This window comes from Reyranella sp. GW821-FHT14A01 (assembly GCF_058803965.1).
In genome coordinates, this window is the sequence record NZ_JBXAPM010000024.1 from 1 (window position 1) to 57,671 (window position 57,671).

The 57,671-nt window shown below is 66.4% G+C and carries 50 protein-coding genes and 1 tRNA gene; 10 read left to right on the forward strand and 41 right to left on the reverse strand.

Annotation, left to right across the window (positions count from 1 at the left end):
- Positions 1–683: 683 nt before the first annotated feature.
- The 6 genes from AC1ROX_RS29290 to AC1ROX_RS29315 all read right to left on the reverse strand — a co-directional run bounded on the left by AC1ROX_RS29290 (position 684) and on the right by AC1ROX_RS29315 (position 7,805).
- Positions 684–1,826: an NAD(P)/FAD-dependent oxidoreductase gene (locus tag AC1ROX_RS29290; protein ID WP_493132033.1), complete on the reverse strand. Its 1,143-nt coding sequence runs from the start codon at positions 1,824–1,826 to the stop codon at positions 684–686.
- Between the two features lie 326 nt (positions 1,827–2,152).
- A complete protein-coding gene (gene prpF / locus AC1ROX_RS29295) occupies positions 2,153–3,322 on the reverse strand; it encodes a 2-methylaconitate cis-trans isomerase PrpF (RefSeq protein ID WP_493132035.1) in 1,170 nt (389 codons plus the stop codon).
- Positions 3,323–3,342: 20 nt separating this feature from the next.
- On the reverse strand, positions 3,343–5,031 hold the full coding sequence (locus AC1ROX_RS29300) for a putative 2-aminoethylphosphonate ABC transporter permease subunit (protein WP_493132037.1): 1,689 nt from the start codon (positions 5,029–5,031) through the stop codon (positions 3,343–3,345).
- On the reverse strand, positions 5,028–6,095 hold the full coding sequence (locus AC1ROX_RS29305; protein ID WP_493132039.1) for a putative 2-aminoethylphosphonate ABC transporter ATP-binding protein: 1,068 nt from the start codon (positions 6,093–6,095) through the stop codon (positions 5,028–5,030). Before AC1ROX_RS29305 ends, AC1ROX_RS29300 begins: the two co-directional genes overlap by 4 nt.
- 83 nt (positions 6,096–6,178) lie before the next feature.
- Positions 6,179–7,225, reverse strand: coding sequence for a putative 2-aminoethylphosphonate ABC transporter substrate-binding protein (locus tag AC1ROX_RS29310; RefSeq protein WP_493132041.1), 1,047 nt, complete (start codon positions 7,223–7,225; stop codon positions 6,179–6,181).
- Positions 7,226–7,334: 109 nt separating this feature from the next.
- Positions 7,335–7,805, reverse strand: a complete 471-nt coding sequence (locus AC1ROX_RS29315) for a MarR family winged helix-turn-helix transcriptional regulator (protein ID WP_493132043.1) — start codon at positions 7,803–7,805, stop codon at positions 7,335–7,337.
- A gap of 50 nt (positions 7,806–7,855) precedes the next feature.
- Here AC1ROX_RS29315 and AC1ROX_RS29320 point away from each other — a divergent pair, with 50 nt between their 5' ends.
- On the forward strand, positions 7,856–8,314 hold the full coding sequence (locus AC1ROX_RS29320; protein ID WP_493132045.1) for an ester cyclase: 459 nt from the start codon (positions 7,856–7,858) through the stop codon (positions 8,312–8,314).
- On the opposite strand, the gene AC1ROX_RS29325 is transcribed toward AC1ROX_RS29320, so the two are convergent.
- Positions 8,311–9,126, reverse strand: a complete 816-nt coding sequence (locus tag AC1ROX_RS29325; protein ID WP_493132047.1) for an isocitrate lyase/PEP mutase family protein — start codon at positions 9,124–9,126, stop codon at positions 8,311–8,313. The two genes, AC1ROX_RS29320 and AC1ROX_RS29325, sit on opposite strands and share 4 nt — an antisense overlap.
- A 33-nt stretch (positions 9,127–9,159) precedes the next feature.
- Between AC1ROX_RS29325 and AC1ROX_RS29330 the strand changes: the two genes are divergently transcribed.
- The gene (locus AC1ROX_RS29330) at positions 9,160–9,939 is read left to right on the forward strand and encodes a 2-keto-4-pentenoate hydratase (RefSeq protein ID WP_493132049.1); all 780 of its coding nucleotides are present in this window, start codon (positions 9,160–9,162) and stop codon (positions 9,937–9,939) included.
- A gap of 3 nt (positions 9,940–9,942) precedes the next feature.
- On the opposite strand, the gene AC1ROX_RS29335 is transcribed toward AC1ROX_RS29330, so the two are convergent.
- From AC1ROX_RS29335 to AC1ROX_RS29350, 4 genes are all read right to left on the reverse strand, one after another.
- On the reverse strand, positions 9,943–11,427 hold the full coding sequence (locus AC1ROX_RS29335; RefSeq protein ID WP_493132051.1) for a flavin-containing monooxygenase: 1,485 nt from the start codon (positions 11,425–11,427) through the stop codon (positions 9,943–9,945).
- A gap of 75 nt (positions 11,428–11,502) precedes the next feature.
- Entirely contained in the window at positions 11,503–13,092 is a 1,590-nt protein-coding gene (locus tag AC1ROX_RS29340; RefSeq protein ID WP_493132053.1) for a serine hydrolase domain-containing protein, read from the reverse strand.
- Between the two features lie 15 nt (positions 13,093–13,107).
- Positions 13,108–13,479, reverse strand: a complete 372-nt coding sequence (locus AC1ROX_RS29345) for a RidA family protein (RefSeq protein WP_493132055.1) — start codon at positions 13,477–13,479, stop codon at positions 13,108–13,110.
- Entirely contained in the window at positions 13,476–14,720 is a 1,245-nt protein-coding gene (locus tag AC1ROX_RS29350; RefSeq protein ID WP_493132057.1) for an MFS transporter, read from the reverse strand. Before AC1ROX_RS29350 ends, AC1ROX_RS29345 begins: the two co-directional genes overlap by 4 nt.
- Positions 14,721–14,898: 178 nt before the next feature.
- Between AC1ROX_RS29350 and AC1ROX_RS29355 the strand changes: the two genes are divergently transcribed.
- Positions 14,899–15,279 (forward strand): rhodanese-like domain-containing protein, encoded by a 381-nt coding sequence (locus AC1ROX_RS29355; protein WP_493132059.1) that lies wholly within the window; start codon positions 14,899–14,901, stop codon positions 15,277–15,279.
- A 2-nt stretch (positions 15,280–15,281) separates the two neighbouring features.
- Here the strand turns inward: AC1ROX_RS29355 and AC1ROX_RS29360 are convergent, their stop codons facing one another.
- The 9 genes from AC1ROX_RS29360 to AC1ROX_RS29400 form a co-directional block, all read right to left on the reverse strand.
- Entirely contained in the window at positions 15,282–15,914 is a 633-nt protein-coding gene (locus AC1ROX_RS29360; RefSeq protein ID WP_493132061.1) for a hypothetical protein, read from the reverse strand.
- 9 nt (positions 15,915–15,923) lie between these two features.
- On the reverse strand, positions 15,924–16,748 hold the full coding sequence (locus AC1ROX_RS29365; RefSeq protein ID WP_493132063.1) for an isocitrate lyase/PEP mutase family protein: 825 nt from the start codon (positions 16,746–16,748) through the stop codon (positions 15,924–15,926).
- 65 nt (positions 16,749–16,813) lie between these two features.
- Complete coding sequence (locus AC1ROX_RS29370; protein WP_493132065.1) at positions 16,814–17,674, reverse strand: bile acid:sodium symporter family protein; 861 nt, start codon at positions 17,672–17,674, stop codon at positions 16,814–16,816.
- A gap of 50 nt (positions 17,675–17,724) precedes the next feature.
- The gene (locus AC1ROX_RS29375; protein ID WP_493132067.1) at positions 17,725–18,165 is read right to left on the reverse strand and encodes a hypothetical protein; all 441 of its coding nucleotides are present in this window, start codon (positions 18,163–18,165) and stop codon (positions 17,725–17,727) included.
- 30 nt (positions 18,166–18,195) lie between these two features.
- On the reverse strand, positions 18,196–18,750 hold the full coding sequence (locus tag AC1ROX_RS29380; protein WP_493132069.1) for a transporter substrate-binding domain-containing protein: 555 nt from the start codon (positions 18,748–18,750) through the stop codon (positions 18,196–18,198).
- Positions 18,751–18,880: 130 nt separating this feature from the next.
- The gene (locus AC1ROX_RS29385) at positions 18,881–19,240 is read right to left on the reverse strand and encodes a GFA family protein (protein ID WP_493132072.1); all 360 of its coding nucleotides are present in this window, start codon (positions 19,238–19,240) and stop codon (positions 18,881–18,883) included.
- Positions 19,241–19,354: 114 nt separating this feature from the next.
- Positions 19,355–20,809 (reverse strand): phosphonoacetaldehyde dehydrogenase, encoded by a 1,455-nt coding sequence (gene phnY / locus AC1ROX_RS29390; protein WP_493132074.1) that lies wholly within the window; start codon positions 20,807–20,809, stop codon positions 19,355–19,357.
- A gap of 10 nt (positions 20,810–20,819) precedes the next feature.
- On the reverse strand, positions 20,820–22,076 hold the full coding sequence (phnA, locus tag AC1ROX_RS29395) for a phosphonoacetate hydrolase (protein WP_493132076.1): 1,257 nt from the start codon (positions 22,074–22,076) through the stop codon (positions 20,820–20,822).
- Positions 22,077–22,087: 11 nt separating this feature from the next.
- Entirely contained in the window at positions 22,088–23,239 is a 1,152-nt protein-coding gene (locus AC1ROX_RS29400) for a 2-aminoethylphosphonate--pyruvate transaminase (protein WP_493132078.1), read from the reverse strand.
- Positions 23,240–23,312: 73 nt separating this feature from the next.
- On the opposite strand from AC1ROX_RS29400, the gene AC1ROX_RS29405 reads away from it, so the two are divergent.
- Complete coding sequence (locus AC1ROX_RS29405) at positions 23,313–24,179, forward strand: LysR substrate-binding domain-containing protein (RefSeq protein ID WP_493132080.1); 867 nt, start codon at positions 23,313–23,315, stop codon at positions 24,177–24,179.
- Between the two features lie 70 nt (positions 24,180–24,249).
- Entirely contained in the window at positions 24,250–25,932 is a 1,683-nt protein-coding gene (locus tag AC1ROX_RS29410; protein WP_493132082.1) for a Na/Pi cotransporter family protein, read from the forward strand.
- Here AC1ROX_RS29410 and AC1ROX_RS29415 read toward each other — a convergent pair.
- The 8 genes from AC1ROX_RS29415 to AC1ROX_RS29450 form a co-directional block, all read right to left on the reverse strand.
- Positions 25,899–28,367, reverse strand: coding sequence for a GcvT family protein (locus AC1ROX_RS29415; RefSeq protein ID WP_493132084.1), 2,469 nt, complete (start codon positions 28,365–28,367; stop codon positions 25,899–25,901). The genes AC1ROX_RS29410 and AC1ROX_RS29415 overlap by 34 nt on opposite strands.
- 94 nt (positions 28,368–28,461) lie before the next feature.
- A complete protein-coding gene (locus AC1ROX_RS29420) occupies positions 28,462–29,634 on the reverse strand; it encodes an iron-containing alcohol dehydrogenase (protein ID WP_493132086.1) in 1,173 nt (390 codons plus the stop codon).
- Complete coding sequence (locus AC1ROX_RS29425; protein WP_493132088.1) at positions 29,634–30,998, reverse strand: glutamine synthetase family protein; 1,365 nt, start codon at positions 30,996–30,998, stop codon at positions 29,634–29,636. The genes AC1ROX_RS29420 and AC1ROX_RS29425 overlap by 1 nt, the downstream gene beginning before the upstream one ends.
- A 30-nt stretch (positions 30,999–31,028) precedes the next feature.
- A complete protein-coding gene (locus AC1ROX_RS29430) occupies positions 31,029–32,333 on the reverse strand; it encodes a TRAP transporter large permease (RefSeq protein ID WP_493132090.1) in 1,305 nt (434 codons plus the stop codon).
- Between the two features lie 23 nt (positions 32,334–32,356).
- Positions 32,357–32,941, reverse strand: coding sequence for a TRAP transporter small permease subunit (locus tag AC1ROX_RS29435; RefSeq protein ID WP_493132092.1), 585 nt, complete (start codon positions 32,939–32,941; stop codon positions 32,357–32,359).
- On the reverse strand, positions 32,938–33,951 hold the full coding sequence (locus AC1ROX_RS29440; RefSeq protein WP_493132094.1) for a TRAP transporter substrate-binding protein: 1,014 nt from the start codon (positions 33,949–33,951) through the stop codon (positions 32,938–32,940). Before AC1ROX_RS29440 ends, AC1ROX_RS29435 begins: the two co-directional genes overlap by 4 nt.
- A gap of 50 nt (positions 33,952–34,001) precedes the next feature.
- Positions 34,002–35,675: a hydantoinase B/oxoprolinase family protein gene (locus AC1ROX_RS29445; RefSeq protein ID WP_493132096.1), complete on the reverse strand. Its 1,674-nt coding sequence runs from the start codon at positions 35,673–35,675 to the stop codon at positions 34,002–34,004.
- Between the two features lie 10 nt (positions 35,676–35,685).
- Positions 35,686–37,764: a hydantoinase/oxoprolinase family protein gene (locus tag AC1ROX_RS29450; protein WP_493132098.1), complete on the reverse strand. Its 2,079-nt coding sequence runs from the start codon at positions 37,762–37,764 to the stop codon at positions 35,686–35,688.
- A 95-nt stretch (positions 37,765–37,859) separates the two neighbouring features.
- Here AC1ROX_RS29450 and AC1ROX_RS29455 point away from each other — a divergent pair, with 95 nt between their 5' ends.
- The 4 genes from AC1ROX_RS29455 to AC1ROX_RS29470 are packed head-to-tail and all read left to right on the forward strand — an operon-like array spanning position 37,860 to position 43,141.
- Entirely contained in the window at positions 37,860–39,053 is a 1,194-nt protein-coding gene (locus tag AC1ROX_RS29455; RefSeq protein ID WP_493132100.1) for a cyclic nucleotide-gated ion channel, read from the forward strand.
- On the forward strand, positions 39,050–40,741 hold the full coding sequence (locus AC1ROX_RS29460; protein ID WP_493132102.1) for an FAD-dependent oxidoreductase: 1,692 nt from the start codon (positions 39,050–39,052) through the stop codon (positions 40,739–40,741). The genes AC1ROX_RS29455 and AC1ROX_RS29460 overlap by 4 nt, the downstream gene beginning before the upstream one ends.
- A gap of 28 nt (positions 40,742–40,769) precedes the next feature.
- Entirely contained in the window at positions 40,770–42,176 is a 1,407-nt protein-coding gene (locus tag AC1ROX_RS29465; protein WP_493132105.1) for a mannose-1-phosphate guanylyltransferase/mannose-6-phosphate isomerase, read from the forward strand.
- A gap of 2 nt (positions 42,177–42,178) precedes the next feature.
- Positions 42,179–43,141, forward strand: a complete 963-nt coding sequence (locus tag AC1ROX_RS29470; RefSeq protein WP_493132107.1) for a hypothetical protein — start codon at positions 42,179–42,181, stop codon at positions 43,139–43,141.
- On the opposite strand, the gene AC1ROX_RS29475 is transcribed toward AC1ROX_RS29470, so the two are convergent.
- The 13 genes from AC1ROX_RS29475 to gyrA form a co-directional block, all read right to left on the reverse strand.
- Entirely contained in the window at positions 43,138–44,436 is a 1,299-nt protein-coding gene (locus tag AC1ROX_RS29475) for a glycosyltransferase (protein WP_493132109.1), read from the reverse strand. The genes AC1ROX_RS29470 and AC1ROX_RS29475 overlap by 4 nt on opposite strands.
- 10 nt (positions 44,437–44,446) lie before the next feature.
- Positions 44,447–45,691, reverse strand: a complete 1,245-nt coding sequence (locus AC1ROX_RS29480; RefSeq protein WP_493132111.1) for a glycosyltransferase family 2 protein — start codon at positions 45,689–45,691, stop codon at positions 44,447–44,449.
- A gap of 16 nt (positions 45,692–45,707) precedes the next feature.
- Entirely contained in the window at positions 45,708–46,424 is a 717-nt protein-coding gene (locus tag AC1ROX_RS29485) for an ABC transporter ATP-binding protein (protein ID WP_493132113.1), read from the reverse strand.
- Between the two features lie 2 nt (positions 46,425–46,426).
- A complete protein-coding gene (locus AC1ROX_RS29490) occupies positions 46,427–47,707 on the reverse strand; it encodes an ABC transporter permease (RefSeq protein WP_493132115.1) in 1,281 nt (426 codons plus the stop codon).
- On the reverse strand, positions 47,707–48,666 hold the full coding sequence (locus AC1ROX_RS29495) for an HlyD family secretion protein (RefSeq protein WP_493132117.1): 960 nt from the start codon (positions 48,664–48,666) through the stop codon (positions 47,707–47,709). Before AC1ROX_RS29495 ends, AC1ROX_RS29490 begins: the two co-directional genes overlap by 1 nt.
- Positions 48,667–48,746: 80 nt before the next feature.
- On the reverse strand, positions 48,747–49,901 hold the full coding sequence (locus AC1ROX_RS29500) for a polysaccharide biosynthesis/export family protein (protein WP_493132119.1): 1,155 nt from the start codon (positions 49,899–49,901) through the stop codon (positions 48,747–48,749).
- Between the two features lie 137 nt (positions 49,902–50,038).
- Positions 50,039–50,371, reverse strand: coding sequence for an STAS domain-containing protein (locus AC1ROX_RS29505; protein WP_493132121.1), 333 nt, complete (start codon positions 50,369–50,371; stop codon positions 50,039–50,041).
- Complete coding sequence (locus tag AC1ROX_RS29510; protein ID WP_493132123.1) at positions 50,368–51,534, reverse strand: glycosyltransferase; 1,167 nt, start codon at positions 51,532–51,534, stop codon at positions 50,368–50,370. The genes AC1ROX_RS29505 and AC1ROX_RS29510 overlap by 4 nt, the downstream gene beginning before the upstream one ends.
- Before the next feature lie 6 nt (positions 51,535–51,540).
- Entirely contained in the window at positions 51,541–52,377 is an 837-nt protein-coding gene (locus AC1ROX_RS29515; protein WP_493132125.1) for an ABC transporter ATP-binding protein, read from the reverse strand.
- A complete protein-coding gene (locus AC1ROX_RS29520) occupies positions 52,355–53,233 on the reverse strand; it encodes an ABC transporter permease (RefSeq protein ID WP_493132127.1) in 879 nt (292 codons plus the stop codon). Before AC1ROX_RS29520 ends, AC1ROX_RS29515 begins: the two co-directional genes overlap by 23 nt.
- Before the next feature lie 28 nt (positions 53,234–53,261).
- Positions 53,262–53,336, reverse strand: a tRNA-Lys gene (locus tag AC1ROX_RS29525).
- A gap of 87 nt (positions 53,337–53,423) precedes the next feature.
- Entirely contained in the window at positions 53,424–53,930 is a 507-nt protein-coding gene (gene coaD / locus AC1ROX_RS29530; protein ID WP_493132129.1) for a pantetheine-phosphate adenylyltransferase, read from the reverse strand.
- A 55-nt stretch (positions 53,931–53,985) separates the two neighbouring features.
- Complete coding sequence (gyrA, locus tag AC1ROX_RS29535) at positions 53,986–56,847, reverse strand: DNA gyrase subunit A (RefSeq protein ID WP_493132131.1); 2,862 nt, start codon at positions 56,845–56,847, stop codon at positions 53,986–53,988.
- Between the two features lie 177 nt (positions 56,848–57,024).
- On the opposite strand from gyrA, the gene AC1ROX_RS29540 reads away from it, so the two are divergent.
- The gene (locus AC1ROX_RS29540) at positions 57,025–57,666 is read left to right on the forward strand and encodes an HAD family hydrolase (protein WP_493132133.1); all 642 of its coding nucleotides are present in this window, start codon (positions 57,025–57,027) and stop codon (positions 57,664–57,666) included.
- The last annotated feature ends 5 nt before the right edge of the window (positions 57,667–57,671 follow it).

The window sequence follows — 57,671 nt, forward strand, 5'->3', positions numbered from 1 at the left end:
CATCGATAAGCCAGGCTAATCTGAAATGTGTTCACCATGTCTCCGAACAGGTGTTCACCATCTCCCCGGCCCAAACATCCGAAAGAGTGGAGTCAGCTATCGGTCGTCTTGAACGCTCTGGGCAACCCCGCCACTCGCGTAAGCGATGTCAAACTATCGGATCCATCTGTTGGAAAGCTGATGGCTGACTACTTGTCGGATCGAATGGTTCGCGAAAGCATCGCAGGCCTTTCAATACCAATCTTTCTCATCCCGGCGGGTTTGAGCGTCCTGCTGCTCATCATGTGCATGTTGCTAGCGGGCACATGGGCTGCTCTTCGGCAAGCACGTTCTAATCCTCCCGACGAGGAATTCGGCTGGGTAATGCTCCATGTAGGTCCCGCTAGACTTACGCGGACAGTTGCGCTGGTCGCATCGTTCATTCTCGCTCTCGCACTTGGCCTTGTCCCCGCCGCAGCATTCTTCCGAACGCTTCAACTTCTGGAACGGCCAGATGCAGATCAAGCTGCCTTGTGGACGCTCGCGGCAATTCTGGCACTTACTGAAGCTGTACTGGCTGCGACCGTAGTCGAACAGTTCCGTCTTAGGCGCGCTATCATTTCCCGGAATGACACATCGCCGGCGTCAAACGCCACGCTCCCAGATGCGATACCCGCGACTCCAACTTAGAATGCGAACCAAGGTCACACGACGTTGAGCTCGCGGATAGGCCGGCCCGATTCAATGCGGTCATAACCAAAAGTATTGAGATCGAGCGTCCGGTAGTCCCCGTGCACGATCAGCTCGGCGACCGCGCGGCCAACGGCCGGCGATTGCTGGATGCCGTGGCCGGAGAAGCCCGTCGCGAAGATCAGGTTCTCGATCCGGGGATGACGGCCGACGATGCCATTCTGATCGAACGTGTTGTACTCGTAGTAGCCCGCCCACGAATTCACGACCTTGGCCGCCTCGAAGGCCGGCACGCGGGCCGCGAGCGTCGGCCAGACCATCTCGTCCCATTCCTGATGCTGCACCTCGAGCGGCGCGCCGGGCGGGTCATTGCCGTCGGCCGGTGTCGTGCCACCGATGTAGAAGCGACCCTCGCGCCGGAACCAGGTACCCGACGGATCGATGGTGAGCGGCGTGAGGCCCGGCGCCTCGCGGACGTCGAACACGAAGACCGAGCGCCGGCGCGGCTCGACGGGCAGCGCAATGCCCGACCGTCCTGCCACCTCGCCCGACCAGGGGCCCGCCGCCAACACGACGGTACGCGCGTCCAGCCGTCCGCCTTCCTTCAGATCCACACCTCCCGCATCGAACGAGACGACCTCGTCGGCGATGTAGGTCGCGCCGAGATCGCGCGCCGTGCGCCGGAACCCCTGCATCAGCGACGGCCCGTCGAACCAGCCTTCGTTGGCTGTGCCGTGCGAGGCCAGCGCCAGATCATCGGCCGCAATCCAGGGAAAGCGCCTCTTCAGCGCCGTCGGATCGAGCAGTTCGACCGAGCACCCCTCGCCCTTCTGCACCGCATGATTGGCCCGCAGCACCGCCTCGCCCGCCGGGCTCGCAAGGAAGAGATAGCCCGGCTCCTTCAGTCCCAGATCGACGCCCAGCAGCTCCTTCGCACGCCGCAGGAAGCCGATGCCAAACCGCGACAGATGAATGTTAAGGGGCGTAGAAAACTGCTGCCGAATCGAGCTCGCCGACAGAGCCGACGAGGCCTGCGTATAGGCCGGATCGCGCTCGACGACAGCGACCGTCCCAGTGAACAGGGGGTCTGACTTCAAATGGTACGCAACGGACGATCCCATCACCCCGCCCCCGATCACCACGACATCTGACTTCATCGTTCGCCTGGCCTATGCTCACACCCGTGAGAGCGCTTTATACCGCCATCCTCTACTTCGGCAGCTTCATCGTGATCGGCTAGGTCGGCAAACTCGCCCTCGACCGGTGGATGACCCGCCATGGCGCGACACTGTCCGAAGTGAACGATCAGGCCGGCGCGAGCGCCGGCAAAGGCCGCCGCTTCCTTCTGGGTTTCTGGCGCAACGAGAGCTAGAGACAAAAATTTCCGGCGTCTTGACCGGATTCGGGGGTCGTCCGTTCCGATTCGTCTGATTCGTTTATTTCGTTTGTTTTGTTTAGACGGCCTGTTAGCGCTACGTTTCCGTCAATCGCCTGGGACCCGGACCCAACCCTCCATAAGGCGGCGGGCGGAGCGGCTCATCATGACTTTTGCTACGGTCCACTGACCGTTCTCCTCGCGGGCCTCGGCGCCGACGTTGAGGGTGCCGGAGGGATGGCCGAAGCGGATGCGGCCGTCGGCGCCGGCGGGGGCCACGCGGCTCACGATCGTGCCGGGGATCGCCGCTGCGGCGGCAATCGCCACAGCGCCGGTACCGGTCATGGCGTGGTGCAGGACGCCCATCGAGAAGATGCGGGCCAGCAGGTCGATGGCGTTCGGCTCGACGCGCTTGCCGTCGGAGGCGGTGTAGGCCGCCGGCTTGGCGACAAAGGCGAGCTTGGGCGTATGTGGGCGCTTCTCCGTCGCTTCCTGCGGCGTGGCGACGAGGCCCATCGCGACGGCGCCGAGTGCGCGCACGGCCTCGACCCGCTTCAGCAGCTCCTTGTCGCCGTTGATGTCACCCTGAAGCTCCGTCCCCTTGAGGCGGAGGCTCGCGGCATCGACGAAGATCGTCGGGTTGCCGGCGTTGATCAGCGTGGCCTCGATCCTGCCCACACCCGGCACGTCCAGCACGTCGATGCGGTTGCCGGTCGGGAACATGGCGCCGCCGCCTGCGCCGTCGCCGCCCTCCTCGTCAGCGGCGGGATCGAGGAACTCGACCTTCACCTCGGCGGCCGGAAAAGCCACGCCGTCGAGTTCGAAGTCGCCCAGCTCCTGAACCTCGCCGCCCTGCATCGGCACGTGGTTCACGATCACCTTCTCGATATTGGCCTGCCAGATCCGCACCGTCGCGACACCGTCGGCCGGTCCCTCGACCAGGCCCATACCCAGCGCGCAGGCGCCGACGGCGGCGCTGAGATTGCCGCAATTGCCCGACCAGTCGATGACAGGCGCATCGATCGCCACCTGGCCGAAGCGATAGTCGACGTCGCAGCCCTCGCGCTCCGACTTCGACAGGATCACGACCTTACTGGTGCTCGACGTCGCACCGCCCATGCCGTCGGTGTGCTTGCCGTAACGGTCCGGGCTGCCGATCACCCTCAGCAGCAGCCGATCGCGCGTCGCCGGATCGGACGGCAGGTCTTCCTTGAGGAAGAAAACACCCTTGCTGGTGCCGCCGCGCATGTAGACGGCGGGAATACGAAGCTGCTTCATCGCGCGATGTTCGCGCGAAATCAGCGTCGCCGCCAGACCTGCAGGCGGGCGAACAGGAAGCGGTCGGCGATCAGGTGGGCGGCCTTCACCGCGGCTGAAGTGAGCACGATGATGACACAGAGCGCGGCGGCGGCGGCGGTTGTCCCCGCCTCCTCGATGTTCACGGCCGCCACCGAGGCGAGCTTGGTGTCGGGTGCGTAGAGGAAGATCACCGACGACACCGTCGTCATGGCGTTCACGAACAGGTAGATGGCGATGTCGAGGATCGCCGGCAGGCAGATCGGTGCGGTGACGCGCATGAAGGTCCGCCAGACCGGCACCTTGAGCGAGGCCGATACCGACTCGAACTCGGGGTCGATCTGCTTCAGCGCCGTCGTCGCGGTGAGATGACCCACCGTATAGAAGTGCGCCACCGTGTTCAGCACCAGGATGCCCATGGTGGCGTAGAGGAAGTTGAGCGGATTGTTGGGCGCGTTGAAGAAGAAGATGTAGCCCAGGCCCAGGACGAGGCCGGGCACCGCCATCGGCAGGAAGGCCAGGAACTGCACGATGCCGCGCATCGTCCCGAAGCCGCGCGTCTTCTCGTTCAGCCAGGCCCCGGTGAACATCAGAACGGTGCCGAACACGGCCGCGCCCAGCGCCATCTGCACCGAGTTCCAGTAGGAATCCCAGCCGTTGGAATCGAACTTGGCGAAGTCGTAATTGTCGAGCGTGAGGCTGAGATTGTACGGCCAGTACTTGATCAGCGAGCCCCAGATCGCCATGCCGAGGATGGCGAGGATGGCCGCCGACACCACCACACAGAAGAGCGTGAAGAAAAGATCGCGCCCGAACTTGGGCCGCGGCACCAGCGGCACGGCGCGTGCGGTCAGCAGCGCCACCTGCTTGCGCTGCACCAGCCGGTCGACCAGGAAGGCCAGCGCCGCCGGCGCCAGCAACACCATGCCGACGACCGCCCCCATCGAGAAATCCTGCTGGCCGATCACCTTCTTGTAGACGTCGGTGGCCAGCACATTGAAGTTGCCGCCGATCACCTTGGCGATGCCGAAATCGGTCATCACCAGGGTGAACACGACCAGCGCGGCGCTGATCAGGCCGTACTTGGCGCCCGGCAGCGTCACGGTGAAGAAGACGCGGATCTTGGAGGCGCCCAGCACGTCGGCCGCCTCGTAGAGGCGCGCGTCGGCGGTGGCGAGCGCGGTCGTCAGGATCAGCGTGGCGTGCGGGAAGCAATAGAAGACCTGCGCGATCACGATGCCGTCGATGCCGTAGATCGAGCCGCCGCCCAGCAGCCCCTTGAAGAAGCCCTGCGTACCGAACAGGTAGATCAGCGCCAGGCCGGGCAGCAGCGAGGGCGCGAAGATCGGGATCAGCGAGATGCCCTGGAACAGCCAGCGCATCGGCAGCACCGTCCGTGTCAGCGCATAGGCGTAGAGGAAGGCGAGCGGCACCACGATGACGGTGGTGACCGCCGCGACCTGCAGACTGTTCAGCGCCGACTGGAACAGTGCCGGCGTCGAGAAGTACGAGACATAGTTGGCAAGCCCGATGAACTTGCCGTCGCGGTCCTCGAAGCCCTTGGCGAGCAAGGCCCAGAGCGGCAGGCCGAGCATGACCAGCAGCGCCGCCGCCAGCAGCACGACGCCGCCGCGCATCATGAGATCGTCGCGCGAGAGGCCGACCTTCAGCCTGGGAACGGCCAGGCTCAAGCGAAGACCCTGAGCCGGTCGGGCGGCAGGGCGATGTCGAGCTTCGTGCCGATGTCGACGCCAAGATCTCGGATCAGGTTGCTGGAGAAGTCGGCCGTCACCGCGACGTCGGCAGCCGCCCGTGCGCGCAGGGTGGCGCGGCAGAAGGCGCCGACGAAATCCAGCTCCGCCACCTCGACCGGCACACGGTTGGCGATGTCGGCCGGCAGGTCGCGCACACGTACATCCTCGGGCCGGATGCAGAGGCTCACCTTCTGGCCGGGCGCCAGCCCGTCCTGGACCGGACAGGCAAAGTCGACGCCGGCCACCCGCACCTTGTCCGGAGCCATCAGGGTGCCGGCGAGGAAGTTCATCGAGCCCACGAAGTCCGCCACGAAGGCCGTCGCCGGCCGGCGGTAGATCTCCTGCGGCGTGCCGACCTGCTCGATGGCGCCGTGGTTCATGACCACGATGCGGTCGGCCATGGTCAGCGCCTCTTCCTGGTCGTGCGTCACCATGATGGTGGTGACGCCGAGCGTCCGCTGCAGCGCCTTGATCTCGTGGCGCAGCCGCAGCCGCACGCGGGCATCGAGCGCCGACAGCGGCTCGTCGAGGAGCAGCAGGCCGGGCGACGTCGCGAGCGCCCGGGCCAGCGCCACGCGCTGTTGCTGGCCGCCCGAGAGCTGGGCAGGATATTTCGGGCCGGCATCGGGCAGGCCGACCATCGCCAGAAGTTCGGCGACGCGCTTGCCGATCGCACTCTTGTTCTGGCGCCGGCTCACCAGCCCGTAGCCGACATTGTCGGCCACAGTGAGGTTGGGAAACAACGCGTAGGACTGGAAGACGATGCCGAAGTCGCGCTGCGCCGGCGGCAGCGCCGAGACGTCCCGCCCCTTCTGGCGGATCGTCCCCGAGGTCTGCGGATCGAGCCCGGCGATGGTCCGCAACAGGGTGGTCTTGCCGCAGCCCGAGGGGCCGAGGAAGCAGACGAACTCGCCCTCGAGGACGTCGAGCGAGACGTCGCCGAGGGCGGTGAAGGTGCCGAATTGCTTCGAGAGGCTTCGAACCTCGAGATAGTTGGTCATGGCAATCACTGTCATCCTGAGCGAAGCGAAGGATCCTTCGGCTTCGCCTCAGGATGACAACAAGGCATCGATGCCCCGTGACCTTACTTGGCCTTGGGCGCCGACTTGCCGTCGTAGCGCTTGGTCCACTCCGCCAGGATGCGGTCGCGGTTCTTGGCCATCCACTCGACGTCGTTCTTCACCATCACCTTCTCGAGGTTCGGCGGATAGTTCGGCGGCGTGATCGCGACGCCCGGATAGGCGACGATCGGATAGGTCTTGGCATAGAGCTCGTTGGCCTTCTTGGTGGCGGCCCAGTCGGCGAGCTTCTTTGCGGCTTCGAGGTTCTTGGTGCCCTTGACGATCGCCGTGGCCTCGAGCTCCCAGCCCAGGCCCTCCTTCGGGATCACCAGCTCGAGCGGCGCGCCCTTGGTCTTCTCCGAGGCACCGCGGGTGTCGAGGCCGATGCCGATCAGGCGCTCGCCCTTGGCAGCCTGCACGCAGGGCGCCGAGCCCGAATGGATGTACTGCGCGATGTTCTGGTGGAGCGCGTCCATGTACTTCCAGCCGGCTTCCTCACCCATGATCTGCAGCCAGGCCGCGATGGTGAGATAGCCGGTGCCCGACGAGGCCGGGTTCGGCATCACGATGGAGTCCTTGTATTCCGGCTTGATCAGGTCGGCCCAGCTGGTCGGGACCGGCTTGTTGCCCTTCTTGCCTTCGGCCGTGTTGAAGCAGACCAGCGAGAGATAGGCGTCCATGCCGACCCAGGTCTGGGGCTGCTTGCCGCTCAGGAACATCGGGTTGAGGGCGGACGCGCCGGCCGGCGTGTAGGGCTCGAGCATGCCCATCGAGGCCATCAGGCCGACGTTCGACGCGGCGAGCCCCCAGATGATGTCGGCGCGGGGATTGTCCTTCTCGGCCATCAGCTTGGCCGCAACGACGCCGGTCGAGTCACGAACCCAGGCGATCTCGATGGTGGGATTGTCGGCCTCGAAGGCCTTCTTGAACGGGTCGAGCTGGTCGTTTTCCAGCGCGGTGTAGACGGTGAGCTTCGTCTTCTGCGCGAAGGCCGGCGACGCCAGGCCGAATATTGCGAGAGCGGCGGCGCCTGCGAGCGTGGCGCGCTTGAACATGGTCCGATTGATCATTGGTAGTCCCCCTCTTTCAGTCCCAGTGCGAACGACCTCAGGACCCTGCGCTACAGGTCGTTCATGACCTTTATGTTACACTTCTGGGGAATAGGTGCACGGGGCGTTCTCAAAGTTCCGTGGTCAATTTCTCGCCAACGGCGGCGAGCCATCGCCGGACCACCCGCTCCTCGTCCCGCCCCAGCATTTCCGACAGCCGCCCCTCGATCTCCATCACCCGCGTCCGGCAGCGCTTCAGCAGCGCCTCCCCCCGGGCCGTCGCATGGAGCCGCAGGATGCGGCCGTGCACGGCATCGGCCGACTTCTCAACCAGCTCCGCCCTGACCAGATTGCGGACGATCACGTTGATCGTCTGCGGTGTCAGGAAGGTAAGCCTAGCAAGCTCCGCGCCAGAGATGCCGGGATAGTTCACGACCATGGTCAGCACGGCGAATTGCGGCGGCGTGACGTCGAGGTCGGCCAGCGCCTTGTCCATCGCCCCGCGCACGGCGGCGTGGGCCTGCCGCACCAAATAGCCGAGATGGCCTTCCGGGCCGCGCTTGCCCTCGCCAGGACCGGGGACCGTGCTCTTGCGACTCATATCAGCACTCTTATATATTATCAGCACTCGAATATTACAGGAGGATTGCCTTGGACCCCAAGCTCGCCGACCTCGCCCGCCGCCACCTCGTGGCCGAGAACCAGCAGGATCTCGACGCCACGCTCGCCACCCTTCATCCGGAATGCCGCTTCGACGATCTCGCGACCGGCCAGACCTGGCATGGCCGCGACGGCGCCGCAGCGCACTACCGGCAATGGTGGACCACCTTCGACGTCGAGGTAAAGCGCGGCCCGGGACAAGTCTCGGCCTGGACCGCCGACGATGTCTGCATGGCCGAGGCGACCTGGCACGGCCGCCATATCGGGCGCTTCCTCGGCATCGAGCCGACCGGCCGCCCGATCGTGCAGCCTTTCGTCGTAGTCCTCGGCTTCCGCGACGGGCTGATGGTCAGCGAACGCTTCCACTACGATCTCGGCGCCCTTCTGCGCCAGATCGGCAGCCCCGCCCTGCCCGCCCTCGACGAGCTGCCCTATCGCAAGGCTGCCTAGTCGCGGAACACCTTCTTGAGGTCGCTCGTCGGCATCGTGTCGCGCATCCACAGGAAGCTGCCGGCCTTCATGTCGTTCGCGCCCTTCATGAAGGCGGCCAGCGCCAGCCGCGACAGGGAGCCGCCGACGCTGATGCGCTTCACGCCGGTCGCCGCGATCTGTTCGGCCGTGAGGTCGGGATCGCCCGCGCTCATCACGACGTTGAGCGGCTTCTTCACCTCCGACGCCACGGTGCGCATGGTCGAGAGATCGCGGAGGCCCGGCGCGTAGAGCACGTCGGCGCCGGCCTTCTCGAAGGCCTGCAGGCGGCGGATCGTGTCGTCGAGATCCTTCACGCCGTGGATCAGGTTCTCGGCCCGCGCGGTGAAGGTGAAGGGCACGTCGAGCGAGCGCGCCATCTCGGCGCCCGCCGCCACGCGCTCCACGGCATGGTTGAAGTCGTAGATCTTCTTGCCGCTCCAATCCTCGATCGAACCGCCGACGACGCCGACCGCAGCCGCGTCGCGCAGGATGGTGGCCGCTTCCTTCGGATCGTCGGCATAGCCGTTCTCGAGATCGGCGTTCACCGGCAGGTCGGTCGCGCCCGCAATGATGCGGCAATGCTCGATCAGCTCGTCACAGCTCACCGCATTGTCGCTGTCGACGCGGCCCAGCGCATTCGACATGCCGAGGCTGGTCGTCGCCAGCGCCTCGAAGCCGAGCGACTGCAACAACTTGGCGGTGCCGGCATCCCAGGGGTTGGGCAGCAGCAACAGACCGGGCCGCTCGTGCAGCTCGCGAAACACTCGTCCCTTTTCCGCCTGCGTGCGCATCTCGTCTCCTCCGGTTTCTGCTAAGGAACACCCATGGACCTGACAGCGCAACGGGAACTCGCCCGCCTCCTCGCCTCCCTGCGTCGCGAGCATCGCGGCCAGAGCGGCCTCGTCCCGCACCTCGTGCCGCCGGACAAGGCAACCGCCTACCGTATCGCCGGCATGGTCGCCGAGGAACTGGGTTGGCCGGTGCTGGGCTGGAAGATCGCGGCGATGAAGGAGGAGATGCAGCAGGCTCTGCGGACCGACTCGCCGATCTACGGCCGCGTCTACTTCCTGAAGGAGACGCCGCACAGCGCCGTGCATGCAACGCTGGCAAACCCCATCCCCGAGGTCGAGTACCAGGCGAAGCTCGGTCGCGATCTGCCGCCGCGCGACAAGCCCTACACGGTCGAGGAGGTCACCGATGCGGTTGCGTCGCTGCACCCCGGACTGGAACTGGCGGAATGCCGCTTCATCCATGACGAGTCGTTTCCCGCTCTACCCGCCATCCTGGCCGACGGCGCCGGCTCCGGCACGATCGTCTACGGCCCTGCCATCGACGACTGGCGAAACCGCGACATCCCGGGCCAGGAGGCGACGCTGTCATCCAACGGCCGCCTGCGCCGCAAGGGCACGGCCGCCGCCGCGCTCGACCATCCGATGGTCCCGCTGACCTGGCTCGCCAACGAACTGTCGCGCACCGGCGTCGGCATGAAGGAAGGCCAGATGGTGAGCACCGGCACGCTCACCGGCATGCTGGCGCCCAAGCCCGGCGAAAACTACGTGGCCGACTTTGGCCCGTTCGGCTCGGTGACCGTCTCGATCACCTGAGTTCTACTTCGTGAAAACCATCGCCTTGTCGCGCACGGAGCCGTGCCGCAGGGTCAAGAGGTCGAGCACGTAGTTCTGGTAGAGCTTCCACGGCCGCTTGCTGCCCTGCCTGGGCTGGTGCGGCAGGGCGCGCTGGATGTAGCCGGAGGAGAAGTTGACCCACGGCTCCTCGGTGAGAGTCGGGTCGCTGTTGTGCGGCGTCGCCTGTTTGAAGCCCTTGCGGTCCATGAAGTTGAGCAGGCGGCAGACATATTCGCAGACGAGATCGGCCTTCAGGGTCCACGAGGCATTGGTGTAGCCGAAGACCGAAGCGAGGTTCGGCACGTCGGAATACATCATGCCCTTGTAGATCATGGTGTCGGACGGCTTGACCGGCTTGCCATCGACCACGAGCTTTGCGCCGCCCAGCGGCTGCACGACCAGGCCAGTCGCCGTCACGACCACATCGGCTTCCAGCTCGGCGCCGGACTTCAGCTTGATGCCCTTCTCCGTGAAGGTCTCGATCGTGTCGGTGACGACGGAAGCCTTCTTCTTGCGGATGGCGCGAAACAGGTCGGCGTCAGGCACCAGGCAGAGCCGCTGGTCCCACGGATTGTATTTCGGCGTGAAGTGCGTGCCGACATCGTAGTCCGGCCCCAGCATCTGGCGCACGCCACCCAGGATCAGGCCCTTCACCTTCTCCGGCTTGCGCTTGCACATCTGGTAGAAATACATGCCGAGCAGGACGTTCTTCCAGCGCGTCAGCATGTAGGCGAGCTTGAGCGGCAGGCGGCGGCGCAGCTTGTTGGCGATCGGATCCTGCGCCGGCCGCGCCACGACATAGGTGGGCGAACGCTGCAGCATGGTGACGTGCCCGGCGGTCTCGGCCATCGCCGGCACGACCGTCACGGCGGTGGCGCCGCTGCCGATCACCACGACCTTCTTGCCGGCATAGTCGAGATCCTGCGGCCAGTGCTGCGGATGCACGACCCGGCCCTTGAAGCCGTCGATGCCGGGGAATTCAGGCAGGTAGCCCGCCTCGTAGCGATAGTAGCCGCTGCACATCCACAGGAAGCCGCAGGAGATGAACACGCGCTCCGCCCCGCGCTCGATCTCGACCGTCCACTTCGCCTCCGGCGTCGACCAGGACGCGCCGACGACGCGATGGCCGTAGCGGATATGGCGGTCGATATCGTGGTCGCTCGCGACCTCGCGAATGTAGCTCAGGATCGCCGGGCCGTCGGCGATCGCCTTGGGGTCCTTCCACGGCCGGAAGCGGTAGCCCAACGTGTACATGTCGGAGTCCGAGCGCACGCCGGGATAGCGGAACAGGTCCCAGGTGCCGCCGCTGGCGCCGCGTCCTTCGAGGATCGCGTAACTCTTGCCGGGGCAGTTCTTCTGCAGGTGCCAGGCGGCGCCGATGCCCGAGAGGCCGGCACCGACGATCAGCACGTCGAAATGTTCAGATTCCGTGCGGCTCTGCGGCGCCGGGGCGATGATCGTGTCCATCCCGACTTCATTGCGGAAAGCATTCCGACTGGCAACTCGCCTTTTCGCAAGCCTTGGAACGGGTCGAGAGGCGCCCTAGTCCTCCGCCCGTCCCTGCACGTTGGTCCTGAACCCATTTGTCCACTCGATGCTGAGCTCGATGGTCTTGTCGCCAAACACGTGCGTCACCCGGGCCATGTCGTCGTTGCCGAGCGTCTGGATCTCGAGCCGGAGACTTTTGCCATCGAGCGACCAATCACCGCGCGCAGCGCTCGGCCCGGTGGGCATGCGCCCGCCGATGGCGAAGCGTCCGTCGAAGCCAATCGGTCCACCGAACCGGCCTGCCGGTGCACCGGGGAAACTACCGTCGATCTCATAGGAGGGCTGGGGATCGTCGAGCTTCAGGGTGTAGGACTTGATGCGCAACGGATTGGCGGCGAACCGCCAGGTCTTGCCGGAGACCGCCTTGGCCATCGGCGGCGGCACACCGATGCCGGCGCTGCCCGGCGCCGGCTGCTCGAGGGCGACCGCCTTCACCTTCCCGGCGAGCTCGGCCGTCGCGGCGGGATCGGCCGCCACGGCTCCGTCGGAAGTCACGGCGGCGGCGAGATGGCCCACCAGCGTCCCGAAGCGGTAGCGCGGCGTGCTGACCCTGTTGCCGGTCGCATCGGGAAACCGCGCCGAGCCGGTCACCACCGCCACGATGTCGAGTTCGGGCATCACGACGATGAGCTGACGGTTCTTGCCGACCGCCATGAAGGTGTTGCGCTGGGGCATGACCCAGAACTGCCGGCCATAGCGCAGGTCGGTCGCCCAGCTCTCGCGCATATCGACGTCGGCCTGGCGCACGCCCTCGATCCACGCGGCCGGCAGTATCTGCTTGCCCTCCCACACGCCGGCACGCAGCCAGAGATAGCCGATCTTCGCCATGTCGCGCGGCTGCAGGTAAAGCCCCCAGCCGCCGATGGAGATGCCCTGCGGGTCGGCCTGCCACAGCACGTCGTCGATGCCGAGCGGCCCGAACAGCTTCTCCCGCGCGTAGTCGAGCGCGCTCCGGCCGGTGACCTTGCTCAGGATGGCCGACAGAAGCTGGCTGTTGCCACTGCTGTAATAGAAGCGCGCGCCCGGCGCCGACGCCATCGGCTGGTCCAGAACATATTGCCGCCAGTCGGGTGCGCGCGCCATGGCGATGGTGGAGTCGTAGGGGCCGTCCAGCCCCTCCTGCCAGGCGAGGCCCGACGTCATGTCGAGCAGATGCCGCACCGTCATCGCCTTCTTGGGCTCGTCGAGGTTGGCGATCGGGCGGTCGCCCAGGAGATCGACGACCCGGCGGTCGGCGCTGTCGAGCAGGCCCTCGCCGAGCGCCATGCCGATCAGGCTGCTGGTGACGGCCTTGGTCGCCGAATAGATGTGGTGCCTCAGCCCGGCTCGGAACGGCGCATAAGTCGCCTCCAGCACGATCCGGCCGTGGCGCGTCACCAGCAGGCTGTCCATGTTGTTGGCGGCGCCGAAATCGACCAGGCGGGCGAGCCGCTCGGAACTCATGCCCTGCTCCTCGGGCGAGGAGACCAGCCAGCCGCGGGTCGGCCAGGGCTGCGTCGTCTGCTGCGCCATGGCCAGCGGCGCGCAGAGCAGCGCCGACATGGCCAGCAGGATCGCCAGAAGCGTGTTCGCCAGCCGATGCATCGCAGCCCCCATCCGCTACAGCGCCGCCGTGATGATGATCTCGATCAGGTCGCCCTCGGGCATGACCGACTGCACGAAGGAGCGGACCGGGCCGTGATTGGCCGGCATCCAGGTGGCCCAGGCCTCGTCGAAGGCCGGCTTGTTGTCATGGTCGGTCACGACGATCTCGGCCTTCACGATGCGCGTCCGGTCCAGGCCGGCATCCTTCAGGTAGCCGTCGATGACGTCCAGCGCGCCCAAGGTCTGGGCGCGGATGTCCTGCGTGCGGTCCGGCGACGTCGCCACGCCCCACAGGAAGCCGCCGCCGCCCGGCAGGCGGTAGATCGCGACCGAGGATTTGGCCGGCACCCGCGGATTGGGGACGCGCGTGATGTCGCTGGTACTCATGTTTTACTCCCTGACGAAACGACCGGCACTATGCGCCCAACGCGACCGCCGGCGAACAGGGAAGCGCAGCCGATCAGGGTGACGATGGCGGCGATGACGAAGCCCGGCCCGTAGCCGCCGAACCCATCGCGCAGGAAGCCGAACAGCGCAGGCCCCAGCGCCGAGGTGAGCTGGATCGCGGTGGCGGCGGTACCATAGGTCGCGCCGAACGCCGCCGCGCCGAACTCGCGGCGCACCACGACAGGACCCAGCGTCGTCACATGGCCGATGCCGTAGCCGTAGACGAGACTTGCCACCACGAGCACCGGCACGGTCGGCCAGACGGCGATGGCGAGCAGCGATGCAGCCTGGGCGATCATGACGAGGCAGCCCAGCCGCCGCGCATCCACACGGTCGACGATGCGTGCCAGGATGAGGCGGCCGATGAAGGCCGTGACGCCCGCCGCGCTGACGAGCATCCCCGCCCCCGCCCGTCCCAGCAGCGGCTCGGCCAGCGCCACATGATGGGTGATGAAGCCGATCTGGATCGTGAGCCCGAGAGCAAAGGCGACCGTGGCGCTCCACAGGAGCAGGCGGCGGTTGGCCGGCGTGGCCACCGGCGCCAGATGGATCTTCGGCGGCGCATCGCCCTGCATCGCCTCGCCATCGCGCTGCAGGCCGAGATCGCCCGGGCCGCGATAGCGCAGGACGATCGCAATCAGCGGTCCCAGAAGCAGTACGGCCATCAAACCCGCGGCCATCAGTCCGCGCGCCAGGCCCAGCTCGCCGATGGACAGCAGCAACAACGGCACGCCCGCGATGGCGCCGACGCTGGCGCCCATGATGGCCAAGGTCATCGATCGGCCCTGATGGCGTTCGAACCACGGCGCCACCGTCGTGGTGATCCCGGTCATGGAGAGCGACGACCAGCCGAAGCCCAGCAGCACGAAGCAGGGATAGAGCTGCCAAGGTGCTGTGACCTGACCGATCAGCGTCACGCCCGTCGCCATGCAGGCCAGTCCCAGCAGCAGCACCGGCCGCGGCCCCCATCGATCTATGGAACGTCCCACGATGCGCTGGATGCTGGCGCTCACGAGGAAGAATACGGTGATGGCCGAAGCGACCCCGGCGATCGGCCAGCCATGGGCCGACGTCACGGCCTGCAGATAGACGCTCGATCCGAAGAGCCCAAGCGACCAGGCGACGGCGGCGATGACGAAGCAGGCCGCGACCACCCGCCATCCATGGAACAGGCGGATCAACTCAGCTCGGTGCGGCGGTACGAAAACGCCATGCCGTTTCCTCATCGTTTTTGTTTTGCGGCCTCCGATACGAAAGGCCACTCTGGCTGGACGATCAAGCCATCCGGCCGGACGATCAAACAACCTTCATCGTGTCCGTGCTACGCCGCGCTTGCCGAACAACCGCAAGGAGGAATTCATGCCCACGAGCGTCAAGCAGATGATGGAAGCGGCCAACGCCGTCGTGCCGAAGATCTCCCCGGCCGAGGCCAGGGAGATGATCGCCAAGGGCGACACGCTCGTGGTCGACGTGCGCGACTCGGCCGAAGTCGCCAACAGCGGCAAGGTCCCGGGGGCGGTCAACGTCTCGCGCGGCATGCTCGAGTTCCGCGCCGATCCCGATTCGCCATACCACGACAAGGCATTCGACAAGACGAAGACCGTCATCGTCTACTGTGCCTCGGGCGGCCGCTCGGCGCTCAGCGGCAAGGTCCTGAAGGACTTCGGCTACGCCAACGTCTTCAACCTCGGCGGTTTCAAGGACTGGGTCGACAGCGGCGGCGCGGTCGACAAGGCCTGACGCTACTTCTCGGCGAATTTGAGCTGCTGGATCGCCGTCATCAGCTTCGTGATCTGCTTGCGCTGGTCGTCGTCGAGTGGCTTGTCGTCGGGCAGCGGCTGCAGCAACAGCTCGACATCCTCGAGTTCCCTCACGAGGTTGTACGCCTTGTTGGTCTTTTCCTTCTCCGTGCCGCTCAGCATGGGATAGATCGTGAGGTAGAGCGACGCCAGGCTGCGATTCTGCAGCTCCGGCGTGAGCGGGATGGCACTCTTGAAGACGCCGCCCAGGGCAGCCTTGGCATCGCCGACCGTCTTGGCGCGGCGCAGCAGGAAACTCATGCCGTCGAGCCGGTGCTCGATCTCGAAGCGATGGCTTACGAGATCGGCCTGGTTCTTCTGCGAGATCTCATGATCGTGCTGGACCTGCTGCAGGAAGGCCGCACCACCGGTGAGCACGACGGACGATAACAGCCACATTCCGACGGAGCTGTTCAGGAACTCGTACACCCTGGAGCCGAAGCCCGGCTTCTCCGGAGGCACTGCGGGCGCCGGCTCGACGGTCGGCTTTGCCGCCTCCTGCTCCAGCGACGTGCGGATCGAATGGCGATAGCGCTCCTCGGCGGCGATGCGCTTCATCTCGTCTTCGGTCAGCATCGCTCGCCGCTACTCCTTCATGAAGGCGTTGAGATCCGGTGTCGGAATCGCCCGGTCGAGATAGGTGAAGGTGCCCTTCTCCTTCACTTCCTTCGCCGCATCGACCAGCCCGGTCATGGCCGCACGATAGAGCGAGGTGGCGAGGCTGATGCGCTTCACGCCGGCGGCTTCCAGCTCGGCCTTGCTGAACGACTTGCCCTTGATGCCGACCATGAAGTTGAACGGCTTGCGCAGCGCGCCGCACACCTTCTTCACCGAGGCGAGGTCGGGCAGGCCCGGAGCGAACAGCACGTCGGCGCCGGCCGCCTCGAAGGCCTGCAGGCGCTTGATCACGTCGCCGAGATCGGGCTTGCCGCGCAGGAAGCCCTCGGCGCGCGCCGCCAGGATGAACGGCACCGGCAGCGACCGCGCCGCCTCGACGGCCGCCTTGATGCGGGTCGTGGCCGTGTCGATGTCGAACAGCGGCTGGTCGGGATTGCCGGTCGCATCCTCGATCGAGCCGCCGACCAGGCCGACGCCGGCGGCCTGGCGGATCGTCTCGGCCACGTCGCTGATGTCATCGCCGAAGCCCTTCTCGAGATCGGCCGCCACCGGCAGGTCGGTCGCATTCACGATCAGCCGCGCATTGGCCAGCGCCTCGTCGCGTGTAACCCGGCCGTCACGCTTACCCAGAACGCCCGCCTTGGCGCCGCTCGAACTCGCCAGCGCCTCGAAGCCGAGACCGGCCAGCACGCGCGCGGAGCCCGCATCCCAGGGATTGGCGATAATGAACGCGCCCGGCGCGTCATGCAGCGCACGGAACTTACGGGCCTTTTCGGCTTGGCTGACACTCATGGACGATCCCCGATCGAAAATTGGGCCGCAGTTTGTCTCGCCCGTTCTCTGCAGGGCAATCGAGATTATTTCAACTGCGCCTCTTGGCGCGCTGCTTGTGTTGTCATCTTCCGGCGCCAACGCATGTAGGGCAGCGTGATCGCGACCGAGATCGCGATGTAGACCGAGACCACCACGGCCGCCCGCACGCCGGGCATCGAGGTGGCGACGACCACGGCCACACCGATGTGCCGGGTCGCGCAGGCGACGGCGAGCGCCGTGCGGTCCTCCTCGTTGGGGCCGCCGACCAGATGGCCGATGACCAGCGACACCAGGATCAGGACCGCGAGGGCCGCCACGCCCGGTCCCCGCACCTCCATTGCCACATGCCAATTGACCGCCAGCAGAGCCAGCGCACTGACCGTCAGCGCAAGTCCCGCCAGACCGACCACGCGCGCACCGACCCGGGCCGCGAACGCCGGAAACAACCAGCGGACGGCCATGCCCGCCAGCAGTGGCAGGAAGAACGATTCGCCCAGAACGCGCGCGGCGTGGTGCGGCGCGACATGCGGCAGCCGCGGGAAAAGCGGGATGAGCGCCTCCAGCCAGAGTGGGACGAGGATCACGGCCATCACCGAGGAGACCACGACCAGGCTGAAGATATAGGCGCCGTCGCCGATGCCCAACAGCTTGCGCGGCAGCAACGGCGCCCCGGCCGAGACCGCGAGCACCAGCAGCGCCGCCTCCACGCCCGCCGGCAGGTCCAGCAGCTTGACCAGCGCGACGGCCGCCAGCGGCACCAGCACATACATGGCCAGCAGCGAGCGCAGCAGCAGCGCGGGATGCCGGAACAGACGGATGGCGTCGCGCGGCGTCGAATCCAGGCCGATGCCGAAGATGATGATCGTGACGAAGAGCTTGAGGAGGATGAGGAGCGCGACGGTCACGGTTCCTGGCTGCGCCTCGGCGAATGCGGGATGGTCGCCCTACGGCCTCTTCATCGCATCGGCAGCGGGTACATCACGCCCCCTCGCGTATACAGCGCATTCGCGCCACGGTCGAGGTTGAGCGGTGAGTTGGCGCCGAGATTGCGCTCGTAACTCTCGCCGTAGTTTCCGACCTGCCGGATGATGTTGTAGGCCCAATCCTCCTCCAGGCCGAGGGCCTTGCCGTCGCCCGGCGCCGTCCCCAGCAGCTGGCGAACGTCGGGATCGGGCGACTGGCGCTCGCTGACGATCGTATTCCTGCCGAGGTTCAGTTCCTCGGCCACCAACATGGCGTGGAACGACCAGCGGACGATGTCGCTCCAGTTATTGTCGCCGCCGCGCACATAGAGGCCGAACGGCTCGCGCGAGATCGTCTGCGGCAGGACGAGGTAGTCCGCCTGCTTGTTGCGGCTGGCCAGCACCGCCGCGAGGGCCGACGCATCCCGGGTCATGCCTGCACATCGGCTGGCGAAGAAGACCTCTTACATCGCCTCGGCATTGTCGAACGGCATGATCTGAACGGAGTAGCGGCGGGCGCCGAACCAGTTCGCCAGATTGGCTTCGTGCGTTGTGCCCTTCACGACGCAGACCTTGGACGTGGCCAGTTCCGACGGCATGGTGATGCCGGCCTTTCGCGACACGGCGAAAGCCTGCCCGCCATAGAAATTCACCGCCGCGATCTCGATATTGGCGCCGGCATCGCGCCGCAGTGTGACGGTCGAATTACGTGCCAGCAGGTCGATCTTGCCCGCCTGCAGATCGGCAAAACGGTCCCGTGTCGTCAGCGGGATGAATTGGACCTTGCCCGCGTCACCGAGAACGGCGGCGGCCACCGCCTTGCACATGTCGACATCGAGGCCCGCCCAACCCCAGCTCGCGCGCCAGGAGAAGCCCGGAAGCTCGCCGTTGATCCCGCAGTTGAGATGTCTCCGCTTTTTCACCGCATCGAGGGTCGATTCCGCGGCGGCCGGCAAAGCGCCCAGCGCAAGAACCAGGCCGACGATACCCAGGATGCGAACACCAAGGCTGGCCCCCATAGATACTCCCCCGGCCTCGACGACCTCTCATGAGCGCAGTCGTGTGTCGGCTTTTGTAGACCGGGAGAGATGTGCGTTATTTGAAGAATGCGTTAAGGAACGAACACGAGGGCGATCGTATAGGTGAATGTTACTTGCTGCGACCGTCCCACGGCTTGGGATTGAGCATCTCGACATCGAGACCTTCGATGCAGCGCAGATTGATGCCGACCGTCGGCGTGCCGTCCGGCATCGAGCCCTCGGCATAACTCTCGATGCCGCATTGGCTGCAGAAGCGGTGATGCAACGACTTCTTGCCGAACTGGTAGTCCCCCTGCCCCTTCGCCTCCGACTTCAGGGTGAAGCTCGCCTTGGGCGCGAAAGCCCACACGGCGCCGAGCCGGCTACAGATCGAGCAATTGCACTTGATCGCGCCTGAAACGTCGAGATCGACATCGAAGGCAACGGCGCCGCAGTGGCAGCTTCCCGAATAGTGCCTGGCCTCGGACATGTGCAGCTCCCTCATTGGAGCGCGCCACTCCAGTGGCGCTCAGGCATCGTCTATGCACAAGAGATGAGCGCAACTGGAGTTGCGCGTTCCATTGTTTACTTCCGTGCGCCGAGCCTATCCCGGCCAGGGTAGCGACCAGGTCTTCACGTTGGTGAAGCTCTTCATCGCCTCCAGCACGCCTTCCTTGTAGCCCAGGCCCGAATCCTTGATGCCGCCGAAGGGCGACATCTCGATGCGATAGCCCGGCACTTCCCAGATGTTCACCGTGCCGACCTGCAGCTCGTCGACGAACTTGGTGATGTAGTCCAGACGGTCGGTGCAGACGCCCGACGACAGGCCATAGGCCGTGCCGTTGGAAACCTGAATCGCGTGATGGATGTCCTTCACGCGGATGATCGGGATCGCGGGGCCGAACGTTTCCTCGCGCACCAACTCTGCCTGCGGATCGACATGGTCGACCACGGTCGGCGGAAACAGCGCGCCCTGGCGGTCGTTGCCGTACAGCAGCTTCGCGCCATGCTTGGCGACGGCCTCGCTGACGCGGTTCTGGAACAGCGTGGCGGCGCGCTCGTGGATCACGGTGCCGACATCGGTCTCGGGATCGAGCGGATCCCCGGCTTTCAGCTTCTTCGCCTTGGCGAGCACGCGCTCGACGAAGGCATCGGCCACCTTGTCGACGACCAGGATGCGCTTCACGGCGGTGCAGCGCTGGCCCGAATTCTTGGTGGCGCCGGCGACGGCCAGCTCGGCCGCCTTGTCGAGGTCGGCATCCTCCATGACGATCAGCGGGTCGTTGCCGCCCAGCTCCAGCACGATGCGCTTGTAGCCCGCCTTCTCGGCGATGTACTTGCCGACCCGGACAGAGCCCGTGAAGGTCACGAGATCGGCGCGCGGATCGACGATCATCGCATCGCCGATGTCGGACGGATTGCCGGTGATGACCGACAGCATTTCCGGCGGCAGGCCGGCCTCGTAGAGCGTGTCGGCGAGGAACAGGGCCGTGAGCGGCGTCAGCTCGGTCGGCTTCAGCACGACGCAGTTGTTGGTCGCGAAGGCCGGCGCCAGCTTGTGCGCCACCATGTTGAGCGGATGGTTGAACGGCGTGATCGCCGAGATGGCGTTCAGCGGCTGGCGCAGGGTGAAGATCTTGCGCGACTTGCCGTGCGGGGTGAGATCGCAGGAGAAGGTCTGCCCGTCGTCCAGCATGCAGAGCTGGCCCGCGAAGGTGAACACGTCGTAGGCGCGGCCGACTTCGTAGAGCGAGTCCTTCAGGCAGAGGCCCGATTCCAGCGTGATCAGGCGCGACAGCTCTTCCTTGCGCGAGACCAGAAGATCGGCGGTCTTGAGCAGGATCTGCTGGCGCTGATAGCGCGTCAGCTTCGGCTTGTAGTCATGGGCGATCTGAAAGGCTTCGGCCACCAGCTCGGGCGTGGCGCGCGGCACGGTGCCGACCAGGCGGTTGTCCCAGGGGAAGCGCACTTCCAGGCGCGCCTTGGTTTCGACCTTCTTTCCGGCGATGCGGAGAGATTCGTGCCGGACGTCGGAGCCCGTGCGGGTGATCGTGTCCATCGGGGCGGTCTCAGGCGACGAGGTTGAGGGCGAGATCGAAGGCATCGAAGTTGCGCCAGCGATGCGCACCGCTGCTGGCGTTCGCGAGCTTGCGGTTGCACAGCAGCGGCACGCGCTGTTCCGAGATGCCGCCATGGCTGCGCAGCGGCTCGGTGAGGCCCGACAGGTCGTGCCGCGAGGCAGAGGTGCCCAGCACCTTGTGCTGGGTCGAGACGACGATGAGGTCGCCGAGACGATCGGCCGGCAGCTCGAACTTCGCGGCCGCCTCTTCCTTGGTGAGCGCCGCCTCGATCCCCGGCATGGCCTTCAGCTTGGCGGCCCACTCCTTGGGATTGTCGCAGTAGACGACCGCGAACGAACCCAACGCGCCGTGATGGACGACATAGGGATCGGTGATCGGCAGGATGACGCGGGCCTTGTCCTTGCCCACCCAGCCGTCGAACAGGTCCTGCAGGTAGATGACGTCGGGCTGGCCGTCGGCGCCGAACTTGGCGTTCATGCCATGGTCGGCGGTGACGACGATGGTGCAGCCCATGGCGTCGAGCTTGCTGAGATACCCGTCCATCATGGCGTAGAAGTCATTGGCGACCGGCGTGCCCGGTGCGTGCTTGTGCTGGATGTAGTCAGTCGTCGACAGATACATGATCTGCGGCCGGTCGCGCTCCATCAGCTTGACGCCGGCGGCGAACACGAACTCCGAGAGGCCGGCGCTGTAGACGTCCGGCACGCCCATGCCGACCAGCTCGTTCACGTGGTCGATGCCGTTTTCGGCGAGCGTCGCCTTGTCCGACTTCTCCGACGAGAAAGAGCAGGCCTTGCCGGCACCCAGCTCGAGCCCCTTGCCCAGCAGGCCGCGCAGCTTGTCCTTGGCGGTGACGACGGCGATGCGGCAGCCGGCGCGCTGGAAGGCCGGGAACAGCGTCTCGACCCGCAGGAACTTCGGATCGTTCATCATCACTTCCTTGCCCGTCTCCGGATCGAGGAAGTAGTTGCCGCAGATGCCATGGACCGCCGGCGGCCGGCCGGTGACGATCGACAGGTTGTTCGGGTTGGTGAAGCTCGGCACTACGCAGTCGCCGATCAGGTTGGTGCCTTCCTTCAGGGCTTTGGCGAACCACGGTGCCTGGCCCGCCTCGACGGCGCGCTCGATATAGCCGGGCTCCGAACCGTCGACGCAGACCACGACGACGGGCTGCCGGGGCAAACGATAAGTCCGGCCGTTGACGGAGATGTCGCCGCCGCTGACGTTCATGCTGTCGGGTGCCATGTCTCGTTCCCCTATTCTGCCGCCAGAGCCGGGCCGCCGTTGGTGACTCTCATCTCGTCCAAGACCTCGCGCACCGCCGCCAGGGCGCCGCGCATGTGGTCGGGATAGAGTCGGCCGATGCAGCCCATGCGGAAGGAGTCCGCCACGGTGAGCTTGCCCGGATAGATCACGTAGCCGCGGTCCTTGAGCCCGTCATAGAAACGCTGGAAGACGAACTTCGGATCGGTCGGCATGTGGAAGGTGATGATGATCGGCGCCTGCAGGTCGTTCGGCAACAGCGTCTGGAAGCCCATGGCGCGCATGCCGTCGATCAGCACCTTGGCATTCTCGCGATAACGCTTGCCGCGCCCCGCAACGCCGCCCTCTTCCGCATGCTCCTCGATCGCCTTGCCCAGCGCCACGATGACGTGAATCGGCGGCGTGAAGCGATACTGGCCGGTCTTGGCGAAGCCCTCGGCCTGGTCATGCAGGTCGAGCACCAGAGTGGTGGCGTTGCCCTTGCACTCGGCGAGAGCGCTGTTGCGGCAGACGACGAAGCCCAGGCCCGGCACGCCTTCGAGGCACTTGTTCGAGGAGGCCGCGAGCGCGTCGTAATAGACGTTGCGTGCGTCGATCTCGAGGGCGCCGAAAGCCGACATCGAATCGACCAGCAGGCGGCGCTTCTGCTTCTGCACCAGCGCGGCGATGCCGACGATCGGATTGAGGATGCCCGACGTGGTCTCGCAATGGACGGCGAAGACATGGGTGATGCCGGGATCGGCCACCAGCATCGCTTCGAGCTTGGCCAAGTCCGGAGGCGTGTCTTCCGCCGTCTCGTAGGTGGCGACGGCGCGACCGGCAATCTCGGCGATCTTCTTGGCGCGCTGGCCATAGGCGCCGTTGATGACGACCAGCAGCTTGCCGGTCTTCGGCACGAAGCTCGTGATCATCGCCTCGACGGCGAAGGTGCCGGAGCCCTGCACCGGCACGGTGACGTGGGTCCCTTCGGCGCGGGCGAGCTCCACGATCTTGGTCAGCACCATCTTGTTGATGGCGATGAAACCCTGATCGCGGGAGCCCCAGTCGTGGATCATCGCCTGCTTGACGCTGGCCGAGGTGGTGAGCGGGCCGGGCGTCAGCAGCAGCGGATCGCCGGTTTCGGAGGCGGCAGGCTTGGTGTTCATGGCGTGGATGATCGGCTCGCCGTGTCTATCCGTCCAGTATATATTCCATATGTTAACTATTGGTTTATCATATATGACCCCGACCCAGCTCCGTGCTTTCCACCTCGTGGCCGAGGCCGGCTCCTTCTCCGCTGCCGCCCGCGCCTCGGGCGCGAGCCAGCCCAACCTCTCGGGCCAGGTGACGGCGCTGGAGAAGGCTTATGGCGTGCGCCTGTTCGACCGGCGCGGCCGCAGCGTCACGCCGACCGAGACCGGGCGGCAGTTGCACGGCGTCACGACGCGCCTGTTCGCCCTCCAGGACGAGGCGCAGGCGCTGCTGCAGGGCGAGCGGGCCCTGACGCGCGGCCATCTCCGCATCGCGGCCGACTCCGCGCACCACGTGGTGCCGATCATGGCCGCGCTGCGCAAACGGGCCGGCGGCCTCACCTTTGCGCTCTCTATCGATAATTCCGCCGTCGTGCTGGAGCGCCTGCTGCGCCACGAGGCCGACGTCGCGGTGATGGCCAAGAGCCTGTCCGATCCGCGCCTGCACGCCGTGCGCCTGCGTACTGATCGGCTGGTCCTGTTCGCACCGGCGGGACACGCACTCGCCAGGCGCGGTCGCACGCCGCTCTCGGCACTCGGCGGTCAGGAACTCGTATTGCGCGAACGCGGCTCGATCACGCGGGAAGTGCTTGAACAGGCGATGGCATCGGCCGATATCAGGCCCGCGTCGATCGTCGAGGTGCAGACCCGCGAAGGCGTGCGCGAGGCGGTGGCGGCCGGGTTCGGCGTCGGCGCGGTGTTTGCGAGCGAACTCGGCGAGGACCGCCGCTTCCGCCGCATCACCATCACCGATCAGGATCTGGCGGTTGCGGAATATGCCGTGTGCCTGCAGGAGCGTCGGAGGGTCGCGCTCGTTCGGGCTTTCATGGATGAAGCGACGCGGCTGGCCTCCTGAAGATCATGGGCGTAACAAAATTGTCAAAAAACTTTCTTCACTGAAAAACGAGGCGTAGGATTCCGCGATCATGCAAGGCGTCGACACGATCCTGAACGTTCTCGGCAGCGTCTGCCTGCTGCTGTGGGGCGTGCGCATGGTGCGCACCGGCCTGACGCGCGCCTTCGGCGCCACTCTGCGTCGCGCCATCGGCGCCTGCTCGCGCAACCGCTTCTCGGCCTTCGCGGGCGGCGTGGTTCTGACCGGCGTCCTGCAGTCGAGCACCGCGACCGCCCTGCTGCTCGCCTCGTTCGCCGGCCGCGGGCTGATCTCACTGTCGATCGGCCTTGCCGTGATGCTGGGTGCCAATGTCGGCACGACCCTGACGGCGCAGATCTTGTCCTTCCCGCTCGGCTGGATCTCGCCGCTGATGATCGCCGTCGGCGTCATCGCCTTCCTGTCGAACAGTTCCGACCGGGCGCGCCATCTCGGCCGTGTCGCCATCGGCCTTGGCCTGATGCTGCTGTCGTTGCACCTGCTGGAGGCCGCCGCCCTGCCGCTGCGCAACGCGCCGGCCTTCGTGGCCGTACTGGAAGGGCTGCAGGACGAGTATGTCATGGGCGTCCTGATTGCGGCCGGCGCGACCTGGTTCATCCATTCCAGCCTGTCGACCGTGCTGCTGGTCATGTCGTTCGCCTCGAGCGGCATCATCGACCCCAAGCTCGGCATGGCGATGGTGATCGGCGCCAATATCGGCGGCGCGATCGCACCCTATTTCGACCAGGCCTCCACAGACGTGGAGGCGCGGCGCCTGCCGCTGGGCAACCTCATCACCCGCGTGGTGGTCGGACTGGCGCTGCTGCCGTTCCTCGGCCAGTTCCACCAGTGGCTGCTGATGCTCGATCCGGCGCCGGGCCGCCTGCTGGTCAATTATCACACGGCCTTCAGCGTGATCGCCGGCATTGTCTTCCTGCCGCTGACCGATCCGATGGCAGCACTTTGCCGCCGCCTGGTACCCGACCGCCCGCAGACCGACGATCCCGGCAAGCCGCGCAACCTCGACCCCAACGTGCTCGACACGCCGGCCGAGGCGCTGGCCTGCGCCATGCGCGAGACGCTCAATCTCGGCGACAAGGTCGCCGACATGCTGCGCCAGACGATGGACGTGTTCGAGAAGAACGACGCCCGCGCGATGAAGGCGATCGAGACGGCCGACGATGCCGTCGACGCCCTCTACGAGGCGATCAAGCTCTACCTGATCCAGACCTCGCGCAACGAACTGGGCGAGGAGGACGGCAAGCGCTATGTCGAGATCCTGACCTTCGTGACCAATCTCGAGCATGCCGGCGACATCATCGACAAGAACCTGATGGAACTGGCCGCCAAGAAGATCAAGAATCGCTATTCCTTCTCGGCCGAAGGCACGGCCGAGCTGCGCGCCTTCCATGCCCGTGTGCTCGACAATCTGCGACTGGCGCTGAACGTCTTCACGACCCGCGACATCACCCTGGCCCGCCGCCTGGTCGCCGAGAAGACCGCGATCCGCGAGGCCGAGGCCCATGCCGCCGACAGCCACTATGCCCGCCTGCGCGAGGGACGGCCGGAATCGATCGAGACCAGCTCGATCCACATGGACGTGATCCGCGACCTGAAGCGCATCAACGGCCACCTGACGACGGCGGCCTATCCGATCCTCGAGGCGGCCGGCGAACTGGCCGAGACGCGCCTCAAGCCGACCGATCAACCCTTGATCCGCAACCCGCTCGGATCGTAGGGCGCGCGCAGCGAGACCTTCGCCGCGTGCCGCGTGCCGGCCAGGTCGACCTCGAAACGGCCGCCTTCCAGCCAGGCGGCATCGATCGCGGCACCATCGCTGCGCTTCACGTAGCCGAGGCCAACCGACGCGCCGAGCGTGTGGCCATAACCCGCCGAGGTGAGGTCGCCGACCGGCCTGCCGTCGCGCAGCAGCGCCTCACCGCCCCACAGGAGCGGCTCACTATCGTCCAGCACGACCGAGACGAGCCGCCGGGTCAGCGGCTTGGCCTTGGCGTCGACCAGCGCCTTCTGCCCGATGAAGCCGCCCGGCTTGTCGAGCTTCACAGCCCAGCCGAGACCGGCCTGGAACGGCGTATCGTCGGGCGTCAGCTCACGGCCCCAGGCGCGGTAGCCCTTCTCCAGGCGTAGCGTGTCGATGGCGTAGTAGCCGGCATCGCGCAGGCCGACCTCGACGCCCGCCTCGTGCAGCGTCTCGAACACGGTGACGGCGAACTCGACCGGGACGTAGAGCTCCCAGCCCACCTCGCCCATGTAGGTGCGGCGTGAAGCGAGCACCGTGGCGTAGCCGACGCCGATCTCGCGGATCGTGGCGAACGGAAAGCCTTCGTTCGAGAGATCGGCTTTGCTCACCTTCTGCAGCAGCTCGCGGCTTCTCGGCCCCATGACCGACAGCACCGTCCAGCCCGACGTGACGTCGGTCAGCACGGCGTTGGCATCCGGCGGCATGTGGCGGCCGAGCCAATCCATGTCGCGCATCGGCTGGGCCGAGCCGGTGATGACCAGGAACTTGTCGCGCGCCAGGCGCGCGATGGTGAGATCGCTCTCGAAGGTGCCGCGCTCGTTCAGCGCGCCGGTATAGACCGTGCGACCAACGGGGACGGCGACGTCGTTGGCGCAAAGCCGCTGCAGCACCGCCTCGGCATCGCGTCCCTGCACCAGCAGCTTGCCGAACGAGGTCTCGTCGAAAATCGCGACGCCCTCTCGGGTCGCGCGATGCTCGGCGGCGACCGCATCGAACCAACCGCCGGGGGCACCGCGGCCCCAGCCATAGTGCATCTCGGGCGCCTTGCCTTCGCCCGCGAACCAGTTGGGCCGTTCCCAGCCCATCTTGTTGCCGAACCAGGCGCCGCGCGCCTTGAGGCGGTCGTAGAGCGGCGAGCGACGGAACGGACGGCCGCTCTCCTGCTCGCGCTGCGGCCACGGCATCTTGTAGTGCAGGCCCAGTGTTTCGGCGACGCGGCTGCGCAGCCAGGCATCGTTGCCGTGGAAGCCCGCGAAGCGTCGGATATCGACGGGCCACAGATCCATCGTCGGTTCGCCGGCCACGATCCATTCCGCCAGCGCCATGCCGGCGCCGCCGGAACTGGCGATGCCCATCGAGTTGAAGCCGGCGCCGACATAGAAGCCGCGCAGTTGCGGCGCCTCGCCCAGGATGTAGTTCATGTCGGGCGTGAAGCTTTCCGGCCCGTTCATGAAGGTCTTGATGCCGGTCTTCTCCAGCGACGGCACGCGGATCAGCGCGTTGTCCATCAGGATCTGGAACTGGTCCCAGTCGTCCGGCAGCATGCCGAACTCGAAATCGTCGGGGATGACGTCCTTGTTCCACGGCTTGGCCTCGGGCTCGAAGCCGCCCATCAGCAGGCCGCCGACCTCTTCCTTGAAGTAGATGTAGCCGTCGGGATCGCGCATCACCGGCAGGTCGCGCGGCACGTTCTCCATCTTCTCGGTGACGATGTACATGTGCTCGCAGGAATAGAGCGGCACCGTCACACCGACCATGCGGCCGAGCTGGCGCGCCCACTGGCCGCCGCAGTTGACGACGATCTCGGCCTTGATCGGCCCCTCGGTCGTCTGAACGCCGGTGACCCGCGGACCCGAAGGGCCGTCCTCGGTGTCGATCGCCGTGACCCTCGTCTTCTCGAAGATGCGGACACCGCCGTTGCGCGCGCCCTTGGCCAGCGACTGGGTGATGTCGGCCGGGTTGGCCTTGCCGTCGCCCGGCAGCCACACGGCGCCGACGAGATCGTCGGTGCGCATGATCGGGTACTTGTCGCCGGCCTGTTGCGGCGTCAGCGGCTCGCAGACGACACCCTGCGCATTGGCCATGGCGGCGGAGCGGCGCAGCAGGGTCATGCGCTCCTCGGTGCGCGCCACGATGAGCGAGCCGGATTCTTTCCAGCCGGTGGCGAGACCGGTCTCGGCCTCGAGCTTCGAATAGAGCTCGGTGCTGTAGCGGATCAGCCGCGTCAGGTTCTGCACGCTGCGCAACTGGCCCACCAGACCCGCCGCATGCCAGGTCGTGCCGCCGCTCAAGCGCCCCTGCTCCAGCAGCACGATGTCCTTCCAGCCGTGCTTGGCAAGGTGATAGGCCGTCGAGCAGCCCATGATGCCGCCGCCGATGATGACGACGCGGGCCTGGGAGGGAACGCTCATTTGCCGGGGGCGCGCCACTCCAGTGGCGCGATCTTCTTGGGTTGCGACACATGACGCGCCACTGGAGTGGCGCGCCCCCGGCACACTGAACTCATCAGAGCCTCCCTGCGACAGCGGCCTCGTACATCTTGCGCATCTCCGGCACGCCGGCCTTGACCGGGTTGCCGCCGGCCGTCGGATCGACCGCGGCCATCTCCGAGAACTTGTCGAGATGCTCGGCCTTCACGCCGAGTTCGGCCAGCGTATGGGGAATACCGATCTCGCGCCGCAGGTCGAGCGTCCACTGCAGGAAGCCGTCGAAGGTCGGCGTGCGCAGGTCGAGCGAGCGCGCGAGCCGCACGATCTTGTCCTCGATGGCGGCGCGATTGAACTGCACCACGTATGGCATGACGACCGCGTTGGTCAGACCATGATGCGTGTCGAGCACGGCACCGACCGGATGCGACAGCGAATGGATGGCACCCAGCCCCTTCTGGAACGCCGTCGAGCCCATCTGCGAGGCGGCCAGCATGTGGCCGCGGGCCTCGATATCGCGGCCGTCCTTGACCGCACGCGCGAGGTTCTCCTTCACCAGCCGCATGCCTTCAACGGCGATACCCTCGGCATAGGGGTGATAGCCCGGCGCGCAATAGGCCTCCAAGCAGTGGCAGAAGGCATCCATGCCGGTGCCGGCCGTCAGCTTGGGCGGCAGGCCGACCGTCAGCTCGGGATCGGCGATCACGAGCTGCGGCATCATCTTCGGGTGGAAGATGATCTTCTTCGTCTTCGTCGCGGGATCGGTGATCACGGCGGCGCGGCCGGTCTCCGAGCCGGTGCCGGCCGTGGTCGGCACGGCGATCGAGGGATGGATGCCGGCCGGATTGGCGCGCGTGTACCAGTCGCCGATATCCTCGAAATCCCACAGCGGCCGCGTCTGCCCGGCCATGAAGGCGATGGCCTTGCCCGCGTCGATGCCCGAGCCGCCGCCCCAGGCGATGACGCCGTCATGCTTGCCGGCGCGCAACACGCGGACGCCCGCCTCGACATTTGCCAGGACCGGATTGGGCTTCACCTCGCTGAACACCGCGACCTCGATGCCCTCCTTGCGCAGCGACAGCGTGGCGCTGGAGACCATCGAGAGCTTCGCCAACCCTGTATCGGTGACCAGCAGTGGCCGCCGCAGGCCCACCACCTTGCAGGCATCGGCCAGCTCGCGGACGCGGCCGGCGCCGAAGCGGATCGAGGTCGGGAAGTTCCAGTTGCCGAGGAGCGGCGTTGCGGGTGGCATCAAATGATTTCCATGTAGCGGTCGAGTTCCCAGTCCGTGATGGCCTTGCGGAACTCACGCTCTTCCCATTCGCGTGTTGCGGAATAATGATCGACGAAGGCGTCGCCGAAGAGGTCGCGCGCCGGCTTCGAGGCCTTCAGTCGGCCGGCAGCTTCCATCAACGTTCGCGGCAGCTGCGACTTGGCCGGATGCTTCTTCTCGTAGGAATTGCCCGTGACCGGCTCGCCGGGATCGATCCCCTGCTCGATGCCCCACAGGCCCGAGCCGATGGCGGCGGCGAGCGCCAGGTAGGGATTGGCGTCGGCGGCGGCCACGCGATACTCGACGCGGGTCGACTTGGCCGAGCCCGGGATCACGCGCAGCGAGGTCGTGCGGTTTTCCACGCCCCAGGTCGAGGCGGTCGGCGCCCAGAAACCCGGGATCAGACGGCGATAGGAGTTCACGTTCGAGGCCACCATGCCCAGCAGCTCGGGCATCAGCGCCGCCTGGCCACCGACGAACTGGCGCATGATCTTGCTCATGCGGTGCGGCGCCTTCTCGTCGAAGAAGACCGGCTTGCCGCCCTTCCACAGCGACATGTGCATATGGCCGCCGCAGCCCGGCCAGTCCTTCGACCACTTGGCCATGAAGGTGGCCAGCCAGCCCTGCTTCTGCGCCAGCACCTTGGTGAAGAGCTTGAACAGCGCCGCCTTGTCGGTCGCGGCCAGCGCATCGTCGACCCTCAGGGCCGCTTCGAGCACGCCGGCGCCGGTCTCGGTGTGCAGGCCCTCGATGCCCATGTCCATCGCCTCGCACATCGCGAGCAGGTCCTTGTACCAGTCGGACAGGACCGAGTTGCGCAGGACCGAGTAGCCGAAGAAGCCCGGCGAGATCGGCTTCAGGTTGCGATAGCCCTTCTCGCGGATCGACTCAGGCGTTTCCGCGAAGACGAAGAACTCGTACTCGAACCCGACCTTCACGTCGAAGCCGAGCTTCTTCGCGCGCGCCAGGACCCGGCGCAAGGTGCCGCGCGGACAGATCTCCTCGGCCTTGTCGACGAACTCGCAGAGGAACATCAGGTTGCCGGGCTCGGTCGCGATCTCGCGGCAGGTCTCCGGCAGGATGCGGACGTTGGCGTCGGGATAGCCTGAATGCCAGCCCGTGTAGGTGACGTTGTCGTAGAGCTGGTCGTTCATGTCCCAGCCCAGCACCACGTCGCAGAAGCCGAAGCCTCCCTCGAGGGCGGAGCGGAACTTGTCGACGTGGATGTACTTGCCGCGCAGGATGCCGTCGATGTCGTGGACGCCCACCTTCACGTGGGTGAGCCCGCGCTGCTTGACGATCTTCAGGGCATCGGCCGCCGTCTTGACCTGCCGCGGTTCCATTCAGCTCCCCTCGTTACCCGAGAGGGCAGACTAGCTGCTGAGATAGCGCGGAAGCCAGAGGGCAATGTCGGGGAAAACGGCGATGAGCATGGTGAACAGGATCATGATCATCAGGTACGGCAAGGTCACGCGCGCGATGTAGCCCAGCCCGTCCTCGGTCAGGCCCTGGATCACGAACAGGTTGAAGCCGACGGGCGGCGTGATCTGTGCCATCTCGACCACCAGCACCAGGAAGACGCCGAACCAGATCGGATCGAAGCCCGCCCCCTTCACGATCGGCATGACGATCGGCAGGGTCATCACGATCATGCTGAACCCGTCGAGGAAGCAGCCGAGGATCAGGTAGAAGACGATGAGCGCCACGATCAACATGAACGACGACAGGCCGAGGCTCTTCACGAACTCCGCGACGGCTGCGGGAATACCGAGAAAGGCCGCCGCACTGCCGAGGATCGAGGCGCCGAGCACGATCAGCGCGATCATGGCGCAGGTCTGGACCGAGCCGATGGCGATCGCCTTCAAGGCCGCGCGCGACAATTCTCGCTGGATGCCGGCCACGACCAGCGCGCCTAGGACGCCCACGGCGGCAGCTTCCGACGGCGTTGCCAGTCCGCCATACATCGAACCGAGCACGCACAGGATCAGGAACACGGCCGGCCCGAGTTCACGCAGCGATGTCAGGAATTCCGCCGCCGTCGCGATCCGGACCTTGCGCTCAGAAGCGGGCACCAGTTCCGGCTTGAGGGCGGTGTGAAGCATGATCCAGCCCATGAAGCAGCCGGCCAACAGGAATCCGGGGATGAAGCCCGCCGTGAAGAGCTTGGCGATCGAGACGTCGCCCAGCACGCCGTAGATGATCATGATGTTGGACGGCGGGATCAGGAATCCCAAGGTGCCCGCGCCGGCGAGCGAGCCCACGGCGACGTCCTTCGAATAGCCGCGCTTTAGGAGTTCGGACAGCGAGATGCGGCCTACGACCTGGGTCGTCGCGGCCGAGGAGCCCGAGATGGCGGCGAAGATCGTGCAGCCGATGACGTTCACGTGCAGCAATCGCCCCGGCAACAGCGCGGCCCACGGCGAGAGGCCGCGGAACAGCGTCTGCGACAGGCGGGTGCGGAACAGGATCTCGCCCATGATGATGAACAGCGGCAGCGCCAGCAGTTCCTGCGTCGTCAGGATGTTCCAGGTGTACTGCGCCAGCAGCTTGTCGAGCGGGATGTCGCGGAAGATCGCCAGCAGGACCGTGCCGGTGACGGCGAGCGTCCAGCCGATCCACAGGCCGCCCGCCAGGAAGGCGAACAGCACGACGAACATGACGATGACGATTTCGAGCATCGCAGCCTAACTCAAACGCTGGATCATTCGGTGACCGACCCGGCCCGCATGTTGACGTCCTCGAGCGGCAGGCCGAACAGCGCCTGGAAGAAGCGGGCGACGAACTGCATGACCAGCAGGCAGATGCCGAAGGTCACGAGGGCCTGAGGGATCCAGAGCGGCGTGGCGCTGGAAATCGACACCTGGTCCGACGTGAAGCTGCGCCAGGTGAAGTTCACCATCGCCACCGCCAGGTATCCAGAGAAGGCGACGCCAAGCGCCGCCAGAACCGTCTCGAGCCAGCGCCGTACCTGCGGCGAGACCCGCGCCACGACCAGGGTGACCCGGATATGGCCGCCGGCCCGCAACGTCATGGCGGCGCCGAAGGTGAAGGCCGCTGCCATCAGGTAGGAGCTGTACTCCCAGGCGACCGGAATATCGGACGGCACCCAGGGGAAGATGTCTGACAGGGCGCGCAGCAGCACCTCGGCCAGCATCAGGCAGGTGAGCGTCGCCAAGCAGGCGGCGCCCATCCAGCCGTCGAGGCGGCCCAGCAGGTCGATCCCGTCGAGGAAGGCGCGCAGCGGCTGCGGCGCGCCCGCATTGGGATTGGGCCCGTGGCCGCTCACCCGCGCTTCATCTCGGCGAGGTAGGCTTTGATCGGCTTCTCCGCCGCCGGGACGCGCTTGTAGAACTCCACGATCATCGGCGCCGTCTTCTTCTGCAGTTCGGCCGTCATCGCCGGCGGCGGGATGACGAGCTGCATGCCGCCCGCGATCAGCTTGGCGTTGCTGTCCTTGTCGGCCTGCAGCGAGGACTGCCAGAACTCGGGCTCCAGCTTCTTGGCCAGGTCGACGATGATCTTCTGGTTGGCCGGCGAGATCTTCTTCCAGGTGTCGTTGTTGATCGTGACGATCTCCGACGACCAGGCATGGTTGGTCTGGTGGAAGAACTTCAGGAACTCCCAGAACTTGCCATCGACGCCCGACACCGACGAAGTCGACACGCCGGACACGGCGCCTGACGACAGGGCCGCGATCGTCTCACCCCACGGGATCAGCGCCGGCGCCATGCCGATGGCGCTGCACATCTCCTGCGCGTTCTTGTCGGGCACGCGGATCTTGATGCCCTTGAGGGCGTCGAGCGTCTCGACCTTGACCTTCAGATGCAGGTACTGCGTCGGCCACGGCACCGTGTAGAGCATCGTCTGGTTGTTCTTCAGCAGCACCTTCTCGTATTCGGGCCGCAGATACTTGTGCAGCACCTTCAGCTCCTCGATGTTGTTCGATATGAAGGGGATTCCTTCGACGCCCAGGATCGGCTCGTCACCGATCTGCTGGATGTTCAGGATGTCGGCCATTGGCACGAGGCCGTCGCGCACGGCGCGCATCTGCTCGGGTCCCTTGAAGCCGAGCTGGCCGCCCGCCTTGACGTCGATCTCGACGGCGCCGTTCGTCTCCTTCTTCACCTCTTCGGCGAAGCGCTTGACGTTGACCGTGTGGAAGTTTCCATCCGGCCACACGGTCGCCAGCGGCAACTTGAGCGCCGCCTGTCCCATCACCACGGCCGGCGCACCGACCATCGCCATCGCACCGACACCCACGCCCGCCTTCAAGGCGCCCCTACGTCCCAGCTTCATCGAAGCCCCCATTGTTGAGGTTGACACCCTTCCCCTATCCAGCCGACGCCCTACTCCGCAGCCTGCGGCGGCTTGAATTCATAGACCTTCTCGGCCGTCTCCTCGGAGATCAGGCCGTCGGCAAGATCGTTGGCGACCTGCGTGCGATCGCGCTCCTTCGGCGCGCCGATGCCGGCGCCGCCCGGCGTCAGGATCATCAGCCGCTCGCCCGGCGGGATGAGCTGGAAGCCCTTGCCCTTCAGGGTCTGGCCGGACTTGAACGCCACCACGCCCGCCTCGCCGTCGCCGCCGCCATCGCGGCCGCGCGCCGGATAGTCGATGCGGTCGAAGGCGGCCAGCAGGTCGAACGGCTCGTCGATGCCGCTCTCGATCTCCATGATCTGGCCCAGCCCGCCGCGCGTGCGGCCGGCGCCGCCCGAATCGGGGCGGAATTCCTTGCGCCAGAAGATCAGCGGCGTCTGGGTCTCGGCGATCTCGACCGGCGTGCCGCGCACGCCGCTGGGATAGGCCGTGGCCGACAGGCCGTCCTTGTCGGGACGCGCGCCGGTGCCGCCGTTCGAGGTGATGGCCATGCCGAAGCCGTAGTTGCCGCCCTCGCCACCCTTCACGCGACCGCGCACGTTGATGTTCCACAGGCACGAGGTGCCCTCGGCCGGCACCCTCTCCGGCACGACCTGGCGCAGGCAGCCGAAGGTCACGTCCGGCAGCATCTGGCCGATGACATGGCGCGACGCGACCGCGGTCGGCTTGGGCGCGTTCAGGATGCAGCCCTCGGGCGCCGACACGGTCAGCGGCTCGAGCGAACCGGCATTGTTCGGGATATGCGTGGAAACCACGCAGCCCAGGCCGAACACGGTGTAGGCCGTCGTATAAGCGTGCGGCACGTTGATGCCGCGCCGCGACACGCCGGTCGTGCCGGTGAAGTCGACATGGATGCCGGTGTCGGAGATGGTCAGCGTCGCCTTCAGGGTCACCGGCTCGTCGTAACCGTCGACCGTCATGCTGTTGTGCCAGGTGCCCTTGGGCAGCTTGGCGATCTCGGCCAGCACCGCCTCGCGCGAACGCGCAATGACGTGATCGCCCAGCTCGTCCAGCGACTCGATGCCGAACTCGTCCATCATCTCGACAAGGCGGCGCGCGCCGACATCGTTGCAGGCGGCCAGGGAGTAGACGTCGCCCTCGGTGTCGACCGGCTGGCGCGTGTTGGCGCGGATCATCGCGAACAGGGTCTCGTTCGCCTTCCCCTGGTCGAACAGCTTCAGCATGGGGATGTAGAGCCCCTCCATGAACACGTCGGTCGCGTCGGGTCCGAAGCCGATGCCGCCGATGTCCATGAGATGGCTGGTGCAGGAGAACAGCGCCACCAGCTTGCCGTTGCGGAAGCACGGCGTGGTGATGACGAAGTCGTTGAGATGGCCGGTGCCCATCCACGGGTCGTTGGTGATGTAGGCGTCGCCCGCCTTCATCGTCTCGACCGGGAAGTAGCGCAGGAAGTGCTTCACCGATTCGGCCATCGAGTTCACGTGGCCCGGCGTGCCGGTCACGGCCTGGGCCAGCATGCGGCCCTGCAGATCGAAGACGCCGGCGGAGAGGTCGCCGCACTCGCGCACGATCGGGCTGAAGGCGGTGCGCATCAGGGTCTGCGCCTGCTCCTCCACCACCGCGATCAGGCGGTTCCACATGATCTGCAGATCGATCAGGCCGACGCTGTTGGACTGGCTCATCGGTTACTCCTCACGCGTCCTTGCGATCCATGACGATACAACCTGAGGCATCGATGTGCGCGGCAAAACTGGCCGAGATATAGGTCGATGTCTCGTCCTCGGCGACGATGGCCGGGCCGGCGAAGGTGCTGCCCGGCGGCAGCTTCTCGCGACGGTAGACCGGCACGTCGGCGGTCTTGCCGCTGCGGCCGTCGAACACGGGACGCCTGCCCACCGGCTGCGGCGCCGGTGCGCTGCCGGCCTTGCCCTGGACCTCGGGCCGCTTGGCCTCGGTGGAGACCTGGACCGACCAGCTCAGGATCTCGATGGCGGCATTGGGGATATGGCGCTCGAACAGCATGCCATAATCGCGCTCATAGGCCTCGCGCAGGGCGTCGGTATCGGACGCCGTCAGCGGCCGTTGCGGCAAGGTCACCATGATCTCGTGGCCCTGGCCGACATAGCGCATGAAGGCGACGCGACGCTCGAAGGTCGGCAGGCCGCGTGCACCCGGCACCACCAGCGCCGTTGCCTCCCGGCTCATCTCCTCCAGCAACTCGGTTGCCCCGGCCGCGTCGAACGTATCGAGGCGCATGTAGCGGCTGCGTACCAGCTCGAACGAAACCGGCGCTGCCAGGAAGCCGACCGCGGAGCCGACGCCGGCATTGGGCGGCACGATCACGCGCTGCACGCCGATCTTCTCGGCGACGCGCGCGGCATGGAGCGGCGCGCCGCCACCGAAGGCGATCAGCGTGTACTGGTTGACGACCGCGCCGCGCTCGACGCCGTGCACGCGCGCGGCACTCGCCATGTTCTCCGACACCATCTCGTAGACGGCATAGGCTCCCATCTCGGTCGACAGGCCGATGCCCTCGGCCACGTCGCGCTCGATGGCGCCGCGCGCGGCGTCGATGTCGAGGGCGATCGAGCCACCGGCGAAGTGCGCCGGGTCGATCGTGCCCAGCACGACATTGGCATCGGTCACGGCGGGATGGAGACCGCCGCGGCCGTAGCAGGCCGGGCCGGGCTCGGCGCCCGCGCTTTCGGGCCCGACCGTGACGCGCTTCAACGCGTCGAGCCGGGCGATCGAGCCCCCGCCCGCGCCGATCTCGACCATCTCGATCACCGGGATGCGGACCGGCAGGCCGGAGCCCTTGAGGAAGCGGGCCGCACGATCGACCTCGAACAGCCGTGCGGTATGCGGCTGGTAGTCGTCGATCAGGCAGATCTTGGCCGTGGTGCCACCCATGTCGTAGCTGAGTGCGCGTGCTTCACCGGCACGCGCCGCCACCTGCGCAGCAAAAATCGCGCCGCCTGCCGGGCCGGACTCGACCAGCCGTACCGGGAAGCGACGCGCCGTCTCGATGGCGGTGAGGCCGCCGCCGGAGGTCACGAGGTAGATCGTGCCGGTGAACTTCTCGGCCGCCAGCGCCGCCTGCATGCGGGCGAGGTAGGAATCCATCAAGGGCTGCACATAGGCGTTGGCGACTGCGGTCGAGGTGCGCTCGTATTCGCGGACCTCGGGGCAGACCTCGCTCGACAGCGTCACCCGGAGATCCGGCAGCTCCGCCTTCAGGATCTCGGCGACACGCCGCTCATGGGCCGGGTTCACATAGGAATGCATGAAGGAAACGGCCACGCTCTCGATGCCCTCGGCCTTGAGCGTTGCCGCCAGCGTCCGCACCGCACCTTCGTCGAGGGCCAGTCGAACCTTGCCGTTCACGTCCATGCGCTCAGGGATCGTGAAGCGCATCGCGCGCGCGACCAGCGGCCTGGGCTTCTCGATGCTGAGATCGTACTGGTCGTAGCGACTCTCATTGGCGATATCGAGGACATCGCGGAACCCTTCGGTGGCGATCAGCGCCGTGCGCGCCCCGCGCCGTTCGATGACGGCATTGGTGGCCAGCGTGGTGCCGTGCACGAAGACGCCGACATCGCCGAAACCCTTGCCGGCATCGCCCAGGATCAGGCGCACTCCCTCCAGGACGGCCTCTTCGGGCCGCTGTGGCGTCGTCAGCAGCTTGCGCGTGATCCGACGGCCTCCCTCTTCCAACACCACATCCGTGAACGTGCCGCCGATGTCGACGGCAATGCGCAAATCGCTGACCACCTTGAATACAGACCTCTTTGTCGGGAATGGGCTGGACGGTAGACCGGGCGACCCCACGTTGCAATTCGCAGGCCAGCCCGCCTATGGTCGCTCCCGTGACGGCTACCGAGAAGACGCTCCGCGCGCAGGTGTTCGACATCCTGCGCCCCTCCGACCCTGCGCCGGCCGCCCGCCGTTGGCGGAAGCTGCATCTGGCCGTCCTCGGCATCGGCCTGCTCGCCGTCATCCTGCTCTCGATCGATGAGATGCTCAGCCCCCACCGCGCGATCCTGCGCGGCGCCATCTGGGGCGTGACGCTCTTTTTCCTGGGAGAATATGCGGCGCGGTTGTGGGTGGCACCGGAATCGCCGCAACTGGTCGACATGTCACCCACGATGGCGCGGCTGCGCTGGGCAACGAGCCTGTCCGGGTTGATCGGCCTGCTGGCGGTAACACCCGCCGTCATGCTGGCGGGCGGCTACAGCATCATGGGTGCCGACGCCGCCTCCATCTTCTGCATCCTGTGGATCATGAAACTGGGGCTGCACGCGCCCGCCTTCGGCACCCTGGGGCGCGTGATCTCCAACGAACGCGCGCCGATCGCCAGCGTTCTGATCGTGTTCGCGATCCTGCTGATGTCCGCGGCGACCGGCGCCCATATCGTGGAGCGCGACGGCCAGCCCCAGCAGTTCGGCAGCCTGCCCAACGCCATGTGGTGGTCGGTCGTCACCCTGACGACGACCGGCTACGGCGACGTGGTGCCGCTGACGCCGGCCGGCCGCATCATCGGCTCGGCGCTGATGATCAGCGGCATCGCGGTGCTGGCCCTGATGACCGGCGTGCTCGCCACCGGCTTCGCACAGGAGGAGCGGCGGCGCGAATATCTGCGTGTCTGGGACCAGGTCACGCGCGTGCCGATCTTCGCGTCGCTGGGGGTCGTCACCCTGTCCGAGATCGTGGGCAAGCTGCGTACGCGCTACTATCCTGCCCGCGTTACCGTGCTGCGGCGCGGCGATCCCGGCGATTCGATGTTCTTCATCTCCAGCGGCGAGGTCGAGGTGCGCCTGCCGACCGGCGGCACCGTCCGCCTGGGCGACGGCGCCTTCTTCGGCGAGATGTCGCTGCTCAATCGGCAGCCTCGTGCCGCCACAATCGTCACCACCGCGCCGACGACCCTGCTGGTGCTCTATGCCAGCGACTTCTACGAGATCGCTTCCCACATTCCGGCCCTTGCCGAAGCCGTGGAGAACGAAGCCCGGCGCCGCGGCGAAGAGAATATCGAGCGCCAATCCGGCGGTTCGAAGCCATGATCGAGACCGACCTGCTGGTGGTCGGTTCCGGAGCCGCCGGCTTCTCGGCGGCATTGACGGCCTCGCATGCCGGCCTCGATGTGCTGATGGTCGAAAAGGAGAAGCTGTTCGGCGGGACCACGGCCTATTCGGCGGGCGTCATCTGGATTCCCGGCAACCGGCACGGCCGGGCGCTCGGCATCGCCGACTCGAAAGAAGACGCGCTCACCTATCTCCAGCACGAGGCGGGCAATCGCCTGAACCTCGAACTGGCCAACGCTTTCCTCGACAACTGCAATCCCGCCGTCGAGTTCATCGAGAACAACACGCACGTGCGCTACGAGGCCGTGCCGATCTGGGCCGACTATCATCCGACCAAGCCGGGCGCCGCGCAGGGCGGCCGCTCGTTGTTGCCGCTGCCATTCGACGGGCGGCGGCTCGGCAAGCGGTTCGACCAGCTGCGCGCGCCATTGCGGACCATGATGGCGTTCGGCGGCATGATGCTCGGCCGCAACGACCTGCCGCACGTCTTCAGGATGACGCGCTCCGCCCGCTCGGCGCTCCACGTCGCCGGCATGACGGCGCGCTATGCCATCGACCGGCTGAACCATGATCGCGGCACGCGCCTCACCAACGGCAACGGCCTGATCGCCGCCCTAGCCCTCTCGGCCGGGGAGCGCGGCATCGACCTGTGGCTGGACAGTCCGGTCGTCGAACTGGTGCAGAGCGACGGTGCCGTCACCGGCGCGATCGTGCAGCGCGAGGGAAAGCGGCAGGAGATCCGGGCGCGGCGCGGCGTCGTGCTGGCCTGCGGCGGCTTTCCCGCCGACGACGAGTTCAAGCGCCGCTACTACGGCCATGTCCGTGACGGCCACTTCCATCGCTCGGCGCCGCCGCCGGGCAATCGCGGCGACGGTATCCGGCTCGGCCAATCGGCCGGCGGCGCCATGGCCGAGGATGTCGCCTATCCCGCCGCCTGGGTCCCTGTCTCGCTGGTGCCGCAGCCCGATGGCTCGACCCTGCCGTTCCCGCATTTCTACGAGCGCGGCAAGCCCGGCTATATCGCCGTCGATCCGACGGGCCGACGCTTCGCCAACGAATCGGCCTCCTATCACGACTTCGTCCCGGCCATGGTCGAAGCCTGCCGCGGCCGCAACGAGACGAGCGCGTGGCTGCTGTGCGACCACCGCGCCATCCGGCGCTACGGCATGGGCGCCATCGGCCCGGCCCCGCTGCCGCTCGGGCCTCATATCCGGAATGGCTACCTGCTGGCTGCGGGAAGCTGGGCAGAGCTGGCAGTAAAAATGGATGTTGATTCAGTCACACTGCAATCCACGATTGCCCGGTTCAGCGCAAATGCCGCACGAGGCGAAGACCCCGATTTCGGAAAGGGTACCGACGCCTATCACCGCTTCAACGGTGATCCCACGCACGGACCCAATCCCTGTCTGGCACCCCTAGAGCAGGGTCCCTTCTACGCCATGAAAATGGTCCCGGGAGACATCGGGACCTTACTGGGCCTCCGGGTGGACGGGCATGCCCGGGTCCTCGATGGTCAGGGAACCCCGATCCGCGGCCTCTATGCGGCGGGCAACGACATGACCAGCGTCATGGGTGGTACCTATCCAGGCGCCGGCATCACCATTGGCCCGGCCCTCACCTTCGGCTATATCGCGGCTCGGCACGCGGCCGCAGAAGCCGCCCGTTAAGCCCCCAAAAGCAACGAAAGCCGCCGTCATGTCGCTCATCACGCCCGTTATCCTGGTCGGAGGCTCCGGCAAGCGCCTGTGGCCGCTGTCGCGCGAGAGCATGCCCAAGCAGTTCGTGCCGCTGCTGGGCAAGCAATCGACCTTCCAGCAGACCCTGCTGCGCGTCGCCGACCGCACCCTGTTCGGCAAGCCCGTGATCGCGACCAACGACGCCTATCGCTTCATGTGCGAGAGCCAGGCGCGCGAGATCGGCGTCGAGATCGACATCCTGGTCGAACCGTCGCGCCGCGACTCCGGCCCCGCCATGGCCGCCGCCGCTGCCTATACCCGCGGTCTCGGCGCGAGGGCCGTGCTGGCGCTCGCGTCGGACCATCTGGTGATCGGCGCCGAGGAATTCCTGGCCGGCTGCCGCGAGGGCCTCACGGCCGTCGAGAAAGGCGGCATCGTCACCTTCGGCATCCCCCCGACGGAACCCAAGACCGACTACGGCTACATCCGTCCCGGGACCGAGAAGATCGGCCCGGTGATGAAGGTCGCGGCCTTCGTCGAGAAGCCCAATGCCCAGACGGCGATGCAGTACATCGCCGAGGGCCTGCTGTGGAACAGCGGCAACTTCCTGTTCCCGCCCGAGCTGCTGCTGTCGGAGATGGCCCGCTTCGAGCCGGCGATGGCCGCCGCGGCCGAGGAGGCCGTCGCCAAGGCCCGGAAGACCGACTCGACCGTGTTCCTCGACGCCGAAGCCTTCGGCAAGGCACCGGCCAAGTCGATCGACTATGCCGTCATGGAGCGCACCGACAAATGCTGGGTCGTGCCGGCCCGCTTCCGCTGGTCCGACCTCGGCACCTGGGACGCGCTGCTCGATGTCGGCCATGCCGACAGCGCCGGCAATGTCACCGAAGGCCCGGTCGAGATCGACCATGTGCGCAATTCCTACATCCGCTCGGACGGGCCGCTCACCGCGGTGATCGGCGTCGAGGATGTCGTCGTGGTGTCGATGAACGACGCCGTGCTGGTCGGCCATCGCGACAACCTTCCGCGCCTGAAGGACGTGGTGCAGCGCATGTCTGACGGCAAGCACCGCGCCGCCACCGAGCATGCGGTGATGCACCGCCCGTGGGGCAGCTACCAGGACATCGACCGCGGCGAACGCTTCCGCGCCAAGCGGCTGACGGTCAAGCCCGGCGCCAAGCTCAGCCTGCAGAGCCACAACCGCCGCGCCGAGCACTGGGTGGTCGTCAAAGGCATCGCCGAGGTCACGCTCGACGGCAAGGTCACGACCCTGCACGAAAACGAATCGACCTACATTCCGATCGGCGGCGTCCATCGCCTCGCCAATCCCGGCGAGGAGCTGCTGGAAGTGGTCGAGGTGCAGACCGGCGAGTATGTCGAGGAAGACGACATCGTGCGCTACGAGGACATCTACGCGCGGGTCTGAGCATGTTGTTCGGCGTCCACCACGAGTGGGGCAAGCTTCGCGACGTGGTGATCGGCATCTCGCCGGCCGAAGACTTCGTCGTCTTCCATGAGGACTCGCAGCGCTGGCTGACAGAGGCCGGCGCCGAGTTCAGCAGCACCTACGCCGGCAAGCGGCTGATCGATGTCGATCCCGAATGGGCGCACCGGATCGAGCGCCAGGTCGATGCGCTGGCCGAACTCGTGGCCCGCGAGGGCGTCTCCGTGCATCGCCCGCAGCGGCTGAAGGGCGAGGAACGCACCTTCCTCGCTCCGAACGGCGAAGGCGCGCAGCTCTTTCCGCGCGACGGCATGATCGTTGTCGGCAGGCACGTGATCGACGCCTCGCTGCGCCTGAAGTGCCGCCAGCGCGAGCGCTACGGCCTGCGACCGCTCATCCAGAAAGCCGTGGCCGCGAAGGGCGCCCATTGGTCGAGCGTCCCGCTGGGCTCGCCGGCCTGCGTCGACGGCCCCTTTCTCGAAGGCGGCGATACGCTGCTCAACAGCCGCGAGATCTATGTCGGCATCTCGGGCTGCGCCTCCGATCTCGCCGGTGCCGACTGGCTGCAGGCCCTGCTCGGCGACACCTACCGGGTGCTTCCCGTGGCGCTGCGCTCCAACGTGCTGCACCTCGACTGTGCACTGGGTCTCGTGAAGCCCGGCCTGCTGGTCTATTGCCCCGGGAAGCTGATCGACGGTCTGCCGATGTCGCTGCGTGAGTGGGACAAGATCGAGGTCTCGGTCGAGGAGGCCACGCTCCTCGCGACCAACGGCCTGGTGCTCGAGGAAGGCCGCATGATCGTCGACGCCGACAATCGCCGGGTGATCGACGAACTGAAGCGCCGCAAGGTCGACGTCATCCCGCTTCCCTTCGACGGACCGATCCGGACCGGCGGCGGCCTGCGCTGCGCCCACCACCCGCTGCTGCGCGAGAGCGTGCTGGATTAAGTTCCGCGCTTGGGCGTGCGGTCGAACACGACCGGCTTGGGCTTGCTGAACATCTTCCGGAAATGGACGCCGAACGAGCGGACGACGGTCGCCACCTGGCCGCCGACGAAGCGCATCAGCACGACGGCGAATTCCAGCGGCGGGATCTCGCCGCCGCGGATGAAATTGTGACCGGCGCGCAGGAAGGTCGTGGCGCAGACCAGCACCCAGGCCACGGTCACGACGAACAGCGTCAGCAGCAGCGGTATCAGCGAGGGGGCCAGCAGGCCCGCCAGGATGCCGGACACGACGCCGACCAGAAGCACCGGCTGGTTGAGCGCCATGCAGAGATGCAGCAGCGCCGCCAGCTTGGCGGACGGCGTGATGTCCCGGCTCTTCAGGATCTCGGGGAACATCCGCATCGAGACGTGGCGGAAGCCGTCCTGCCAGCGCTGCTGCTGGCGCAGCCAGGTCTTGGTGTCGGCTGGCAGTTCGCCCGGCACACCGACGCTGGTGAGGAACAAGGCGCGCCAGCCCTTCACCCAGCCGCGATAGGTGAGGTCGAGATCCTCGGTGACGGTGTCGCCCTTCCAGCCGCCGCCTGCGTCGATGGCCGCGCGCTGCCAGATCCCGCAGGTGCCGTTGAAGGGCAGCGGATGGCCGGCCCAGCAGCGCGTCGCCTGCTCGATGCCGAGATGGGCGTCGAGCGTCACCATCTGCATCTCGGTCAGCGCATTCTCGTGCGGATTGAGGAAGTCGAAGCGCGCCTGGACGAATGCCGTCTTCGGCTCCGCAAAGAACGGCCGCATGCAGACGCGCAGGAAGTCGGTCGGCGGGATATAGTCGACGTCGAAGATCGCGAAGAAATCGTACGGCGTCTGCTGCATCGCCTCGTGCAGCGCGCCGCCCTTGTAGCCGCTGCGGTCGGTGCGCTGCAGCGCCACCACGTCGAAGCCCTTGGCGCGCAGCTCCGCCGCGACCTGGCGGACCATGTCGGCCGTCTCGTCGGTGCTGTCGTCGAGCAGCTGGATATGCAGTCTGTCGCGCGGCCAGTCGAGCGCCGCCGCAGACTCCGCGCCGCGGCGCACCACAGGGCCTTCGTTGAACGACGGGATCTGCACCACGACATGCGGCAGGTCGGCATCGGCCGGCAACGGCGTCGACAGCAGCCTCTCCTCGCGCTGGAGGCCCCTCGCCTTCAGGCGGTGATGCAGCACCACCATGTAGAGCAGGCTGCCGATGAAGGCGGCCAGCAGGACGCAGCAGACCGCGAACACGGCGCCGAACAGAAGAGCCAGGGTGGCGAGGATGGCCATCGAAGCTGCCTCAGATGCCCGTCTTGGGCGTGCGGTTGAACTCTGTCTTCTTGCCGAAGCCGGCGCTTACGATCGCGGCGGCGTTGGCGACGGCGAGATATACGATCAGCACCGGCACGCTGGCAGCCGTGACCAGATAGCGCGCCACGCTGCCGCGCTGCAGGCGCTTGTAGGCGCCCCAGGTCATGCCGAACAGCACGACCAGCATGCCGATCAGCCACAGCCAGAGACCGAACCGGAAAAGTCCGAGCAGCCTTCCATGGCCCACGATGGAGACGACCAGGGCCACGATACCGACGACGAGCAGCGGGAAAATGAGCTGCTGGGCGAGTGCCACGGTGGTGGTGAGCTTGGCCTCGGTCGGCCAGGCGGACCTCCAGATCGGGCCCAGCAGCTTGCGGGCGACCTGCACGAAGCCCTTGGACCAGCGGCTCTGCTGGGCGCTGAAATCCTCGACCTTCTGCGGCAGCTCGCCGACCACGTGCGTGTCCATCAGGAACACGCCGGTCCAGCCCTTCAGGTAGGTCCGCAGCACCAGGTCGAGATCCTCCGACAGCGTGTCGTGCGACCAGCCCCCCGCCTCTTCGACGGCGGCGCGGCGCCAGATGCCGCCGGTACCGTTGAACTGGAACGGCACACCGCGCCGCGCCCGCACGTCCTGTTCCACGGCGAAGTGCGCGTCCTGCATGAGTCGCTGGGCGCGCGTCAGCCAGTTGCGCTCGCCGTTGCCCCACTCGATGCGGGTCTGCACGAAGGCGGCGCGCGGGTTGGCCAGCATCGCGGCCATCGCCTGCTTCAGCCAGCCGGGCGGCGGCACGAAGTCGGCGTCGAACACGGCGACATAGGGCGCATCGTCGAGCGCCAGGCCGGCCGCCAGCGCACCGGCCTTGAAGCCGCCGCGGTCGCTGCGCCGGACGTGATGGGCGTCGATCCCGGCGCGGCGCAGGCGTTCCACCGCATGGGCGGCGATGTCCGACGTGATGTCGTTGCTGTCGTCGAGGAGCTGGATGGTGAGGCGGTCGCGCGGCCAGTCGAGCGCCCCCATCGCGGCCATCGAGCGCTCGACCACAAGCGGCTCGTTGTAGACCGGCACCTGCACCAGTACGCGCGGCAGCCCGTCGGGCAATGCCGCGGCCGGAGCCTCGTCGCGCGGCAATTCGAACAGCCAGTAGACCAGGTAGAGGAAATAACCCGCGATCGCGAACTGGGCGGCCAGGCACAGGAAGACGAGGAGATCGATCAGGAACAGCAGCATGCCGGGGCCGCCGTTCTCAGTGGTAATGAATCGGGACTTCGAAGCACCGGCCGTCCTCGATATGGAGGCGGCGCGAGGCGACGTCGAAGATGCGTTCGTCGTGGGTCGACAGCACCACCGCGCACTTGGCGCGCATGGAGAGATCCTTGAGCTGGTCGACCACCAGCCGTCCCGAGACACGGTCGAGCGCCGAGGTGGGCTCGTCGGCAATGATGAGGTCGGGCAAGCCGATCATGGTGCGCGCGATCGCCACTCGCTGCTGCTGGCCGCCCGACAGCTCGTCCGGCCAGGCCGATCCCTTGTCGGCGAGGCCCAGCATGCCGAGGAGATGCCGCGCCCGCGGCTCGTCCCAGTCCGGATCCGCCAGGGGCGTCGTCGAGACGCCGGCGATCACGTTCTGCAGCGCCGTCAGGGAGGACAGGAGATTGCGCTTCTGGAACAGGAAGCGGATGCGGTTGCGCAGGACATCGAGGTCGGAGCCGCCCAGGCCCACGATATCGGTGCCGAGCAGCCGCAGCTTGCCCTCGGAGGGCTTGCGCATGGTCCCGAGGATGGTCAACAGCGTGGTCTTGCCCGATCCCGACGGGCCGGTGACGATCACCAGCTCGCCCTCGCGGACCTGCATGTTGATGTCGAACAGCACGTCGACCCGCTGCGGCCCTTCGCCGTAGTGATGATGGACGTCGACCGCCTCGACGACCGCCGGCCCGAAACCCTGTGTATCGGCCGTCATGGTCACTCGAACAGCATGATGGGGTCGACCCGCCACAGGCGCCGGATGGCGAACAGGCTGGAGACGGCCGTCATGATCAGGCAGGCGACCAGCGCCACGACCATTTCGCGCAGGCCCATCGTCATGCCGAGATGCATGGCAGCCTCCGTGGCGCCGTAGACGAGGCGGCCCAGCGTGAAGGCCACGAGGAAAGCCGGCGTGATGATGGCCGCGCCGATCTGGGCGATCATGAACAGGAAGAACCACCAGTCGTAGCCGAGGCTCTTCAGGATGGCGTATTCCGGCAGATAGAATCGGATGATCTGATACTGGGCGTAGTAGATGAAGACCATGCCGATCATCACGCCCATCACGAAACCCAAGTCGGTGATGTAGCCGACCGGCGTCTCGCGCGACCAGTAGGTGCGTTCGCGTCTCTCGAAGTCGCGCAGGCTGAGGACCTCGCCGCGTCCGGCCAGCGCGGTGTTCAACTCCTGACGGACGGCGTCGATGTTGGAGCCCTTGGCCAACTGAATGGCGATGAAGGCCGGACGGTCGGACCACCACGAGCCGAAGACCTCGGCCATCGTGTCCTCGGACATGATGACGGCGCCGTCGTTCAGCACGTTGGGCCCGAGCGCGAAGGTCCCGACCACGAAAAGCTGGCGCAGCAACCCGCGATTGTCGGGCGGTCCCAGGACCTGGAATTCCGGCTTGCCGGGGCCGACCTGCTCGGCGAGATCGCCGAAATAAGGCCGCGATTCGCGATCGTAGAGCAGCCGGCGCGCCTCGCGCAGCCGGTAGAGATTCTCGCGCAGGCCGGGAACGTCGAAGGCGGGCCGTTCGACATCGACCGCGTACCAAGCGATGCGGCGGGCGGTCGGCATCCCGGCATGGGTCAGCGACATCACGCCGAACCAGAACGGCAGCGTATTGGTCACCGCCTGGTTGGCCGCCAGGACGTCGGTCAGGGAAGCGGGCACTTCGGCATGAAGCTGCAGCGACTTGAAGCCGTTGGGCACCAGGACGAGGTCGCCCACCACCGACCGGTGAAGCCGGATCGCCGAATCGTAGACGGCCCGTTCGATGCCGAGCTGGGCGAAGATCACCAGCAGGCTGGCGGTCACGCCGGCAAGCGAGAGAAGCGTGCTGGTCCGCTGACGCTTGAGCTGCTGGGCGCCCAGCGGCATCCGCGTCGCGGTGATCGCGGCCGCCCGCAGACGGCTGAACGAGAAATTAGGGCGCCACGAAAACCACCGCCTCCGCCGCGGCAGCGACTTGGCCGCTGGCAGCGTGACGGTCATCAGAGAAAGGTGACGCGCGTCTCGCGGCCCAGGACCTGCGGCATGCTGGACGGGTCGTCGAGCTGGATCTCGACCTGCACCACGCGGGCGTCGGTGGACGACCCGCCATCGGGCTCCATGCGCTGCATCCGCTTCACAGTGGGTGCAACGCGCGAGATCGTGCCTTGATAGACGGTCGGGCTGCCGCGGAACGTCACCTCGACCTTGCCGCCCGCCGCGATCCGGCCGACGTTCAGCTCGTCCACATCCGCCAGGACACGGAGCTGCGACAGGTCGACGATCTTGGCGATGCCGTTCATCGAGATGCGCTCGCCCTGGCGCGTGTAGATCTGGATCACCATGCCGTCCAGCGGCGAGCGCACCAGCGCCTGCTCGCGGGTGTTGCGGGCATTGTCGAGCTTCGCCTGGATGATCGAGATGTCGGTGTCGATCTGCTGAAGGTCGGTCTGCAGAGTTTCCTTGAGAACACGCAGCTTGGCCTGCTCGCGTTCGAGGCTTTGCTGGGAGATGCTCTGCTCGAGCTGCTTCTGGTCCGGCGGCTTGCCGGAACGCTGCATCTCGAGGTTCTTGAGCTTGACCTCCTCGGTCGCCGACTTGACCATGACTTCCTGCATGGCGATCTCGGCAGTGCGATAGCCGCTGACCATCGCTTCGCGCGCCTGCTTGGTCTTGGCTAGTTCCGCCTCGGAGGTCCGGACGGCGATATCGGCCTTCGGATAGTTCGACAGGACGGCGATCACCTCATCGCGCTTGACCTTCTGGCCGTCGGTCACCTTCAACTCGATCAGCACGCCGCCACCCACCGGGTCGCCGGCGATCACGGCCGTGCCCGAAGGTGCGTCGGTGTATCCGCGGGAAATCAACGGCGCCACCGGACGCGGTCCGTCCTGGGCACTGCTGGTCTGCCGGCTGGGCGTCATCCACAGGACAAGGGCCGCGATGACGAGCAACGCGGCCAAACCTGTGGCGCCCCAAGTGAACTTTCGTGCCTGCGCCATAATAGATGGTACCAGAAAACGCTCCGGTACGCTTCCTTTAGTTAGTAGCCCGTGGTGAGGATATTGCCTCGCGCGACCCCCACGATCGAAACTGTGCGATAGATTGATGTCAGAATCTTGTCGTACTCGTACAGCGGGGCGTTCGTGATGTAGACAACGTCCTTGGGCAGCACGGGAAACTGCTGCGCGACAAAAATGGATACGGGTTGATAGAGATCAAGCCGGAAAACCCGGCCCCGCGCCGTGGGGTTGTTCAGCGAATCCCCCAATCTGAACACATAAACGCCCGTTTTGTTCGCGCGCGAGTCGTTCAGCCCGCCGACCATGCCCATGGCCTCCAGCAGGCTGACCGTATGCTTGGACATGTCGACGTTGCCCGCCTTCACCACGGCGCCCAGCACCGTGAACATGCGCGGGTTGGGGCGCACCACGATCTCGTCGTTCTTCTGGAGGGCGATGTCGCCTCCCGCCAGCAGGTCGGAGAACTGCGACTGCAGGATGATCTGGCCGTTGCGGCGCACCACGACTTCGAACTGGTTGGCACCGACCCCGCCGGGGACCTGACCACCCATGCCGGACGGACCGCCGGACTTGTTGATCGCCTCGACGACGGTGCGGACACCTTCCAGCAGGGAGACCCGGCCGGGGTTCCTCACGTCGCCCGACACCATGACCGTATGCGTCCGGTCGGCGACGAATTCGACGATGACCTGCGGATCCTGGGCCTTGCCGGAAGCGGCAACCTGCTGGGCGACCTTCTTTTCGATCTGGCTGAGATCGAGCCCCGCAACCTTGATCGTGCCGACGAACGGCACGGTGATGGTGCCGTCATCGGTGACGCGCTGGACGCCGAAATCCGCACCCGGCCTCTGGATGGTCGGGAAAATGCTGCCTTCGTAGGGCTCGAAGACACGGACCTTGATGGCATCGCCCGGCGCCACGGCGACCCGGCCGCCGGCCGGCAGATTGCTCACCGTCGAGGGCTTATCGACGGGCGGCGGCTGCCGATAATTCACGATCGTGGTGGGCGTGAGATCGATCACGTCGAACGGCAATGCCTCGGTCGACGTCGTGGCCGCTCCGCCCATCCAGGGACCGTCGCCGGGCATCGCGGTACAGGCCGCCAAGCCAATACCCAGGCCGAGGACAATGGCGGTCGGTCGCGCGGCAGCGCGCAGCCAGCTCCAGATTGTCAAATCCCGATCTCCGTCCGGAACTGTCGCAGCGATTCTTGCCGCGCCATGCCCCAACTCATTGATATTTCAACTCAGCCCAAGATGTAGTTAACCCGCAGGCCCGCGCGGGTGCAAGCTTTCCCCGGTGGATGGCGACGTTACTTCTGGAGCCTCGCCGCGGCTTGCTCCGTCGTTTCGGCGATGTCGAGCAACTCCGAGAAGCCGCTGACAAGGAGGCAGTCCCAGGCCGCACCGGTGAACCGGCAGAAAACGACGCGGGCCTGCACCTGCGCTGCCTTGTGCAGAACGGACGCAAAGGTGCGCACGCCGGCGGCACTCATATAGGCGACCTGACTGCCATCGACGATGACGCGGGCCCCCGGCCGAAGAGCCGCCATCAGCATGACCTCGACGTCCGACACCGTCACGGAATCGACTTTCGCCGGCAACGTCACGGTGGAGATCGGATGCCTGGTACCCATACTACTCATGCGGATTTCCCGGTTGCGGTGTTGCTCGGCGTATCCTTGCCAGTGTCCCGGCGGTCGCGCCATTGGCCGCCGAGGTCGGTCCCGCGCCAATAAATGGTCCGGCCCCACAACGCCGTTACGATGAGCGCCGGCGCCAGCGCCTCGCGAACCATCGCCGCCGCCGCCGCGCGCCTTCCGAACGCCAGGCCGCGGCCCGCCATGAACCACTTCTCGGCCAGCAGCCAGGAGGCGGTATGAAGGGCAAGGGCCGCGGCGATCAGGGTCGCGTTCGCCCCCCAACCGATGAGTGCAGCGGCTCCGGCTCCGCCTGTGGCGGCCCAACCGATCGCGGGTTCCCACAGCACGAGCGGCCAGACCGGCAGGCGCAGCCGGGTTCTTGCCCAGCGGACCTGCCGACGCCACACGGTGCTCCAAGACCGCCTCCCGAGCGGCAGGCGCGGCATGACTTCGCCGAGGCGCGTGGGAAGCCCCAGGCCACGCACGGAACGCACGACCGAATAGTCGTCGGCGATCCAGCGATTGAAGCCGCGCCAGTTGCCGATGCGTTGCAGCGTGTCGTGGGTCATCAGCGTGACACCGCCGGACGCCACGGCCAGGCCCAGCCGGTCGGCTGCGAACAGGAACCTTGCCTGATGGCCGTCGATATAGGCCCGCTCGATCTCGGCCGCGAAAGTCCCCGGCGCTTCCGCCGCCTTGAGCGCCAGCACGAGCCCCGCCCCCGCCGACAGAGGCGCCGCCGCGCGGCACAGTTCGTCGAGGCTGAGATGGATGCCGGCGTCGCACAGCGCCACGATCCCGCGGCTTGCCGCCTCGAGCCCCTTGCGCACGTTGTTCATCTTGGGGTTGAAGGTGTCGTCGCGCCCGACCAAGATCGGCGCCTCCGGCCACAAGGCCCGGGTCGGCACCACGGCGCCGTCATCGGCGTCGGCCACGCAGATCAGCACTTCCGCCCCGGCTTCGGCCAGCCGCCGCAGGACCTGCACATAGGCCTCGGCCGCGTCCTCGGCGCCGGCCATCGGCGCCACGATGCTGAAATCAGTGGCCTTGTGGCGGGCGGGAATGGCCGGACGGGGCGTTCGCGCCAGCGCGGCGCTTACCCAATGGATTGCCGAGCCGAGGGACCACCAGCCGAAGCCGAGCCACGCCAGGGTCCCCGGCTCCATGCCGCATCACTCGCCGGCAGCAACCTGCTTGGCGGTCCCAGGCTGGGCGTTCCCGGACTGGGCGTTCCCGGAGGAGAAGCGCTGGACATCGTCCTTCTCGACCAGCAGGGCGCGATGATAGGAGCGGATGACGTCGTTGGGATCGCCCTGCTCGCGGATACGCCCTTCCTCGATCCAGATGGCGCGTGTGCACAGGCGGCGCACCTCGGCCATCGAATGGGACACGAAGAGCAGCGTCCCGGTCTTGCGGAAATTGTCGATCCAGTCGAGGCACTTGCGCTGGAAGGCGGCGTCGCCGACCGACAGGGCCTCGTCGACGACCAGGATGTCGGCCTCGACATGGGCGCAGATCGAGAAGGCCAGGCGCGTGCGCATGCCCATCGAATAGTGCTTCACCGGCTGGTCCATGTACTCGCCGATGCCGGCGAATTCGGCGATCGAATCGAACTTGCGCAGGACCTCGCTGCGCTTCAGGCCGAGCACGGCGCCGCCGATCAGGACGTTCTCGCGACCCGACAGCTCCATGTCGAAGGTCGAGCCCAGCGCCAGCACCGGCGCGATGCGGCCCGTGACCCTGAGTTCGCCATGGCTGGGCAGGGTCATGCCGCAGACCACCTGTAGCAGGGTGGACTTGCCGCAGCCGTTGCGGCCGAGGATGCCGATGCTCTCGCCCTTCTTCACCTCGAGGCTGACGTCGCGCAGCACCCAGAACGGCTTGAAGTAGGCTTTCCACCAGCCGAACAGGACCTGTTTCAGCCAGTCGTTGCGATGGGCGTAGAGCTGGAAGGCCTTGCCGAGGTTTTTCGCCTCGACGACGACCTCAGAGGACGTCGACGATGACATTCCGATACCTGTCGAAGAACCAGTAGCCGAAATAGAAGCTGAACAGCGAAATAAACAATGTCCAGCCGTAAAGGATCATGTTGGGCAATCTGCCCCCCAGCACCAAGTCGCGCAGAATTTCGACAAAGCAAACCAGCGCATTGCCATACATCCAAAAATCGTAGGGCGCCGGCACCATCGACGGCAGATAGAAAATCGGCGTCGCAAACATGAAAAGAGGCACGATCGTGATCATCAGATAGCCGGCATCGCGCGTGAACGCTCCGAGAGCCGCCAGGAACCATGACATGCCGATCAAGAACGCGATGAACGGGATGAAAATGAACGGCAGCAACAGCACCGTCACGGGCAGCTCGCCAATCACCGCCAATTGGAACAGCAGCATCACCCCCAAGGAGATCAGCGTATAGGCCGTGGCGCGCAGCGTCGAGATCACCGCCAGCATGTCGCTGGGAAAGATCGTCTGCTTGATGAAATGGGTGTACTCGTGCAGCAGCATCGGTGCACGAAATGCCATCTCTGAGAAGAAATTGAAGATGATGAGGCCGCCGAAGATGAATAGGGCGTAACCGGCCTGGCTCTTGGCCAGATTTTCGGGCAGCGGCAGAGTCAGGGCCGTGCTGAACACCAAGGAATAGACGGCGATCATCAGCAGGGGGGCAATGATCGCCCAGATCCATCCGGCGATCGACCCCTTGAAGCGCTCGCGAACCTCGCGCCGCAGGATGGCAGCGATCAGGTCGCGATGCTGCGACATCCGGACGAACGGCTTCACGATGAAGCTGAAGAGGCGCTCGATCGGACCGAGATTCTCGACCACGATCTGCTTGCCGTTGACGACTTTCACCGACGGCATGAGCCGTTCTTCTCCCTCTTGGGTCCAGTGGTGAGCCCGGTGGGGTACGATCCCACGACCCTCTGATTAAAAGTCAGATGCTCTACCGCTGAGCTACGGGCTCTTCCCGGTTCCGCGCCGCGGGCCTGTCCACCGCGCGGCGCCCATATAAAGTGTGGCGGGCCGGGGGTCAACGCGACCGGTGCCTGCCTTATTTTTTCCCGAATTTGGCTTTGAGCCGCTCGAACACGCGCTTGGACACGAACTGCGACGTGTCGCCGCCCAGGCGTGCAATGTCCTTCACCAGCGACGAGGCGATGAACTGATGCCGGTCGGACGCCATCAGGAAGATGGTTTCGATGGCAGGCTCCATGCGGGCGTTCATGTTGGCCATCTGGATTTCGTACTCGAAATCCGAGACGGCCCGCAGCCCGCGGATGATGACGGACGCATTCACGTCGCGCGCAAAGTGAATCAGCAATCCCTCGAACGGCACGACGGTGATGCGATCGCGGTCCGCCTGTGGAAAATCCGCGATGTCTTCCTTGATGATCTCGATCCGCTCCTCGAGCGAGAACAGCGGTCCCTTGCCCACATTGATGTGCGGCCCGATCACCAGCCTGTCCACGAGTCGCAGCGAGCGCCGCACGACTTCCATGTGCCCGCTCGTGATGGGATCGAACGTGCCCGGATACACCCCGGTGCGTTCTACGGCCATGTCTCCCCCTTGTGCGCAGACTGCGACGGCGAAGTCTTAGCGACACGATCGGTCCTTATCCACCGCTAGTTTCGGAACTTGGCTCGGAACTGGCATCGATGTCTGGTTCGGCATTCGGCTCCGAACCGGCGTCGCCATTTGCGCCACCATTGCCGGCATCGTCCTCGCCGATGCGCACCGCCGTGACGACGCGCTCGCCCTCGCTCACGTTGACGATGCGCACGCCGCGCGTCGCCCGTCCCGCGATGCGGATTCCATCCACCGGACAGCGGATCAGCGTGCCGCCGTCGGTGACCAGCATGATCTCGTCGGTATCCAGCACCGGAAGTGCCGCGACGATCTCGCCGCCCTTGGCGAGGTTCATGAGCTCGACGCCCTTGCCGCCGCGACCGGTCACCCGATACTCGTAGGCCGAGGTGCGCTTGCCGAAGCCCGACGAGGCCACGGTGAGCACGAACTCCTCCTTGGCCTGCAACTCGGCGAAGCGCTCCGGCGAGAGCGTGGTGGCCGCCGCCGCCGCCTCCTCGCCCGCTGCGGCCTCTTCCTCTGCGACGGCTTCGCCGGCCTCCGCCGCATTCTCGGCCTGGCGCAGCGCCCGTGACTGCCGCAGGTAGGCATCGCGATCCTCGGTCGGGATGCCCTTGCCGCCATCGACCAACGACATCGAGATCACCTCGTCGCCCTCGGCCAGCGCGATGCCGCGCACGCCGGTCGAATTGCGGCTGGCAAAGACGCGCACGGTCGAGACCGGAAAGCGCATGGCGCGGCCCTGACGCGTCGCCAGCAGCACGTCCTGCTCCTCGGTGCAGACGCCGACGCCGATCAGCCGGTCGCCCGCATCCTCGCCCTCGAACTTCATGGCGATCTTGCCGCCCTGGTTGACGCTGGTGAAATCGCCGAGCTCGTTGCGGCGCACGCCGCCGCGTGCGGTGGCGAACATCACGTTGAGCGTCGACCAGCTCGCCTCGTCCTCCGGCATCGGCATGACCGTGCTGATCGTCTCGCCCTCGCTGAGCGGCAGCAGGTTCACGAACGCCTTGCCGCGCGCCTGCGGCGCGCCGAGCGGCAGGCGCCACACCTTGAGCTTGTAGACGATGCCGCGGCTGGAGAAGAACAGCATCGGCGTATGCGTGTTGGCCACGAACAGGCTCGACACGAAATCGTCGTCGCGCGTGGCCATGCCCGAGCGGCCCTTGCCGCCGCGGCGCTGCGCGCGATAGGCCGACACCGGCACGCGCTTGACGTAGCCGCCATGAGTCACGGTGACCGCCATGTCCTCGCGCTGGATCAGGTCCTCGATGTCCTGCTCGAACTCGTTGTCGACGATCTGGGTCCGCCGCGGCGTGGCGTACTTCGCCTTGATCTCGCTCAACTCGCTGGCCATCAGCGCGAACAGCTTGTCGCGATCACCCAGCAGCTCGAGGTAGCCCTCGATCAGCTTTGCGACCTCGGTCAGCTCTTCGGCGATCTTGTCGCGCTCCAGGCCGGTCAGGCGCTGCAGCCGCAACTCGAGGATGGCGCGGGCCTGCACCTCGGAGAGCCGGTAGGTCCCCTCGGCCGACACTTCGCGGCCGGGCTCGGCGATCAGGTCGATCAGCGGCTTCACGTCGGCGGCCGGCCAGTCCTTGGCCATCAACCGCTCGCGCGCCACGTTCGGATCGGGCGAGGTGCGGATCATCGCAATCACCTCGTCGATGTTGGCGACGGCGATCGCGAGACCGACCAGCACATGGGCGCGGTCGCGCGCATGGTTGAGCTCGAAGCGGGTGCGCCGGGTGAGCACTTCGGCGCGGAAGCGGATGAAGGCCTCGAGCAGCTCCTTGAGGCTCATCAGCTTCGGGCGGCCACCGTCGAGCGCCAGGGCGTTGACGCTGAAGCTCGTCTGCAACGGCGTGAAGCGATAGAGCTGGTTCAGCACGACGTCGGACATGGCGTCGCGCTTCAGGTCGATGACCAGCCGCACGCCGTCCCTGTCGCTCTCGTCGCGGATCTCGGAGATGCCCTCGACCTTCTTGTCGCGCACCACCTCGGCGATGCGCTCGTGCAGCCGGGCCTTGTTCTCCTGGTACGGAATCTCGGTGACGACGATCGACTCGCGGCCGCCGGATTTCTCCTCGATGCTGGTCTTGGCCCGCATCATCATCGAGCCGCGGCCGAGCTCGAAAGCGGCGCGGATGCCGTTGCGGCCGAGGATGATGCCACCGGTCGGGAAATCCGGGCCCGGCACATATTCCATGAGCTGCGGCACGGTCAGCTCCGGATTGGCGATCAGCGCCAGGCAGGCATCGATCAGCTCGCCGAGATTATGCGGCGGGATGTTGGTCGCCATGCCCACCGCGATGCCGCCGGCGCCGTTGGCCAGCAGGTTCGGATAGGCCGCCGGCAACACCGTCGGCTCGTTCTCGCGCTCGTCGTAGTTCGGCTGGAACTCGACGGTATCCTTGTTGATGTCCTCGAGCAGCGTCTCGGCGACCGTGGCGAGACGCGCCTCGGTGTAACGCATCGCCGCCGGCGGATCGCCGTCCATCGAGCCGAAATTGCCCTGCCCCGAGATCAGCGGCAGGCGCATCGAGAAGTCCTGCGCCATGCGCACCATGGCATCGTAGATCGCGCTGTCGCCGTGCGGGTGATACTTGCCCATCACGTCGCCGACGATGCGCGCCGACTTGCGGAAGGGCCGCGTCGAGTCGTAGCCGCCTTCCTTCATCGCGTAGAGGATGCGCCGCTGCACGGGCTTGAGGCCGTCGCGCGCGTCGGGCAGCGCACGCGACACGATCACGCTCATGGCGTAATCGAGGTAGGAGCGGCGCATCTCCTCTTCGATGGTGATCGGAGCGATATCGTGCGGAGAAGACGGGGGCGGAGGCGCGTCAGAGGGCGGCGGCGGCGCCGGCGGCAGGGTCGTATCGTCGCTCACGGAGACCTGGGATTTTTCTCGTTCTTGCAGCCTGTCCGGAGACTCCGGAAGGGGTATTTCGCAAACTAGCAAACAAGCCCCGGAAGACCAACAAAAATCGCCTGAAGACGCCCCCTTTAACGCTTTGATTTTATTAACTAAATTCTCGCCGAATTTACCTCAGGGAAAGGCTTTGTTTTGCCCCCAGAAAGCGCCCCTTCCCGCCCCTCCGTCGTGGTCTTCGACATGGGCGGCGTGCTGATCGACTACAATCCGCGCCACCTCTACCGGAAGCTCATCCCGGAGGTTGCGGAGATGGAGGATTTCCTAGCCACCGTGACCACCCGCGAGTGGCACATGCGGCAGGACTACGACGGCGATCCCGCCACCGCGACCCGCGAGCTGCAAGCCCGCCATCCCGGCAAGGAAGCCCTGATTGCGGCCTATTACGACCGTTTCGATGAGATGCTCGACCATGCCTTCCCGCTGATGGCCGCCCTGGTCGAGCGGCTGGGCGATGCCGGCGTGCCGCTCTACCTGCTGTCAAACGCGCCCGGCTTCCTCGACGCCTGGCTGCGCGGTCCGGCACGGGTGCGACACCCCTTCATCGGACGCTTCCGCGACTTCATCGTGTCCGGGAATGTCCGCTGCTGGAAGCCCGACGCCGCGATCTTCGAGCTGACCTGCCGCACCGGCGGCTTTCGTCCGCAGGACGCCGTGTTCATCGACGATGTCATGGTCAACGTCGAGGGCGCCCGTGCCGCCGGCATGAGCGCAATCCATCATCGCTCGGCGGACGAAACGACCGCCGAGCTGTGCGCCTTGGGATTGCCTGCGTAAGGCGC

Bases quoted from the DNA above. Each gene is read 5' to 3' on its own strand.
- AC1ROX_RS29290 (WP_493132033.1), bottom strand. From the start codon at position 1,826: ATGAAGTCAGATGTCGTGGTGATCGGGGGCGGGGTGATGGGATCGTCC.
- prpF (WP_493132035.1), bottom strand. From the start codon at position 3,322: ATGAAGCAGCTTCGTATTCCCGCCGTCTACATGCGCGGCGGCACCAGC.
- AC1ROX_RS29305 (WP_493132039.1), bottom strand. From the start codon at position 6,095: ATGACCAACTATCTCGAGGTTCGAAGCCTCTCGAAGCAATTCGGCACC.
- AC1ROX_RS29310 (WP_493132041.1), bottom strand. From the start codon at position 7,225: ATGATCAATCGGACCATGTTCAAGCGCGCCACGCTCGCAGGCGCCGCC.
- AC1ROX_RS29315 (WP_493132043.1), bottom strand. From the start codon at position 7,805: ATGAGTCGCAAGAGCACGGTCCCCGGTCCTGGCGAGGGCAAGCGCGGC.
- AC1ROX_RS29325 (WP_493132047.1), bottom strand. From the start codon at position 9,126: ATGCGCACGCAGGCGGAAAAGGGACGAGTGTTTCGCGAGCTGCACGAG.
- AC1ROX_RS29330 (WP_493132049.1), top strand. From the start codon at position 9,160: ATGGACCTGACAGCGCAACGGGAACTCGCCCGCCTCCTCGCCTCCCTG.
- AC1ROX_RS29335 (WP_493132051.1), bottom strand. From the start codon at position 11,427: ATGGACACGATCATCGCCCCGGCGCCGCAGAGCCGCACGGAATCTGAA.
- AC1ROX_RS29340 (WP_493132053.1), bottom strand. From the start codon at position 13,092: ATGCATCGGCTGGCGAACACGCTTCTGGCGATCCTGCTGGCCATGTCG.
- AC1ROX_RS29345 (WP_493132055.1), bottom strand. From the start codon at position 13,479: ATGAGTACCAGCGACATCACGCGCGTCCCCAATCCGCGGGTGCCGGCC.
- AC1ROX_RS29355 (WP_493132059.1), top strand. From the start codon at position 14,899: ATGCCCACGAGCGTCAAGCAGATGATGGAAGCGGCCAACGCCGTCGTG.
- AC1ROX_RS29360 (WP_493132061.1), bottom strand. From the start codon at position 15,914: ATGCTGACCGAAGACGAGATGAAGCGCATCGCCGCCGAGGAGCGCTAT.
- AC1ROX_RS29365 (WP_493132063.1), bottom strand. From the start codon at position 16,748: ATGAGTGTCAGCCAAGCCGAAAAGGCCCGTAAGTTCCGTGCGCTGCAT.
- AC1ROX_RS29375 (WP_493132067.1), bottom strand. From the start codon at position 18,165: ATGACCCGGGATGCGTCGGCCCTCGCGGCGGTGCTGGCCAGCCGCAAC.
- AC1ROX_RS29380 (WP_493132069.1), bottom strand. From the start codon at position 18,750: ATGGGGGCCAGCCTTGGTGTTCGCATCCTGGGTATCGTCGGCCTGGTT.
- AC1ROX_RS29385 (WP_493132072.1), bottom strand. From the start codon at position 19,240: ATGTCCGAGGCCAGGCACTATTCGGGAAGCTGCCACTGCGGCGCCGTT.
- phnY (WP_493132074.1), bottom strand. From the start codon at position 20,809: ATGGACACGATCACCCGCACGGGCTCCGACGTCCGGCACGAATCTCTC.
- phnA (WP_493132076.1), bottom strand. From the start codon at position 22,076: ATGGCACCCGACAGCATGAACGTCAGCGGCGGCGACATCTCCGTCAAC.
- AC1ROX_RS29400 (WP_493132078.1), bottom strand. From the start codon at position 23,239: ATGAACACCAAGCCTGCCGCCTCCGAAACCGGCGATCCGCTGCTGCTG.
- AC1ROX_RS29405 (WP_493132080.1), top strand. From the start codon at position 23,313: ATGACCCCGACCCAGCTCCGTGCTTTCCACCTCGTGGCCGAGGCCGGC.
- AC1ROX_RS29410 (WP_493132082.1), top strand. From the start codon at position 24,250: ATGCAAGGCGTCGACACGATCCTGAACGTTCTCGGCAGCGTCTGCCTG.
- AC1ROX_RS29415 (WP_493132084.1), bottom strand. From the start codon at position 28,367: ATGAGCGTTCCCTCCCAGGCCCGCGTCGTCATCATCGGCGGCGGCATC.
- AC1ROX_RS29420 (WP_493132086.1), bottom strand. From the start codon at position 29,634: ATGCCACCCGCAACGCCGCTCCTCGGCAACTGGAACTTCCCGACCTCG.
- AC1ROX_RS29425 (WP_493132088.1), bottom strand. From the start codon at position 30,998: ATGGAACCGCGGCAGGTCAAGACGGCGGCCGATGCCCTGAAGATCGTC.
- AC1ROX_RS29430 (WP_493132090.1), bottom strand. From the start codon at position 32,333: ATGCTCGAAATCGTCATCGTCATGTTCGTCGTGCTGTTCGCCTTCCTG.
- AC1ROX_RS29440 (WP_493132094.1), bottom strand. From the start codon at position 33,951: ATGAAGCTGGGACGTAGGGGCGCCTTGAAGGCGGGCGTGGGTGTCGGT.
- AC1ROX_RS29445 (WP_493132096.1), bottom strand. From the start codon at position 35,675: ATGAGCCAGTCCAACAGCGTCGGCCTGATCGATCTGCAGATCATGTGG.
- AC1ROX_RS29460 (WP_493132102.1), top strand. From the start codon at position 39,050: ATGATCGAGACCGACCTGCTGGTGGTCGGTTCCGGAGCCGCCGGCTTC.
- AC1ROX_RS29465 (WP_493132105.1), top strand. From the start codon at position 40,770: ATGTCGCTCATCACGCCCGTTATCCTGGTCGGAGGCTCCGGCAAGCGC.
- AC1ROX_RS29470 (WP_493132107.1), top strand. From the start codon at position 42,179: ATGTTGTTCGGCGTCCACCACGAGTGGGGCAAGCTTCGCGACGTGGTG.
- AC1ROX_RS29475 (WP_493132109.1), bottom strand. From the start codon at position 44,436: ATGGCCATCCTCGCCACCCTGGCTCTTCTGTTCGGCGCCGTGTTCGCG.
- AC1ROX_RS29480 (WP_493132111.1), bottom strand. From the start codon at position 45,691: ATGCTGCTGTTCCTGATCGATCTCCTCGTCTTCCTGTGCCTGGCCGCC.
- AC1ROX_RS29485 (WP_493132113.1), bottom strand. From the start codon at position 46,424: ATGACGGCCGATACACAGGGTTTCGGGCCGGCGGTCGTCGAGGCGGTC.
- AC1ROX_RS29490 (WP_493132115.1), bottom strand. From the start codon at position 47,707: ATGACCGTCACGCTGCCAGCGGCCAAGTCGCTGCCGCGGCGGAGGCGG.
- AC1ROX_RS29505 (WP_493132121.1), bottom strand. From the start codon at position 50,371: ATGAGTAGTATGGGTACCAGGCATCCGATCTCCACCGTGACGTTGCCG.
- AC1ROX_RS29510 (WP_493132123.1), bottom strand. From the start codon at position 51,534: ATGGAGCCGGGGACCCTGGCGTGGCTCGGCTTCGGCTGGTGGTCCCTC.
- AC1ROX_RS29515 (WP_493132125.1), bottom strand. From the start codon at position 52,377: ATGTCATCGTCGACGTCCTCTGAGGTCGTCGTCGAGGCGAAAAACCTC.
- AC1ROX_RS29520 (WP_493132127.1), bottom strand. From the start codon at position 53,233: ATGCCGTCGGTGAAAGTCGTCAACGGCAAGCAGATCGTGGTCGAGAAT.
- coaD (WP_493132129.1), bottom strand. From the start codon at position 53,930: ATGGCCGTAGAACGCACCGGGGTGTATCCGGGCACGTTCGATCCCATC.